The sequence below is a fragment of the Sphingomonas sp. P3_C6 genome (assembly GCF_056402595.1).
The window spans coordinates 57,672-112,548 of record NZ_JBFUHB010000015.1; the positions used below are offsets into that span (position 1 = coordinate 57,672).

The 54,877-nt window shown below is 64.3% G+C and carries 60 protein-coding genes and 1 pseudogene (1 of these 61 running past the window's edge); 31 read left to right on the top strand and 30 right to left on the bottom strand.

Annotated features, from left to right (window positions below; genetic code table 11):
• The 3 genes from AC1DT7_RS15080 to AC1DT7_RS15090 all read right to left on the bottom strand — a co-directional run.
• Window positions 1-668: the beginning of an NACHT domain-containing protein gene (locus AC1DT7_RS15080; RefSeq protein ID WP_478036845.1), read on the bottom strand. 2,074 nt of this gene lie to the left of the window's left edge; the window shows 668 of its 2,742 coding nt (coding positions 1-668); it begins with the start codon at window positions 666-668; the stop codon falls past the left edge of the window.
• Between the two features lie 561 nt (window positions 669-1,229).
• Entirely contained in the window at window positions 1,230-1,616 is a 387-nt protein-coding gene (locus tag AC1DT7_RS15085; protein ID WP_478036846.1) for a response regulator, read from the bottom strand.
• Between the two features lie 83 nt (window positions 1,617-1,699).
• A complete protein-coding gene (locus AC1DT7_RS15090; protein WP_478036847.1) occupies window positions 1,700-1,972 on the bottom strand; it encodes a hypothetical protein in 273 nt (90 codons plus the stop codon).
• A 119-nt stretch (window positions 1,973-2,091) separates the two neighbouring features.
• Between AC1DT7_RS15090 and AC1DT7_RS15095 the strand changes: the two genes are divergently transcribed.
• Both AC1DT7_RS15095 and AC1DT7_RS15100 read left to right on the top strand, forming a co-directional pair.
• Window positions 2,092-2,529: a hypothetical protein gene (locus AC1DT7_RS15095; RefSeq protein ID WP_478036848.1), complete on the top strand. Its 438-nt coding sequence runs from the start codon at window positions 2,092-2,094 to the stop codon at window positions 2,527-2,529.
• Window positions 2,530-2,761: 232 nt separating this feature from the next.
• Window positions 2,762-2,932: pseudogene (locus tag AC1DT7_RS15100) on the top strand (class I SAM-dependent methyltransferase); the annotation flags it as partial.
• Here the strand turns inward: AC1DT7_RS15100 and AC1DT7_RS15105 are convergent.
• The 4 genes from AC1DT7_RS15105 to AC1DT7_RS15120 all read right to left on the bottom strand — a co-directional run bounded on the left by AC1DT7_RS15105 (window position 2,857) and on the right by AC1DT7_RS15120 (window position 6,734).
• On the bottom strand, window positions 2,857-3,075 hold the full coding sequence (locus AC1DT7_RS15105; protein ID WP_478036907.1) for a hypothetical protein: 219 nt from the start codon (window positions 3,073-3,075) through the stop codon (window positions 2,857-2,859). The pseudogene AC1DT7_RS15100 and the gene AC1DT7_RS15105 overlap by 76 nt on opposite strands.
• Window positions 3,076-3,185: 110 nt before the next feature.
• Window positions 3,186-4,268 carry an alpha/beta fold hydrolase gene (locus tag AC1DT7_RS15110; protein WP_478036849.1) on the bottom strand — a complete coding sequence of 361 codons (1,083 nt, stop codon included), beginning with the start codon at window positions 4,266-4,268 and terminating at the stop codon, window positions 3,186-3,188.
• Between the two features lie 165 nt (window positions 4,269-4,433).
• On the bottom strand, window positions 4,434-5,504 hold the full coding sequence (locus AC1DT7_RS15115; protein WP_478036850.1) for an aspartate-semialdehyde dehydrogenase: 1,071 nt from the start codon (window positions 5,502-5,504) through the stop codon (window positions 4,434-4,436).
• 255 nt (window positions 5,505-5,759) lie between these two features.
• On the bottom strand, window positions 5,760-6,734 hold the full coding sequence (locus AC1DT7_RS15120) for a hypothetical protein (RefSeq protein WP_478036851.1): 975 nt from the start codon (window positions 6,732-6,734) through the stop codon (window positions 5,760-5,762).
• A gap of 161 nt (window positions 6,735-6,895) precedes the next feature.
• Here AC1DT7_RS15120 and msrB point away from each other — a divergent pair, with 161 nt between their 5' ends.
• Window positions 6,896-7,345 (top strand): peptide-methionine (R)-S-oxide reductase MsrB, encoded by a 450-nt coding sequence (gene msrB, locus AC1DT7_RS15125; RefSeq protein ID WP_478036852.1) that lies wholly within the window; start codon window positions 6,896-6,898, stop codon window positions 7,343-7,345.
• Window positions 7,342-7,851, top strand: a complete 510-nt coding sequence (msrA, locus tag AC1DT7_RS15130) for a peptide-methionine (S)-S-oxide reductase MsrA (protein WP_478036853.1) — start codon at window positions 7,342-7,344, stop codon at window positions 7,849-7,851. The genes msrB and msrA overlap by 4 nt, the downstream gene beginning before the upstream one ends.
• Window positions 7,852-7,896: 45 nt before the next feature.
• Here the strand turns inward: msrA and AC1DT7_RS15135 are convergent, their stop codons facing one another.
• Window positions 7,897-8,199: a hypothetical protein gene (locus tag AC1DT7_RS15135; RefSeq protein WP_478036854.1), complete on the bottom strand. Its 303-nt coding sequence runs from the start codon at window positions 8,197-8,199 to the stop codon at window positions 7,897-7,899.
• 181 nt (window positions 8,200-8,380) lie between these two features.
• On the opposite strand from AC1DT7_RS15135, the gene AC1DT7_RS15140 reads away from it, so the two are divergent.
• Window positions 8,381-8,533: a hypothetical protein gene (locus tag AC1DT7_RS15140; RefSeq protein WP_478036855.1), complete on the top strand. Its 153-nt coding sequence runs from the start codon at window positions 8,381-8,383 to the stop codon at window positions 8,531-8,533.
• 155 nt (window positions 8,534-8,688) lie between these two features.
• On the top strand, window positions 8,689-10,476 hold the full coding sequence (locus AC1DT7_RS15145; RefSeq protein WP_478036856.1) for an aspartyl protease family protein: 1,788 nt from the start codon (window positions 8,689-8,691) through the stop codon (window positions 10,474-10,476).
• Between the two features lie 19 nt (window positions 10,477-10,495).
• On the opposite strand, the gene AC1DT7_RS15150 is transcribed toward AC1DT7_RS15145, so the two are convergent.
• Both AC1DT7_RS15150 and AC1DT7_RS15155 read right to left on the bottom strand, forming a co-directional pair.
• Window positions 10,496-10,708, bottom strand: coding sequence for a hypothetical protein (locus AC1DT7_RS15150; RefSeq protein ID WP_478036857.1), 213 nt, complete (start codon window positions 10,706-10,708; stop codon window positions 10,496-10,498).
• Window positions 10,709-11,076: 368 nt separating this feature from the next.
• Window positions 11,077-11,583, bottom strand: coding sequence for a hemerythrin domain-containing protein (locus AC1DT7_RS15155; protein WP_478036858.1), 507 nt, complete (start codon window positions 11,581-11,583; stop codon window positions 11,077-11,079).
• A 228-nt stretch (window positions 11,584-11,811) separates the two neighbouring features.
• Between AC1DT7_RS15155 and AC1DT7_RS15160 the strand changes: the two genes are divergently transcribed.
• The 3 genes from AC1DT7_RS15160 to AC1DT7_RS15170 are packed head-to-tail and all read left to right on the top strand — an operon-like array spanning window position 11,812 to window position 14,117.
• Entirely contained in the window at window positions 11,812-12,822 is a 1,011-nt protein-coding gene (locus tag AC1DT7_RS15160) for a phosphatase PAP2 family protein (protein ID WP_478036859.1), read from the top strand.
• A 60-nt stretch (window positions 12,823-12,882) separates the two neighbouring features.
• Window positions 12,883-13,704 (top strand): alpha/beta fold hydrolase, encoded by an 822-nt coding sequence (locus AC1DT7_RS15165; protein ID WP_478036860.1) that lies wholly within the window; start codon window positions 12,883-12,885, stop codon window positions 13,702-13,704.
• Complete coding sequence (locus AC1DT7_RS15170) at window positions 13,701-14,117, top strand: cupin domain-containing protein (RefSeq protein ID WP_478036861.1); 417 nt, start codon at window positions 13,701-13,703, stop codon at window positions 14,115-14,117. The genes AC1DT7_RS15165 and AC1DT7_RS15170 overlap by 4 nt, the downstream gene beginning before the upstream one ends.
• Here AC1DT7_RS15170 and yfiB read toward each other — a convergent pair.
• From yfiB to AC1DT7_RS15200, 6 genes are all read right to left on the bottom strand, one after another.
• The gene (gene yfiB / locus AC1DT7_RS15175; protein ID WP_478036862.1) at window positions 14,114-14,605 is read right to left on the bottom strand and encodes an outer membrane lipoprotein YfiB; all 492 of its coding nucleotides are present in this window, start codon (window positions 14,603-14,605) and stop codon (window positions 14,114-14,116) included. The genes AC1DT7_RS15170 and yfiB overlap by 4 nt on opposite strands.
• 29 nt (window positions 14,606-14,634) lie before the next feature.
• Window positions 14,635-15,852, bottom strand: a complete 1,218-nt coding sequence (dgcN, locus tag AC1DT7_RS15180; protein ID WP_478036863.1) for a diguanylate cyclase DgcN/YfiN — start codon at window positions 15,850-15,852, stop codon at window positions 14,635-14,637.
• A complete protein-coding gene (gene yfiR / locus AC1DT7_RS15185; RefSeq protein ID WP_478036864.1) occupies window positions 15,849-16,385 on the bottom strand; it encodes a regulatory sequestration protein YfiR in 537 nt (178 codons plus the stop codon). Before yfiR ends, dgcN begins: the two co-directional genes overlap by 4 nt.
• A 216-nt stretch (window positions 16,386-16,601) precedes the next feature.
• On the bottom strand, window positions 16,602-18,137 hold the full coding sequence (locus AC1DT7_RS15190) for a tryptophan halogenase family protein (RefSeq protein ID WP_478036865.1): 1,536 nt from the start codon (window positions 18,135-18,137) through the stop codon (window positions 16,602-16,604).
• A gap of 20 nt (window positions 18,138-18,157) precedes the next feature.
• A complete protein-coding gene (locus AC1DT7_RS15195) occupies window positions 18,158-18,655 on the bottom strand; it encodes a PIN domain-containing protein (protein WP_478036866.1) in 498 nt (165 codons plus the stop codon).
• Window positions 18,655-18,903 carry a type II toxin-antitoxin system Phd/YefM family antitoxin gene (locus tag AC1DT7_RS15200; protein WP_478036867.1) on the bottom strand — a complete coding sequence of 83 codons (249 nt, stop codon included), beginning with the start codon at window positions 18,901-18,903 and terminating at the stop codon, window positions 18,655-18,657. Before AC1DT7_RS15200 ends, AC1DT7_RS15195 begins: the two co-directional genes overlap by 1 nt.
• A gap of 227 nt (window positions 18,904-19,130) precedes the next feature.
• On the opposite strand from AC1DT7_RS15200, the gene AC1DT7_RS15205 reads away from it, so the two are divergent.
• Both AC1DT7_RS15205 and AC1DT7_RS15210 read left to right on the top strand, forming a co-directional pair.
• A complete protein-coding gene (locus tag AC1DT7_RS15205) occupies window positions 19,131-20,507 on the top strand; it encodes a cation:proton antiporter (protein WP_478036868.1) in 1,377 nt (458 codons plus the stop codon).
• A gap of 69 nt (window positions 20,508-20,576) precedes the next feature.
• Entirely contained in the window at window positions 20,577-21,791 is a 1,215-nt protein-coding gene (locus tag AC1DT7_RS15210; protein WP_478036869.1) for an alginate export family protein, read from the top strand.
• Here the strand turns inward: AC1DT7_RS15210 and AC1DT7_RS15215 are convergent.
• Window positions 21,788-22,126, bottom strand: coding sequence for a hypothetical protein (locus tag AC1DT7_RS15215; RefSeq protein ID WP_478036870.1), 339 nt, complete (start codon window positions 22,124-22,126; stop codon window positions 21,788-21,790). The two genes, AC1DT7_RS15210 and AC1DT7_RS15215, sit on opposite strands and share 4 nt — an antisense overlap.
• Window positions 22,127-22,250: 124 nt before the next feature.
• Here AC1DT7_RS15215 and AC1DT7_RS15220 point away from each other — a divergent pair, with 124 nt between their 5' ends.
• Both AC1DT7_RS15220 and AC1DT7_RS15225 read left to right on the top strand, forming a co-directional pair.
• Window positions 22,251-22,748, top strand: coding sequence for a pyridoxamine 5'-phosphate oxidase family protein (locus tag AC1DT7_RS15220; RefSeq protein WP_478036871.1), 498 nt, complete (start codon window positions 22,251-22,253; stop codon window positions 22,746-22,748).
• Between the two features lie 243 nt (window positions 22,749-22,991).
• Window positions 22,992-24,335 (top strand): MFS transporter, encoded by a 1,344-nt coding sequence (locus tag AC1DT7_RS15225; RefSeq protein ID WP_478036906.1) that lies wholly within the window; start codon window positions 22,992-22,994, stop codon window positions 24,333-24,335.
• Between the two features lie 90 nt (window positions 24,336-24,425).
• Here the strand turns inward: AC1DT7_RS15225 and AC1DT7_RS15230 are convergent, their stop codons facing one another.
• The 3 genes from AC1DT7_RS15230 to eno all read right to left on the bottom strand — a co-directional run bounded on the left by AC1DT7_RS15230 (window position 24,426) and on the right by eno (window position 27,913).
• Window positions 24,426-26,156: a DUF885 domain-containing protein gene (locus AC1DT7_RS15230; RefSeq protein ID WP_478036872.1), complete on the bottom strand. Its 1,731-nt coding sequence runs from the start codon at window positions 26,154-26,156 to the stop codon at window positions 24,426-24,428.
• A gap of 92 nt (window positions 26,157-26,248) precedes the next feature.
• Window positions 26,249-26,563 carry an FtsB family cell division protein gene (locus AC1DT7_RS15235; RefSeq protein ID WP_478036873.1) on the bottom strand — a complete coding sequence of 105 codons (315 nt, stop codon included), beginning with the start codon at window positions 26,561-26,563 and terminating at the stop codon, window positions 26,249-26,251.
• Between the two features lie 72 nt (window positions 26,564-26,635).
• The gene (gene eno / locus AC1DT7_RS15240; RefSeq protein WP_478036874.1) at window positions 26,636-27,913 is read right to left on the bottom strand and encodes a phosphopyruvate hydratase; all 1,278 of its coding nucleotides are present in this window, start codon (window positions 27,911-27,913) and stop codon (window positions 26,636-26,638) included.
• A 313-nt stretch (window positions 27,914-28,226) separates the two neighbouring features.
• On the opposite strand from eno, the gene AC1DT7_RS15245 reads away from it, so the two are divergent.
• From AC1DT7_RS15245 to AC1DT7_RS15265, 5 genes are all read left to right on the top strand, one after another.
• Window positions 28,227-28,655, top strand: coding sequence for a hypothetical protein (locus tag AC1DT7_RS15245; RefSeq protein WP_478036875.1), 429 nt, complete (start codon window positions 28,227-28,229; stop codon window positions 28,653-28,655).
• Window positions 28,656-28,677: 22 nt separating this feature from the next.
• A complete protein-coding gene (locus AC1DT7_RS15250; protein ID WP_478036876.1) occupies window positions 28,678-29,037 on the top strand; it encodes a phage holin family protein in 360 nt (119 codons plus the stop codon).
• Window positions 29,034-29,411 carry a DUF3618 domain-containing protein gene (locus AC1DT7_RS15255; RefSeq protein ID WP_478036877.1) on the top strand — a complete coding sequence of 126 codons (378 nt, stop codon included), beginning with the start codon at window positions 29,034-29,036 and terminating at the stop codon, window positions 29,409-29,411. The genes AC1DT7_RS15250 and AC1DT7_RS15255 overlap by 4 nt, the downstream gene beginning before the upstream one ends.
• Complete coding sequence (locus tag AC1DT7_RS15260) at window positions 29,408-29,827, top strand: hypothetical protein (protein WP_478036878.1); 420 nt, start codon at window positions 29,408-29,410, stop codon at window positions 29,825-29,827. Before AC1DT7_RS15255 ends, AC1DT7_RS15260 begins: the two co-directional genes overlap by 4 nt.
• An 81-nt stretch (window positions 29,828-29,908) precedes the next feature.
• Window positions 29,909-30,139, top strand: coding sequence for a DUF4170 domain-containing protein (locus tag AC1DT7_RS15265; RefSeq protein ID WP_478036879.1), 231 nt, complete (start codon window positions 29,909-29,911; stop codon window positions 30,137-30,139).
• 179 nt (window positions 30,140-30,318) lie between these two features.
• On the opposite strand, the gene AC1DT7_RS15270 is transcribed toward AC1DT7_RS15265, so the two are convergent.
• From AC1DT7_RS15270 to carA, 5 genes are all read right to left on the bottom strand, one after another.
• Window positions 30,319-30,900, bottom strand: a complete 582-nt coding sequence (locus AC1DT7_RS15270; protein WP_478036880.1) for a rhomboid family intramembrane serine protease — start codon at window positions 30,898-30,900, stop codon at window positions 30,319-30,321.
• Window positions 30,901-30,953: 53 nt separating this feature from the next.
• Window positions 30,954-31,430: a transcription elongation factor GreA gene (gene greA / locus AC1DT7_RS15275; protein WP_478036881.1), complete on the bottom strand. Its 477-nt coding sequence runs from the start codon at window positions 31,428-31,430 to the stop codon at window positions 30,954-30,956.
• 78 nt (window positions 31,431-31,508) lie between these two features.
• Window positions 31,509-34,844, bottom strand: coding sequence for a carbamoyl-phosphate synthase large subunit (gene carB, locus AC1DT7_RS15280; RefSeq protein ID WP_478036882.1), 3,336 nt, complete (start codon window positions 34,842-34,844; stop codon window positions 31,509-31,511).
• Between the two features lie 106 nt (window positions 34,845-34,950).
• Window positions 34,951-35,313: a ribonuclease E inhibitor RraB gene (locus AC1DT7_RS15285; protein ID WP_478036883.1), complete on the bottom strand. Its 363-nt coding sequence runs from the start codon at window positions 35,311-35,313 to the stop codon at window positions 34,951-34,953.
• On the bottom strand, window positions 35,310-36,482 hold the full coding sequence (gene carA, locus AC1DT7_RS15290) for a glutamine-hydrolyzing carbamoyl-phosphate synthase small subunit (RefSeq protein ID WP_478036884.1): 1,173 nt from the start codon (window positions 36,480-36,482) through the stop codon (window positions 35,310-35,312). The genes AC1DT7_RS15285 and carA overlap by 4 nt, the downstream gene beginning before the upstream one ends.
• Before the next feature lie 128 nt (window positions 36,483-36,610).
• On the opposite strand from carA, the gene AC1DT7_RS15295 reads away from it, so the two are divergent.
• The 9 genes from AC1DT7_RS15295 to AC1DT7_RS15335 all read left to right on the top strand — a co-directional run bounded on the left by AC1DT7_RS15295 (window position 36,611) and on the right by AC1DT7_RS15335 (window position 46,075).
• Window positions 36,611-37,063 carry a GatB/YqeY domain-containing protein gene (locus tag AC1DT7_RS15295; RefSeq protein WP_478036885.1) on the top strand — a complete coding sequence of 151 codons (453 nt, stop codon included), beginning with the start codon at window positions 36,611-36,613 and terminating at the stop codon, window positions 37,061-37,063.
• A 189-nt stretch (window positions 37,064-37,252) separates the two neighbouring features.
• Window positions 37,253-37,624: a GIY-YIG nuclease family protein gene (locus AC1DT7_RS15300; protein WP_478036886.1), complete on the top strand. Its 372-nt coding sequence runs from the start codon at window positions 37,253-37,255 to the stop codon at window positions 37,622-37,624.
• Window positions 37,621-39,495, top strand: coding sequence for a DNA primase (gene dnaG, locus AC1DT7_RS15305; RefSeq protein WP_478036887.1), 1,875 nt, complete (start codon window positions 37,621-37,623; stop codon window positions 39,493-39,495). The genes AC1DT7_RS15300 and dnaG overlap by 4 nt, the downstream gene beginning before the upstream one ends.
• Window positions 39,495-41,522 (top strand): RNA polymerase sigma factor RpoD, encoded by a 2,028-nt coding sequence (rpoD, locus tag AC1DT7_RS15310; protein ID WP_478036888.1) that lies wholly within the window; start codon window positions 39,495-39,497, stop codon window positions 41,520-41,522. Before dnaG ends, rpoD begins: the two co-directional genes overlap by 1 nt.
• A 258-nt stretch (window positions 41,523-41,780) precedes the next feature.
• The gene (locus AC1DT7_RS15315; protein ID WP_478036889.1) at window positions 41,781-42,446 is read left to right on the top strand and encodes a DUF6975 family protein; all 666 of its coding nucleotides are present in this window, start codon (window positions 41,781-41,783) and stop codon (window positions 42,444-42,446) included.
• A gap of 83 nt (window positions 42,447-42,529) precedes the next feature.
• On the top strand, window positions 42,530-43,384 hold the full coding sequence (locus AC1DT7_RS15320; RefSeq protein ID WP_478036890.1) for an AAA family ATPase: 855 nt from the start codon (window positions 42,530-42,532) through the stop codon (window positions 43,382-43,384).
• Between the two features lie 210 nt (window positions 43,385-43,594).
• Complete coding sequence (locus AC1DT7_RS15325) at window positions 43,595-44,155, top strand: CHAP domain-containing protein (RefSeq protein WP_478036891.1); 561 nt, start codon at window positions 43,595-43,597, stop codon at window positions 44,153-44,155.
• Between the two features lie 55 nt (window positions 44,156-44,210).
• Window positions 44,211-45,389, top strand: coding sequence for a vWA domain-containing protein (locus tag AC1DT7_RS15330; RefSeq protein ID WP_478036892.1), 1,179 nt, complete (start codon window positions 44,211-44,213; stop codon window positions 45,387-45,389).
• Window positions 45,386-46,075 carry an immunity protein Imm33 domain-containing protein gene (locus tag AC1DT7_RS15335; protein WP_478036893.1) on the top strand — a complete coding sequence of 230 codons (690 nt, stop codon included), beginning with the start codon at window positions 45,386-45,388 and terminating at the stop codon, window positions 46,073-46,075. The genes AC1DT7_RS15330 and AC1DT7_RS15335 overlap by 4 nt, the downstream gene beginning before the upstream one ends.
• 39 nt (window positions 46,076-46,114) lie before the next feature.
• On the opposite strand, the gene AC1DT7_RS15340 is transcribed toward AC1DT7_RS15335, so the two are convergent.
• The 3 genes from AC1DT7_RS15340 to AC1DT7_RS15350 form a co-directional block, all read right to left on the bottom strand.
• Window positions 46,115-47,311, bottom strand: coding sequence for an exo-beta-N-acetylmuramidase NamZ family protein (locus AC1DT7_RS15340; protein WP_478036894.1), 1,197 nt, complete (start codon window positions 47,309-47,311; stop codon window positions 46,115-46,117).
• On the bottom strand, window positions 47,308-47,802 hold the full coding sequence (locus tag AC1DT7_RS15345) for a DOMON-like domain-containing protein (RefSeq protein ID WP_478036895.1): 495 nt from the start codon (window positions 47,800-47,802) through the stop codon (window positions 47,308-47,310). The genes AC1DT7_RS15340 and AC1DT7_RS15345 overlap by 4 nt, the downstream gene beginning before the upstream one ends.
• A 122-nt stretch (window positions 47,803-47,924) precedes the next feature.
• Window positions 47,925-48,341, bottom strand: a complete 417-nt coding sequence (locus tag AC1DT7_RS15350) for a GIY-YIG nuclease family protein (RefSeq protein ID WP_478036896.1) — start codon at window positions 48,339-48,341, stop codon at window positions 47,925-47,927.
• On the opposite strand from AC1DT7_RS15350, the gene rimO reads away from it, so the two are divergent.
• Window positions 48,340-49,668, top strand: a complete 1,329-nt coding sequence (gene rimO, locus AC1DT7_RS15355) for a 30S ribosomal protein S12 methylthiotransferase RimO (RefSeq protein ID WP_478036897.1) — start codon at window positions 48,340-48,342, stop codon at window positions 49,666-49,668. The genes AC1DT7_RS15350 and rimO overlap by 2 nt on opposite strands.
• Before the next feature lie 75 nt (window positions 49,669-49,743).
• Window positions 49,744-50,085, top strand: a complete 342-nt coding sequence (locus AC1DT7_RS15360; RefSeq protein ID WP_478036898.1) for a hypothetical protein — start codon at window positions 49,744-49,746, stop codon at window positions 50,083-50,085.
• 30 nt (window positions 50,086-50,115) lie between these two features.
• On the opposite strand, the gene AC1DT7_RS15365 is transcribed toward AC1DT7_RS15360, so the two are convergent.
• Window positions 50,116-50,901, bottom strand: a complete 786-nt coding sequence (locus AC1DT7_RS15365) for a ceramidase domain-containing protein (RefSeq protein WP_478036899.1) — start codon at window positions 50,899-50,901, stop codon at window positions 50,116-50,118.
• 27 nt (window positions 50,902-50,928) lie between these two features.
• Window positions 50,929-51,786 (bottom strand): dienelactone hydrolase family protein, encoded by an 858-nt coding sequence (locus AC1DT7_RS15370; RefSeq protein ID WP_478036900.1) that lies wholly within the window; start codon window positions 51,784-51,786, stop codon window positions 50,929-50,931.
• Window positions 51,787-51,950: 164 nt separating this feature from the next.
• On the opposite strand from AC1DT7_RS15370, the gene AC1DT7_RS15375 reads away from it, so the two are divergent.
• A complete protein-coding gene (locus AC1DT7_RS15375) occupies window positions 51,951-53,363 on the top strand; it encodes a serine hydrolase domain-containing protein (protein WP_478036901.1) in 1,413 nt (470 codons plus the stop codon).
• Window positions 53,364-53,368: 5 nt separating this feature from the next.
• Window positions 53,369-54,736 carry a leucyl aminopeptidase family protein gene (locus tag AC1DT7_RS15380; RefSeq protein ID WP_478036902.1) on the top strand — a complete coding sequence of 456 codons (1,368 nt, stop codon included), beginning with the start codon at window positions 53,369-53,371 and terminating at the stop codon, window positions 54,734-54,736.
• The last annotated feature ends 141 nt before the right edge of the window (window positions 54,737-54,877 follow it).

The following is a 54,877-nucleotide window of genomic DNA, read 5'->3' on the forward strand; positions in this document are numbered from 1 at the left end:
GCCCCGCGAAGAGGAATATACAACTGCGCTAGAGAAATTTTTGTTTTCTCCTGACCAAATACTGGCCTGACTTCAAAATCATATATCAATTTTTCACGATATGCAGACCATTGTATCTCGAGAGTATTAGATTCAACTCCCGGAGCGGCAAGAGCAAGAAATAGAGATTGAAATGTTTCCGCCCGGCGCGCCCATATTTCGAATACCGCCCGATTAAAAGCCGAATCGAATCGAGCGCTCAACCGCTCCACACTCTCCTCTCCGCTTGAACGAAACTCACTGCTGCGCAACACAAATTCATCCCGAACCACCTTGTAGAGCGGCAGCGTTGTTGGCCGCGACAAGAAAGAAACAGGAATGACTAGAGAGGAATCATCAGCTTTTTTTCTAGCGTCTTCTAGCGCGTCCTTAACGACGCCCCGTAGCCCATCATCCTTGAAGCCGCCTTCCGACCGAAGTTCATCGAGCGTCCACCCGAATGACAACCAAAACAACTGCCAAGCTTTTTGCTCTGGATCGTCGGCTATTTTTACAGATCCGGCTACATTTATAAGGGCACTTATAGCACTAGATACTCCATCAGTAATCCCGTGCGCCGTGGCAAAACCTTGCACCAACGCATCACTGAAATTGGTAATTAGTGCTCGCCAATCCACGCTAAGCTTCAAGGTCCGTCCCATTCCTATCGATGGAGTAGCGCTCGACATATATCCCCCTTGCTATATTGATGACCGTTATTCAATGAGTTTGCATCTAGGTCAAGCTTTGGAGGGAGTCGCAGCATCGGACACCTGATTGTTAAACTGATGCCGTGGCACCGCGCTTTTCGGCGCTAGACGAGTTTGATACAGGGCATACGTGACGATACATTTTAACGGACGCCAACTGGGTTTGGCATCCGCACTATACAGTCCCGATCCGCCGCATTTTGGCCAGCAACGTCTGCTGGTCAAACAGTTCGGTGACATATTCATTGGCACCGGCGCCGATGCCCCGATACATGTCAGCCGTCTCGGCTTTGGGGCACAGAACACCACGTTCGGAGCTGCCCGCGGAGGTCCGGGTTGTACCGAAGGGGAAGCGGGAACTAGTGGTGGGCGGCACGCCCATGTCGTTCCCTACCGACTCAAGGCCGATAAATTGGAATTACTGCGCGTCCTGCACGGCCCACAACTTTGGGCGGAACGCTTTGACGGGATGACTGCAGAAGCGAACTGGCTCGGCCCGCTTTACGCCGCCCCGATCCGCCGCAACTTCCCCAGCAACGTCCGCTCGTCGAACGGCTTGGTGACGTATTCGTCGGCACCGGCGCCGATGCCCTGGTAGATGTCGGTCGTCTCGGCCTTGGAGGTGCAGAACACCACTTTCGGGGCCGCCCCGCCCTGCATCCGGCGCAGCGCGGCGACGAATTCGACGCCGCTCATCACCGGCATTTCCCAGTCGAGCAGGATCAGGTCGGGCATCGCCGCCTTGCAGCGGGCGACCGCTTCCTCGCCATTCTCCGCCTCGATCACCTGATAGCCCAGGCCGGAGACGATGCGGTGCGCGACCTTGCGGATCACCCGCGAATCCTCGACCAGCAGACAGCGGCGCTGGCGCGGCGGTGCGGCGGGCACGGGTTCGGCCGCTGCCTGTGGCGCGGGTTCCTCGGGGAGCGGCGCGGATCGGCCGATGGCCGCCGGGCTCCGCAGGCGCTTGATCAGACCCTGAATGGCTGCGGCCCCCGCTGACTGAGGACCTGGCTTGCCGCGGCGACCACGGCCTGGTCGGCCTCGGTCATGCGGACATGGATATAGGGCACCCAGATCTCGCCGAACTCGGCCTTCTGGTACCACAGGTCGATCACGTCATAGGACGCCCAGAAGCCGTCCGGCTCGCGCAGGCGCAGCCCCTCGCCGATCCGCGGGACGGCGGCGAAGCGAAGCGTGACCTGGGTCTGGTGCGTCTCGTTCTGGACTTCGATCTCGATCAAGGACGGTCGCCTCCGGTTCGACGGGGCAGCCTAGCCTGCAATCCTTGCCGAAAAGCGAATGGCTTTACGGTCGCACGGCGGCCTCTTTACTGCCTGTCTCCGCCATATTATTTTTCCTGATGCACTGGAAGAACACCCCCGAAGACGATGCGACCCACGCTGCGCTCGCCCAGGCCCTTGCCCTGGTGCTGATACCGGGGCTGATCTTCGTCGTCGGCCTGATCTATCTGGTGTCGCCGCGATACGTTCCGACGCCGCAATCCTGGGCAAACGGCACGTACAAAAACGCCTGTTGCGCACCGCTGATTCTCCGCGACGGGCTGATTTCGACCGGATCCGATACCGCCCGCTACACCGTCGCCGATGGCAAAATGGGCGCATATATCGAGGTCGATCGCGGTATCAGGGTCAGCCGCGGCCATGTCGTCTTCGGCGACAACGCCGTGTATGTCTTCTTCAACAAGAATAGCGAGGCGATGCCCGCCATCCATGAGGCATATGCCCTGCATCTGCTCGGCGCTCATGACATCAAGGACTATGTTTTTCGCAAGATGTGAGGCGCGTTGACGTTGGCGCCCCATCATCGCGGCACCCTGGTTTGCGATTTACTGATGGATTGTATGCCGACCACAGGCCGCGTCGATTACGATACCGAACTTCAGCGCCACCATGAGGTGCTGCGTCGCGCGTGGGGCATCGGCCCCGGCGACAGGGTCCTCGATGTCGGATGCGGCGCCGGGCTGACCGCGCGCGAAGCGGCGCGCCTGGCAAAGGCTGGCAGTGCTGGGCGTGGATATTTCCGCACCGATCATCGAGCGAGCGCGGGAGCTTGCCGATGCGGGTTGGCTCGGCAATGTGGCGCTCCTGTGCGGGGATGCGGCGGTTCATCCATTTCGGCCGCAGGAATTCGACGTCGTGATCAGCCGGTTCGGCACGATGTTTTTCGTCGATCCCGCCGCTGCGTTTGCCAATCTGGCGCGCTCCCTGCGGCATGGCGGGCGTCTGACGATGATCGTGTGGCAGACACTCGACGCCAATGAATGGGCAATGGCGATCCGGCGCGCGCTCGCGAGCGCCGCGCCTGCCGCTTCGTCGGTGCCCAATGCGTTTTCGCTCGGCGATCCGGATGTGATCGGGCGAACGCTCGACACTGCGGGCTTCATCGGCGCGAGTGTCAGCGACGTCCGGGAGCCGGTATATTACGCCGCCGCCGTCATTCCGCCGCCAGTGGCCGAACCACATTCACCAGGTTGGCCAGCAGCTTTCCGGGTTCCTCCTCATAGACCATGTGCGCCGAATCCTCGAACCAGACGATCCGCTTCTTCGGCGCCCGGATGCGGGTGAACCAGTCGGCGACCAGTGCTGACGAGGTTCCCCGATCGTGCCTGCCCTGGAACAGGATGAGCGGCGTCCTGAAGCGGGTCTGCCGCGAGAGATCCACCGTGCCCAGTTCGCCCCACATCGCCGTGTCGCTGAAGGCCTGCGCCTCGTCCCGCTGCTTCAGTTCCTCCGCGCTGTAATCGGGGCTGAACCGGGCGATCTCGGCATTGTGACCGAGCCCGCCGGGCCAGTAATAGCCGCCATAGGTCGCCAGCCATTGCCGTTCCGTGCCCAGATTTTGCAGGTTCCGTTCGGGCCGTGCCTTGTCCGGAAACGGCGCGATGCGCAGCAGGTCGGCAACGGCCTTGTCGTTATGGGCCGCTCGGGCGGCGGCGAGGGTCGCGTCATAGCCCTGCGCCTCGCTCCGCTGGAAATCGACGAACTGGCCCATGCCGACATAGGCGTGGAGCCATTCCGGGCGCCGCTGTGCGAGCTTCACGCCGAGCAGCGTCCCGAAGGAATGGCTCATCAGGACGATGCGATCCTTGCCATAGGTCTTGCGGAGATAGGCGACGAGCTGTTCGGCATCGTCCACCATGGCGTCGACCGTCATGCCGGGGCGCATCGCCGCCGGTGTGTTGGCGGCGTAGGTCTTGCCGGCGCCGCGCTGGTCCCATTGCACGACGGTGAAATATTCCTCCCAGTCCCGCATGTAATAATAGCTGACCGGGGACACGGTGAAGCCCGGCCCGCCATGGAGGAACAGCAGGATCGGATTGGCCTTGTGGCGGCCCCTGACCGAAATCCATTGCTTGATGCCGCCGATCTCGACCAATCCCTCCGTCTGGATCGCGTCGCTGGTGACCAGCTTGCGGACATTGCCGAACGTCTCGTTCGGCGTCTGCGCCGCCGCGGTGGTCGAAATGGCCAACCCAAGAACTACGCCCGCCAAGGCGAGATGGCGTCTTTTCGTCATATGACTCTCCCGGTCGCGTCAGGCCCTCTAGCGAGCAGGCCGCGATATCGGGGCACAGTGTATCACTTGAATAATACACCGCGCAAGATGGCATGGCATCAGCGCGATCAGCGCCGCGCGCGCCGGCCAATGCCGGTGCGCGCGGCGCGACGGAGGGCGGCTGGATCAGCCCAGGGCGACCCGATCGCGGAGCAGCACCTCGGCGATCTGCACCGCGTTCAGGGCGGCGCCCTTGCGCAGATTGTCGTTGCTCAGGAACAGGGTGAGCCCATGCTCGACCGTCGGGTCGCGCCGCACCCGGCCGACGAACACCGGGTCCTTGCCCGCCGCGGCGAGCGGATTGGGGACTTCGGCCAGTTCGACGCCGGGCGCGCGGCGCAGCAGTTCGGTCGCTTCCGCGGCCGAGATCGGCCGTTCGAACTCGACATTGATCGACAGCGAATGGCCGGTGAACACGGGCACCCGCACACAGGTCGCGGAGACCGGCAGGCCGGGCAGGTCGAGGATCTTGCGGCTCTCGTCGCGCAGCTTGATCTCCTCCTCGGTATAGCCGTCCTCGGCCAGCACATAGTTGAACGGCACCACGTTGTAGCCGATCGGCACCACCCATTTGCGCAGGTCGCCGAAGTCCGTCGCGCCACCGTCGAGCGCGAGCGCCGCGCGGTCGTCGCCGGCAACCGCGATCTGCCGGTCGAGCTCGTTCACGCCCTCCATGCCGGCGCCGGACACCGCCTGATAGGTGCTCGCCACCAGCCGCTTGAGCCCGGCCGCATCGTGCAGCGGCTTCAGCACCGGCATCGCCGCCATGGTCGTGCAATTGGGATTCGCGACGATGCCCTTGGGGATCGAGCGCAACGCCTCCGGGTTCACCTCGGCGACGACCAGCGGCACCGCGGGGTCGCTCCGCCATGCCGAGCTGTTGTCGATCACCACCGCGCCGGCCGCGGCGACCTTTTCCGCCAGCGCCTTCGAGGTCGATCCGCCGGCCGAGAAGAACACGATGTCGAGCCCCGCGAAATCCGCGGTCGATGCGTCCTCGATCGTGATCTCGGTATCGCGGAAAGGCAGGCGCGTGCCGGCCGACCGGCTCGACGCGAACAGCCGCAGCGACGCCAGCGGGAAGTCACGCTCGGCGAGCATGGTCAGCATCATGCCGCCGACCAGGCCGGTCGCGCCGACGATGCCGACATTGGGAAGGCCGGCGGGGCGGTCGGCTGAATTTTGGGAAAAGGTCATATCACTGCGTCTCCTGTCTGTGCGGAGGCGCGGGGTGTGCTGATCTGGCCGTGTCGGCCGCCCCGCGTTTCCGCGGGGCTTTGTCCAGGTGCCTAACGGTTAAGCGTCAGCACGACCGGACCGCCCCGCAAATGCGGGTCGGCTTCGGGCTAATCGTTTTGACCATCATGGACATGCGCGGCCCGATAAGAGGAAAGCGCGGGGCTGTAAACCGGGTACAAGAGGCGGGGCGCCATGGATCAATGATCGGATGTTCTAGGCCCCCCACGGCGCCTTCTCCAGCTTGCCGGAGCGGTCACGGCATTGCAGGTCATAGAAAAGCACCCCTTCCCATGCGGCATCGTTCAATTGCCCCGTCTCGATGCGCAACACACCATGAGGCGATCTGTAATAGAACAGACACTGCCCGACACTACTGATCGCGCAGTGATCTATCTCGGTGACGCCTTCCCGATAGTAGCGGTTATATTCGCTCTCATCGGCCTCCCGGTCGATCGGCCCGTTCGGACGATAGGGCTTCCAGCCGGCTTTCATAACGATCGCGCGCGCTTGCTGAATCGTTTTTCTGAACAAATTTGGTATCTTAACCTGGCCGTCGCATACCGTATCGACGGGTGCAGTCGCGTAGAGACGCAGCGTCTTTCCGTCAAAGGACAGGTCGCCGACCGGCGGTGCCGGTGTCGTCGTCCATATACGCAAATTGCCGTCCGCCATTCTTTCGAAGTCTGCCGGGGCCAGAAATGGATCAGGTTCCGGATGGAGGATGGCAACCACCTTTCCCGCATCGAAGAACGCAATGTTGCTGCTGAGCGGCATACAGGGGATACCGGGCCACCGCTGATAACGGCGCAGAATGGTGACGGCCGTCAGGGTTCCGATCGGTTGTTCGCCAGTCACGCGCCAGCCCAGCGCCTTTGCGGTTTGGCCGCCTGGCGTCTTGGGATCGATCTCGCCCCAATCGTCGCACATCGCGACGCTCGTCGTCGCCCGCTCGATCCTCGGCACCGCATCCGTGGCGATCAGGGAATATCCCCGCACCAAGGACTTCACGGCGATGGTTCCCTGCCTGGGCGTGATAGCGATGGCCGGCTCGGGGGCGTCATCGTCATTGATGGCCGCGTTCGCCGTCGCTTTCGGCTCGGCGGCACTTGTCTCCCGCGGCGTCGGCTTCGCGTACTGCGTACAGGCCGTCAAGAACAGCATCGGAAGAAGTGCAAATCGGCCCATCATGCTCCCCGATAGACGCTGCTTCAGTTAGCACCGATCATAAGAACAAACCAAAAACACGCAACCCCGGCCATACTCTCGGATAAGGACGCACTCCACGTCATTTCACTGCTGGAAGAACCCGATCCGCCACCCCATATCCCGCAGCGAAACGGAGGTACCCAATGTCCGAGTATCGCAAGACGGCCGAGGCCATCGCCGCCCTGAGCCCCGAAGAATTCTACGTCACGCAGAAGAGCGGGACGGAACGCCCCGGCACGGGCAAATATCTGAACAACAAGGAGGCCGGTATCTATGTCGATATCGTCTCCGGCGAGCCGCTGTTCGCATCGTCCGACAAATATGAATCCGGCTGCGGCTGGCCGAGCTTCACCAAGCCGATCGAGCCCGCCAATGTGAGCGAGCTGCGCGACGCCAGCCTCGGCATGGTGCGCATCGAAGTGCGCTCGGCCAATGGCGACAGCCATCTCGGCCATGTGTTCGACGATGGCCCGCGCGACCGCGGTGGCCTGCGCTATTGCATCAACTCCGCCTCGCTCCGCTTCGTGCCGCGCGACGAGATGGAGGCGCAGGGTTATGGTGCCTATCTCGACCAGGTGGAGGAAATCGCATGAGCCAGGAAACCGCAATCCTCGCCGGTGGCTGCTTCTGGGGCGTGCAGGATCTTGTGCGCCGCCAGCCCGGCGTGATCTCGACCCGCGTCGGCTATTCCGGCGGGGAGGTGCCCAATGCGACCTATCGCAACCATGGCAATCATGCCGAGGCGATCGAGATCGTGTTCGACAACGAGGTGACGAGCTTCCGCAACCTGCTCGAATTCTTCTTCCAGATCCATGATCCGAGCACGAAGAACCGCCAGGGCAATGATGTCGGCGCGAGCTACCGCTCGGCGATCTTCTACACGAGCCCGGAGCAAAAGGCTGTGGCCGAGGACACTATCGCCGATGTCGACGCCTCGGGCCTGTGGCCCGGCAAGGTGGTGACCGAAGTCACCCCGGCCGGCGACTTCTGGGAGGCGGAGCCCGAGCACCAGGATTATCTGGAGCGAATCCCGAACGGCTATACCTGTCACTTCGTCCGGCCGGGCTGGAAGCTGCCGCACCGCGCCGACGCGGTCTGAAAGTCACGCGGGGGAGGAGCCTCCCCCGCGGTATCGGCCGCCTGATCAGCGGCAGCGGTGCTTGGCGGTGATCGTCCGGTCGATCGCGCGACCGGCAAAGGCGCCGCCGACACCGCCGGCCACCGTGCCGAGCAATCCGTGGCCGAGGATCGACCGGCCGACCAGCGCACCGCCGACCCCGCCTGCCACGAGCCCGGTAGTCCCCTTGGATGGGCGGCATCCGTGATGGCGATAGGTGCCGTGATTGTAATGATGCCTGGGCCGCGCCTCCGCCGCGCTGGTGGGCAGCACCATGGTAGCGGGGATCGCGAGCGAGAAGGCGCTGAACGCGAGAAGGGCTTTACGCATTGGTGGGTGCTCCGGGCCTGACACAGTGATGCCGCCAGAACCGATGGACCGACCTTAAGGTTGCGTGAAGGTTTCGTGAAGGTCGATGGGTTCGGTTGGGCGGCTGAACCGCTGGACAGTGTTGGAACCCCCTATGTGCCCTCTTCGTTTTGCACGGGACAACAAGAAGAGAGGAAGAGCGATGTCCATCAACGGCGAACAATGGGAAAAGGAATTGCGCGCCCTGCTCGATCAGATCCAGGCGCAGCCCTCCAGGGACTGGACCGGGGAGCGCCAGCGGGTCGCCGTGCTGAAGAACCTGATCGCGGCGCGCGGCAAGGCAGTTCCTGCGTGAACGTAACGCCAAAGACTTAGCCCCACGCAGCCAGCGGAGCGTCAAACACACCTCCCGCTGGATGACACCGAATTCACCCAATGTCCTGTTGACCGGACGCCGGTCCCGCGCGACCAGTGTGCAAGCATTCAGGCGTAGTGGTAGAAGGACAGTAGGTGAGGCCCCCGATCGTCTTGGCCGCTTTGGTTGCGGTTCTCCTCGCCCTCCCTGCCACGGCCCAGGCCAAATGCTCGGTCGGGCAGATGCTCCAGTTGCCGGTCACCATGTCCGGTCTGCGCCCGCTGGCCCCGGCGAAGATCAACGGCAAGGACGTGAAATTCATCGTCGATAGCGGCGCATTCTACAGTTCCATCTCACCCGGTTCGGCCGCCGAACTCGATCTGCGGCTTACCGCCGCGCCGGCAAATCTTCGCGTGACCGGGATCGGCGGCGAAGCCCGCATGTCGATCGGCAAGGTGAAGGATTTCGGCATCGGCGAGGCGACGCTGCACAATGTGGAGTTCCTGGTCGGCGGCAGCGAGAGCGGCAGCATCGGCCTGCTCGGGCAGAATGTGCTGGGCATCGGCGACGCCGAATATGATTTCAACGGCGGCGCGGTCCGGCTGATGAAATCGAAGGACTGCAAGAATGTGAACCTGGCCTATTGGGCCACGGGCAAGAACATTGCGGTGTCGATGCTCGAGATCGAATCCCCCACCCTCGGCGCCCCGCACACGGCCGGCACGGTATTCCTCAACGGCGTGAAAATCCGCGCGGTCTTCGATACCGGAGCGCCGACGACGATGATGACGAAGGCGGCCGCCGCGCGCGCCGGGATCAAGCCGGACATGGAGGGCGTCTCGGCCGCGGGATCGGTCGGCGGCATCGGGCGGCGTTTTTCCCAGAGCTGGATCGGCCCGTTCCAGAGCCTCAAGATCGGCGACGAGGAGATCCGCAAGATCCGCCTGCGTTTCGCCGATCTCGGCGATGTCTCCTTCGACATGCTGATCGGCGCCGACTTCTTCCTGTCGCACCGGGTCTATGTGTCCAACACGCAGCGGCAGATGTTCTTCACCTATAATGGCGGCCCGGTGTTCGACCTCAGCGTGAAACGCGCCGCGGAAATGGCCGCTGCCGAGGAGAAGAAGGCAGCGTCGGCGACCGGAGAAGGCGAAGACGCCACCGCCCCCAAGACCGCGCAGGAATTCAGCCAGCGCGGCAATGCCCGCGCCGCTCGACGTGACGAGACGGGCGCCCTTGCCGACATGAACCGCGCCGTCGAGCTTGCGCCAGACAATGCCGAATATCGTTTCCAGCGCGCGCTCGCCCTGCTGATCACCGGCAAGCCGGTGGAGGCCAGGTCCGATCTGGACCGCGCCGTCAGCCTCAGGCCGGATTATCCCGAAGCCTTGCTGCTCCGGGCATCGGCGCGGTTGCGGACCCGCGACCCGATCGGCGCCCGTAGCGACCTCGTGGCAGCCGACCGGGCGCTTCCCGACGCCTCCGATATGCGCCTGAAGATCGCCAACTATTATCAGGATCTGGATGATCCCGACGCATCGATCCCGCAATATGATCGCTGGATCGCCGCCCATCCCGACGACAATCGTCTGCCGAGCGCACTCAACAGCCGATGCCGGGCACGGGCACGCGCCGGCCGCGATCTGGACAAGGCGATCAGCGATTGCGACCGTGCCCTCAGGCTGCGTCCCCGGACGGCGGCTTATCTCGACAGTCGTGGCCTCACCCATCTGCGCAATGGCGATCTCGACAAGGCGCTGGCCGATTACAATGCGGCACTGGCAATCGAACCGAAAATGGCGTGGTCGCTCTACGGCCGTGGAATCGTCGAGCAGAAAAAGGGCATGGCCGAACAGGGCAAGGCCGATATCGCGGCGGCCATCGCCTTTCGAAAAGACCTGCCGAGACAGGCGAAGAAGATGGGATTGGACGTGCCAGAATAGCGGACCGGGAATTCAGACGCTACTTTCCTGAGTCCTTGCCTGCCCCAATCGGCTGGCCGGGCAGCGGCACCGGGCCATCGCCGGACGCGCTGTCATTGTCATAATCCTCGCCGGAACTGCCGCCGCCGGCGCCGACACCGCTGCCATGAACCTGTCCCGTCGCGGAATCGATCGATGCCCGTTTGCCGTTTTCGCTCGGGATATCAGGGGTGTCGCGGGCTATTTCCGCCATGGCATTTCTCCTAACCTGTCAACGGCAATGGACTGATGGCGCGCCGCCGATCAGTGCCAGAAGATCAGCAACAGAATGATGATCGGGAGCGGAATGCCGATCAACCATAGCAAGATACCTTTACCCACGACACGCTCCTCTCGATTGTTTCGATACTAGGACAACACGCGGAAAAGCGGGCCGTTCCATTTGCAGATTGACGTGCGCCAATATTGTACCTGATCCAGGTTAGAGTACCCGCTTAATTATTCTCTCGGTTCTCGGTCTCGATACTAGGCGGGGCTGGCCCGCCAGCATCGTCAGGTATCGGATGCCGAGCGATGCCCCGCGTCCTTCATGCACCGGAACGCAGGGCATGCCGCACACTGCTACACAGTCACTACGTCGAGCGTAGTCGTCTCGGGCTTGGGGAGTCCCGCCTTATAGGCCGACACCAGTTCCTCCTTGCGGGTGCGCAACTGCTCACCGAGCGCATCCATGTCGAGCCCGGCGTGCCGCGCCTGGGAGAACATGCCCTCCATGCGCTTTTCCTCTTCCTCGACATGGTGCTCGATCTGCTCGGACAGCACCTTCACTTTCGCGTCATAATATTCGTCGTCGGGGCTGCCCGCCTCGATCTCCGCGATCAGCACCTTCGCGCCGTCATGCTCGACATAGGCTTCCTTGAGCAGGTCTTCCTCGATCTTGCCCTCGCACGCCGGATAGAAGATCTCCTCCTCGATCTGGGCATGGACCGTGATTTCAAGGCATATCTGGGTCGCGATCTTCCGCTTTTTCGCGGAGCCGGTCGCGCCTTCATATTGCTCGAACAATTCCTCGACTGTGCGGTGATCCGCCTTGAGGAGAGCGATCGCATCCTGTTTCGTATCGGCCATAAAACCTCCTGCTGTCTGCGGATTCAACCGCAACCGCGTCGGGTTCGTTCCGCGAGTCCGCCCTCTTGCGAGTCGTTAGCGGGGCGTCTTGATTCAGATCAGGAATTATCGCTCAAACGACAAGTTCATGGGGACGTCACAATTAGTTCACGCTATTGACGCCACATCACGGCGATCGTGAACCAGGTTCCAGGCGCGTTCCCACGTCGCCCCATTCGAGGCACGCGCTTGCTCCACTTCTCTCGATCGACCTTCCGGGCCACACGGCTTTCCAACCCCGCACATTCCGACAATGCCGCCTATGTCATCCCTGGCGCATGGGTCGCGGGCGGCACCCTGCTCAGCCTCGTCGCGCTGATAACGCTAATGGCGTGGCAGGGGCTCAGGATCGATCCATGGGCGAAAAGCACGGTCCTCTTCTCCGTGCTTGGCATCATCACCGCCGCGACCCGCTACGCGCTGCGCCATGCGCCGACCCGTGGCCGTCGTATCGCGCGCGACATCGCCGAATATTTCGGCCTGTTCACCCTGATCTCTCTGATGGGCGCGACCGCGACCTATCCGCTCTCCGCCGGCAGCCACGGCTTCATCGACCCGACGCTGCAGCGCATCGATGCGATGCTGCACTTCAACTGGATCGCCTGGTATGATCTGGTCGCGGCGCACCGGTCGCTCCAGCTGCTCGGCATCGCCGCCTATCAGAGCATCTTCCTGAGCCCCGCGTTGCTGCTCGGCTATTTCGCCTGGCGCGACCACCGGGCGGCGGCTCGATCGTTCATCGCGTCCTTCTGGGTGGCCGCGGTGATCTCGCTGATCCTGTTTCGCTTCATCCCGGCCGAAGGCCCCCTCGCCTTTCTGTGGCAGGGACCGATCCCCTATATGCCGGTCAGCGAGCTTTCCGAGTCGACGATCATCCCGGAACTGCGCCTTCACCTGATGAGCCATGTCGATCTCGGTAACCTGCGGGGACTCGTCTCGGCGCCGAGCTTCCACACCGCGAGCGCGGTGCTTTATATCGCCGCCGCCTGGCCGTTCCGCCGGCTGCGCTGGCCGCTCACCCTGCTCAACGTCGCGATGCTCCTGTCCACACCGGTAGAGGGCACGCACTATCTGTCGGACATGATCGCGGGGGCGCTGGTCGCGATCGTGGGAATCGCGCTGGTCCGGCTGCTCGAAGCACATCGATCATCGATCGGACCGTCCATCGGGAGGATGGATAGTGTCATGATGCGGGTATAAAACCCCGGTCATCGCGACGTGGAAACCAGCGCGCGATCATCTCATCCTGAGGAGACCGCCATGAGCACGATCACCACCAAGGACGGCACCGACATCTTCTACAAGGACTGGGGGACGGGCCAGCCCATCGTCTTCCACCATGGCTGGCCGCTGACCGCCGACGACTGGGACAGCCAGATGCTGTTCTTCCTCGCCCAGGGCTATCGGGTGATCGCGCATGATCGCCGCGGCCATGGCCGTTCGAGCCAGCCGTCCTTCGGCAACGACATGGACACCTATGCCGACGACGTCGCGGAACTGACCGCGGCGCTGGACCTGAAGGACGCGATCCATATCGGCCATTCGACCGGCGGCGGCGAAGTCGCCCGTTATCTCGGCCGTCACAGCACGTCGCGCGTCGCCAAGGCGGTGCTGGTCAGTGCCGTCCCGCCCGTGATGATCAAGAAGGAATCCAACCCCGGCGGCCTGCCGATCGAGGTGTTCGACGATCTGAGGAACCAGCTCGCAGCGAACCGGGCGGAATTCTACAAAAACGTGCCGTTCCCCTTTTACGGCTTCAACCGTGAGGGGGCGACGACCTCGCAGGGCGTGATGGATCATTGGTGGCTGCAGGGCATGATGGGTTCCGCCCAGGCGCATTACGAATGCATCAAGGTGTTTTCGGAAACCGACTTCACCGAGGACCTGAAGAAGATCGACGTGCCGTGCCTGATCCTGCACGGCGATGACGATCAGATCGTGCCCTATAAGGACGCGGCGCTGCTCTCCGCCGAGCTGGTGCAGAAACCGACGCTGAAAATCTATCCGGGCTATCCGCACGGCATGTTGACGGTGCACGCGGATGTTCTCAACGCCGACATCCTCGGCTTCATCAAGGCATGAGCGACGCCACCGCCCTCATCGCCCGGCTGGGACTAACGCCTCATCCCGAGGGCGGATGGTATCGCGAGACCTTCCGCCAGCCCGCGCCCAACCAGGGGCGCGGGCTGGCGACGGCTATCCTGTTCCTGCTCGATCTCGGCCAGAGCTCACACTGGCACCGGGTCGACGCCGCCGAACTCTGGCTATGGCATACCGGTAGCCCGCTCCGGCTGCTGATCGACGACGGCACACCGCGGGAGCATCTGCTCGGCGGTGACGTGCTGGCGGGGCAATTGCCCCAGGCGATCGTGCCGGCCAATGCCTGGCAGGCGGCCGAGGCACAGCTCGGCTGGGCGCTGGTGAGCTGCGTGGTCACGCCGGCTTTCGAATTCGCCGGCTTCGAGCTTGCCGCATCAGGCTGGTCGCCGCGTTAGGGCGAAGCGATCAGGATCACGACGCGGCGGTTCTCCTGACGGCCCTCCACGGTAGCGTTGCTCTCGATCGGATACCGGTCACCCAGCCCCTCGGTGAGGATATTCCCGCGCGGGATGCCGCCGCCCGCCATGGCATCCGCCACTGCATCGGCCCGGCGCTGAGACAGCGCCTCATTGTGGCGCGCCGTTCCGGTGTCGTCGGCGTGCCCCTCGACACGGGCGCGGTGGATGCCGACCGCGACCAGCCGCCCGGTGATGCCGCGGATGACCCCCACCTGCTCGGCCCGGATATCGCTTGCATCGGTCGCGAACAGCAGCCGGTCCTGCATGCCGAACTCCCAGCCCCGGTCCGTCTTCGCGAAACCCTCGGCGCGAAGCGCGGCCACCTGCGCCCTGCTCCAGCCGCCATGATCGGCCATGGTCTGGCATGCAGCCAGCATCATCAGGCCAATGCCGAGCAGCATCTTCGAAAGCGGTCGGGACATCATGGTCGAAGCATCTTTCCCTTTGTTCATGATCATTGCGTGCGCGCCTGCTTGCTCGCGTACATGGCGGCATCGGCCGTCTTGAGCAGCGTCACGGCATCCCTTCCATCTTCCGGAGACACCGCCGAACCGACGCTGAGACTCAGGAAGATCGTCTCGCCCGACGGCAGGAGGATCGGCGTTGCCATGCGCTCCATCAGGCCTTCGCATACGCGGGTTACAGCCTCGCGACCGCTGGGCGCCGGGAGCAGCACGGCAAACTCGTCGCCACCGAGGCGCGCCGCGATGTCCTGAGCGCGGATCGACGACTTCAGCCGCGCCGCGATCTCCACCAGCGCATGATCGCCCGCTGCATGACCATGTCGGTCATTCACAGCCTTGAAGCCATTCCCGTCGATATAGAGGATCGCAAAAGGCTCACCGTCGCTCAGCGCCCGATCGACCGATACCGCCAGATGCTGTTCGAAAACGGCCCGGTTCGGCAGGTCGGTCAGCGTGTCGTGCCGCGCCTGGTGGCTCAGTTCCTCATGCTCGCGGCGCAGATGCGCGTGCCATTCGTCGAGCTCGTCGAGCAGCGCGTTGAAATCGTCGCCAAGCGAATCGATCTCGGCGATCTTGGCGGGTGGGGCGCGGCGACCAAAGCTGCGGTCCTCGCGCACGCCATGTGCCACCGCGGCAATCTGGCGCAGCGGTCCGATCACGCTCTGCTGGAGCCTGCTGGCGAGGAAATGCGTCGCGATCGCGGTGATCACGAGACAGGCCAGGGCACCGGCCAGCCCGTTACGAATATAGCCGGCGACGACCACCGGATCGCCCCGCACGCGCACCTCGCCGATCGTGACGCCGCGATGGAGCACCGGCGCGGTAACGACCGTTGGGAAGACGAGCCTTTCGGTCAGCCCGTCGATGCCGAGGACATCGCGATGATGCCGCCCATTGCCCAGCCGGGCAAGTGGCGCCCCACTGCGTTTGGCGATCACGGTGATCTCGGCCACGCCCTCGGCGGCAGCGAGCGGCGCAATGCTTTCACGCGCTGCGTCGGGATCGTCGAAGATGACGGCGGGCGCGACGGTGTAGCTGGCCGACTGGGCGATCAGGCGCAGGTTTTGCTGGGCATAGCCGGTGATCGTCGCGAAGCCGGCAAGCAGCACCGTCAGTCCAGCGATGCCGACCGCGAACAGCGTGACGCGAAAATGCACCCGCGCAAGCACCGCACGAAGCGTGGGCAAGGGGCGAACAGCCCGACTCACGACTCGTCCTCACTGGCATCGGAGAGACGCAACACGCGCGGATCGACCCGCACCATTCCGCGGGAAATCGCGTCGACGCTCAGTCGAAAGGATACTTCCCCGCTATCGACTTCGAGACAGAACATCGTGCCGCCGCGGCATGCCGGGTCGGATTCGGCGATGGACAGAACGCCCCGCCTGCGAATGGAGGCAATCGCCTGCTGTGCGACGCCAGCGGCCAGCGTGCCGAGATACAGCACGTCGCATGTCTGAGCGACTGTCGCACTATCCGCAAGATAATTGACCGAGACGGCGCGTCCCGCGACCTCGCTCGCCTCGCCGAGCCGGCCGGCGAACCGCGCCCTGCCCATCACGCACAACCGTGTCGCCGGCGCCGGTTCGCCCGGCCAGCGCGTATAGCTGATGATCCCGCCAACCATGCGCGCGACCGCACGCGCCTGCTGGTCGGGCCCGGCCGCAGTCCGGGTCCGCACGGTGAAGCCGGTCGGAATCGGCGATGTCGAGAGGAGCGACGCGATCAACGCGATCGGCATCAGCACCGCCCCAGGACCTTGGCCACGCGCACAACCATATTTTCCTGACGGGCGCGCGCGGATCGCGGGGCTAGAGTGGCTTGGTTATACAACGGGCTGATGATAATGGTTACACAAGTGGTTACGACAGCGTCACGGCCATACAGACGCTTCCCGACGGCTGGCAAGCGCAACCGGCCACGCCAGCCGGGATATGCGACGAACGGCAAGGGGCATCTAGCGGGCCCCGTTGATCTGCTGGATCAGGGCCCGGTGCCCCGGCAGGTCGAGCGTGGCGCGCTCCCCGAAATTCCTGATACGTGCGAAGGTCTTCTCGGCCGCGCCCACATTGGGAAAATCGCTTCGGCTCGGTGCCAGGTCGGTCCTGAACTCCATGCCGTAGAGGATGTACTGATAGTTGAAGAAGGCGAAGGATTCGAGATCGAGCGTGAAGTCGAACCGGCCCGGCGGTCGGTGCCGCCACTGATCGAGCATCTCGGCCAGCCGCTCGGGGATCGACGCCGGATCGGCATTATCGCGCCAGAAGGGCTCGGTGCGCTGGCTCAGGCAATAATGCAGCTTCAGGAAATTGACGATATTGTCGTAGCGCGCGGCCATCAGCTCGTTGAAGCGGCGCGCCGGGGCATCGACCGGGCCGTTGTGCGGGAACATCTCCGCGATCATGCCGATCGCTGCCTCGATCACCAGCACGCCGGTGGATTCGAGCGGCTCTAGGAACCCGCCCGACAGCCCGACCGCGACGCAGTTCTTCACCCATTGCCGCTCACGATAGCCAGGTTCGAACAGGATACGGCGCGGTACGATCTCCTGCTCGCGCGGGCCGATATAATCCCGCAGGATTTCCGCCGCGCGATCGTCCGAAACATGGTCGCTCGAATAGACGCAGCCGATTCCGCGCGCACCGTTCAACCCGATGTCCCAGGTCCACCCAGCCTCGTGCGCAGCGGCGATGGTATAGCTCTCAATCGGTGCGTCGGGCCGGTCATAGGGGATCTTGCAGGCAAGTGCCCGATCGGTGAACAGGACGGGACGCACCGATTTGAACGGTGCCTTCAACGCCCGCCCGATCAGTTCCGCCCGGAAACCGGTGCAATCGATATAGAGGTCGGCGTCGAGCCGCCCGTGTTCCGCCGCGACGACATGGTCAATCGCCCCGGTATCGTCGATCTCGACATGGTTGAGCAGTCCCTGGAGATGAACGACGCCAAGCGCACGTGCGCGCTCCGCCAGGACATTCGCCAGCATCGTCGCGTCGAAATGATAGGCATAGCTGAGCGGCCCGGCGAAATCGCCCTCGCCCGCCCCCTTCGGCCCGCGCTGCGCCTCCGCCACGCGGTTCTGGATCGTCATCGCCTCGGCAAAGGGCCGGCGCGTCTTCTCGTCCTGGAGCAGCCAATAGGGCACCAGGCTGACGCCCTCGGCATGGAAGGGCGCCTCGAACGGATGGAAGAAGTGGCTGTGCTCCCCTTCCTTCGGGGTACGCACCCAGTCGATGAAGCGGATGCCCTGCTTGAAAGTGGCCGAGGTTTCGCGAATGAACCGGCTCTCGTCGATGCCGATGAACTGAAGCGTGTTGCGGATCGTGGGGAAGGTCCCCTCGCCCACGCCGATGATGCCGATTTCCGGCGATTCGAGCAGCCTGATCTCGAGCCGTTCATTGCCGGAGAGCTCGAGATATTTGGCGAGATAGGCCGCCGTCATCCAGCCGGCCGTGCCGCCGCCGACGATCAATATGCTGCGCTTCCGGTCCATGCTGCCGTCTTGCCCCATGATCATGCCCTGACGAACAGGTTTTTGAGCCAAAGCGGCCCCGCCTTTGCCGCCTGTCGCCAGTCACCGTCATCCTCGGCGACCTCGGGCGTATAGGCCCAGGGATTGACCAGCTTGACCCGGCCGGCCTTGAAGGAGCCGGGATGGCGCGTCGCCAGGATCAGCCCGTGCTCCACGGCGGTCGCCGCAAGCAGCCCGTCGCGCGCATCGGCATAGGGCAATTGAGTGCGCCGCCGCACGATCGCCGTGTCGACCGGCAGGATCCGCCCGTCAAAGGCGCCCAGCACCTGGTTGTCGATCCACTGGCGCAGCGCAGCGCCGCCCGCCTTGTCCCGCTGCGCAGTGCGCGCGACGCCGCTGTCCAGTTCGAGCAGGGTCAGCGCAGAGATGAACAGGCTCTGCCGGGCGAGGCCCGCCGCCCAGCCCGCGAAGCGCGGATCGGTCTTCCCGGCGCGGGCGTTGCGCAGTTCGAACACCACGCCGGTATCGAGCAGATACATCAGCCGATCCCCTCCTGCCTGCTCCACGCCTCATGCGCGCTGCCCGCCAGGTCGATGTCCGGCAGGTCTGGCATGGCGAGCAGGTCGACGATCGTTTCGGTCTGCCCGGTAAGCTGGCGGAAGGCATCGATGCTCATCAGCACGTGAGTGGGTTTGCCCCGGTCGGTGACGAACACCGGCTCGAGTCGCGCGGCGCGCTTCGCAGCGGTAACATCCTGGTTGAAATCGCGGCTTGAGACGAGCTTCATTGGGCCGATTCCTGTACCTACATGCCTATAATGTTCACGCTAACTTGTAGGCACATTACTACTCTGTGCCTCCACCGCAACACCTCGTATGCCCATGACCGAAAAATGACGGGGAGCGGCTGCCAGGCCGCATTTTCCTGTTGCGCGACGTCCCGAATTTCGCCCCCATCGTGAACAGGCAACGGGAATTGCCGGGGAAAACCCGAATTCAGGAGGGGGAAAATCATATGGCCAACGCGGTCATCGATAGTATCTGGTCGACAGTCGGCGGCACCTTGTCCGCGCATGGGCCTGCCGTTCCGGCCTCGGCCGCAAGCTATACGCCGGGCGACTTCAGCGTTCACTTCTTCCTCCAGCTTGCGGTGATCCTGCTGGCGTGCCGGGTCGTCGGCTGGGCCGGCAAGAAGTTCCTCGGACAACCCCAGGTCGTCGGCGAGATGATCGCCGGCGTGATCCTCGGCCCATCGCTTCTCGGGCTGTTCTTCCCGGGCGCTCAGCTGGAGCTGTTCCCCAAGGAGACGCGCAACGTGCTCTACGCCGGCGCACAACTCGGCGTCGGTCTGTACATGTTCCTGGTCGGCACCACGCTGCGGCTCGACAAGTTCAAGTCCAAGGCGAAGAGTGCGATGGGCGTATCCTTTGCCGGCATCGCCGCGCCGTTCCTGATCGCGTTCCTGATCACGCCGCTCCTGCTCGGCGTGCCGGGGCTGTTCGCGCCGGGCATCTCGACCGCCAACGCCACCCTGTTCATGGGCGCCTGCATCGCGCTCACCGCCTTCCCGATGCTGGCGCGAATTATCAACGAGCGCGGGCTCGCCGACACCGCGCTCGGCACCCTGTCGCTGACCGCGGGTGCGTTCGACGATGCCGTTTCGTGGTGCGTGCTCGCTGTCGTGCTGGCGACCTTCGGGGCAGGCCCTGGCGTCGCGGTGCTCGCGATCGGCGGGGGCGTTGCCTATGCCGCCTTCATCATCCTGTTCGGCCAGCGCCTGCTGGCGCCGCTCGGCCGGGCGGTCGAGCGCGCCGGAGAGATGAGCGTGACCGTACTCGCCATCACGCTGATGCTGTTCTGCGCCTCCGCCTTCCTGATGGACGCAATCGGTATCCATGCGATCTTCGGCGGCTTCATCCTGGGCGTCGTCATGCCGCGCGGCCTGTTCGTCGAGGAACTGAAGAAGAAGGTCGAGCCGCTCGCCGTCGTGCTGCTGCTGCCGATGTTCTTCACCTATTCGGGCCTCAACACCCGGATGGACATGGTCAACTCGCCCGCACTCCTGCTGATCGCGCTCGGCGTGCTGATCGCCTCGATCCTCGCAAAGGGCGGCGCCTGCTACCTGGCGGCACGGATCGCAGGCGAGGACAATCGCACCTCGCTCGGCATCGGCGCGCTGATGAACTCGCGCGGGCTGATGGAGCTGATCATCATCAATATCGGCCTGCAAAAGGGTATTATCGGTCCGACGCTGTTCTCGATGCTCGTGCTGATGGCGATCGTCACCACCATGATGGCGGGCCCGCTGTTCGAACTGGTCTATGGCCGCGAGGCGCGTGCCTCCGGCGAACTCGGCGCGATCGACGGCGGCCTCGTCGCCAATCCAGCCTAAGAGCTGCCCCCTGGAGCGGGCGGCCCCCACAACCAGCCGCCCGCTCCCCTTACCGATCAAGGATTGCCCATGAGCAGGATGATGACACGAGCCCTCGGGCTCGTGGCGCTGGGAGCGTGCGCTCAGACCGCCCAGGCGCAGGACGTGACGCTGGAGCCGCTGATCGACGCGCGCCTGCGCTACGAGCATGTCGATCAGGACGGCATCGCCGACAAGGCGGATGCCGCCACCCTGCGCGTTCGCAGCGGGGTGCAGGCGAGCACCGGCCCCTGGTCCGCACTGGTCGAGAGCGAAGCCACGATCGGCATCGACAATCATTATAATGACGGGCTCAACGGCCGCCCGCTGCCGGTGGTTGGCGACCCGCAGAATATCGAGCTCAACCGCGCCCAGATCCGTTACGCGGCGCACAAGACGAGCATCACCGCGGGGCGGCAGGTGCTCGACCTGGCCGACCAGCGTTTCGTCGGCCCGGCACCCTGGCGTCAGAACGAGCAGAATTTCGACGCGGTGCGCGTGACGTGGGCGGGCGTTCCCCGCCTCAGCATCGACGCAATCTATGTCTGGAGCGTCCGCACCGTGAACGGCGTGGACGGCACCGGTGCCCGCCCCACCTCGGTGCAGGGCAGCAACTGGTTCGGCTTGGTCAGCTACGCCGCCCCGGTCGGCACGCTCACCGGTTTCGCCTATCTCGTCGATCAGGATCTGGCGGCGTTGCAGGGCTTTCGCCTGTCGAGCCAGAGCTATGGCGTACGCTTCGCGGGCAGCCGGCCGGTCGCGCCGGGCTGGAAGCTAGGCTATATCGCCAGCGCCGCGCGACAGAGTGACTATCACCGCAACCCCAACCGCTACGCCGCGCACTATTATCTCGCCGAAGGTACCGTGAGCGGCAAGGTGATCGCAGCAACCGCCGGTTATGAAGTGCTGGGCGCCGATGGCGGCACGGCGCTGACCAGCTTCCAGACTCCCCTCGCCTCGCTGTTCCGCTTCCAGGGCTGGGCCAGCAAGTTCGCCACCACACCACCCAACGGCGTACGCGATCTCTACGGAACCCTGGGCGCGAACTGGAAGACAAGGGGCCCGGTCAGCGGCGTCGGGATCGGAGCGACCTGGCACCATTTCGACAGCGACCGCCTGTCGCAGCATTATGGCGATGAACTCGATCTGCTCGCCCAGGCGAAGCTGCAGCGCTTCGTCGTGGCCGCCCGGCTCGCACGCTACAAGGCCGACCGGTTCCAGACCGATACGACCAAGGGCTTCCTGTCGGTGGAGTGGGTTCTTTAAGCCGCTTCGACCGCGATCAACGCCTCGACATATTTCGCGTCATTGGCGTGGAACAGCGTGCTCGCGGGGAATTCGCGCTCGGTAAGCTGCAGCTCGTTGAGGCCGGCGAGCTTGAACGTGCCGATCTTCTCCTCGCGGGGCGGCTTGCCGTCCTTTTCGAGGGCGACCGCGTCGATGAACAGGTCGCCATGCTTCGTGTAGATCACGTGCGGCGCCAGCGTCATCGTGACGCGGTTGTAGGTCGCGACCACGCAGCGCTTGCGCACGATCGCCTCGAAAATGGTCGGGACCGGACCCTGCGGGGCCGCCTTGTCGCTCTCGATGGGTAGCTTCATGAGCGTCGCCATACAATAAAATGCTGCATCGCAGCAAGTACCGATCGACAGGCGAACGGTCAGATCAGCGGGAACCGCGACGAACGCCCGCCCGTTCGGGTGCGGCAACATCAAGGAAACCGCCATGACCGACACACAGGACATCACCGCCAAATTCTGGAAGGCCCTCCGCTCCGACATGACGCTGATGCTCGGGCTCGACGGAGTCGAGGATGGCCATGCGCAGCCGATGACGGCCCAGCTCGATGGCGACGAAGACGCTGGTCCGATCTGGTTCTTCACCTCCAAGGAAGCTGATCTGACCAAGGAACTGCGCGAGGGCCAGGGCAGCCGCGCGCTCGCCCATTTTGCGTCAAAGGGGCATGACCTGTTCGCCAGCATTCACGGCACGCTGTCGCTGTCCAACGATCGCGCCGTAGTCGACCGGCTGTGGAATCCGTTCGTCGCGGCCTGGTTCGAAGGCGGCAAGGACGATCCGAAGCTCCAGCTGCTCCGGCTCGATCCGGAACGGGCGCAGGTATGGCTCAACGGTTCGAGCCTGTTCGCCGGCGCGAAGATGCTGCTCGGCATCGACCCCAAGCAGGATTACAAGGACAAGGTCGCAGAAATCTCGCTCACCTGAGCATCGCCTTCGAGGGCGGGTGCGCATCTGGCGCCCCGCCCTCCCTAAACATTTCCCAAATCGTCCATCTTGTCGCATAGGCCGCGCGTGACGACTCCGCCCTCTCCTTCTGCGGACACCGGCGCGGCAGGCACGTCCGGCGCCCAGGGTTTCGCCCTTGGCTTCTTCCGCCGGCAGGAGCCGGACAAGCATAATACGGGCGACGGCCTGCCCTTCCCGCGTCGCTATTACGCCATCGCCGCGATGTCCTTCGGGTCGGCGCTCGTCATCATCGATGGCGGCGTCGCGAATGTGGCGCTGCCGACCATCGCCCGCGACCTAGGCGTCGGGCAGAGCGCCGTCGTCTCGGTGGTCACCGTCTATCAGGTGATGCTGGTGATGCTGCTGCTACCCTTTGCCGGGCTTGGCGAGCGTATCGGGCTCCGCAATGCCTATCAGGCGGGCCAGGCGATCTTCACCATCGCCACGATCCTTTGCTTCTTCGCCAAGAGCCTGCCGTTCCTGCTGATCGTGCGGGCGGTGCAAGCCATCGGCGCCGCCGGCGTGCTGAGCGTATCCTCGGCGCTGATCCGACAGATCTACCCGTCGAACCAGCTCGGCCGGGGGCTCGGCATCAACTCGGTCGTCGTGACGAGTTCCGCCGCGATCGCGCCGACGATCGGCGGCCTGATCCTGTCCGTGGCGCCTTGGCCCTGGGTCTTCGCCAGCGCGGTGCCGTTCGCGCTGATCAGCCTAGCCCTCGGCCGCGCTATTCCCAATCCCCGCGCGCGCCATGCCACCTTCGACATTTTCGGCGCGGTGCTGTGCGCCTCGATGTTCGGCCTCGTCATCGGCGGGCTGGAGAGCATGGTGCATGGCGACAGCCCGGTCGTCTCCGCCGCCATCGTCGTCGTCGGCATTCTCGTCGGCATCTATTTCGTCAGGCGCGAGCGGGGCGAGCCCAACCCGATCCTGCCGATCGACCTGCTGGTGCGACCGGTGCTGGCCCTTTCCGCCATCGGCGGCTTCGTCGCCTTCACGGCCTCGATGACGCTGCTCATCTCGACGCCGTTCCGCCTCCATGCCCTTGGCTTCAGCGCTGCGGCGATCGGGGCGGCGATCGCGCCCTGGCCGCTGACCAACATGATCGTCGCGCCGGCAGCCGGCTTCCTGTCGGACCGGGTGCCCGCCGGCATCCTGGGCGGCATCGGCATGAGCATATCGATCGTCGCACTGCTGCTACTCGCCTTCATGCCGGCCGACCCGAGCCTGTTCGATGTCGCCTGGCGCATGGCTCTGTGCGGATCGGGATTTGGTCTCTACCTGCCGCCCAATGCCCGGCTTCTGGTCGGGTCGGCCCCGCGCGAGCGCGCCGCCGCCGCAGGCGGGCTTGTCTCGACCGTCCGGCTCGCCGGACAGACCACGGGGGCGACCCTGGTCGCGGCGCTGCTCGCGCTCGGCATCGGCGAGGGCCGAATCCCGCCGATGGTGTCGGCAAGCCTCGCGGTGGTCGCCGGGCTGTGCAGTGTCGCGCGCCTCCGCCCCTCGATCCGCAACCCGCGGCCCGAAGAGGCGGAGAATGTCCAACCCGAAGCGCAGAACCGCTAAGCCTAACCTCGCTCGAAATGACCGGACGGGTGCTCGCCGCGACAGCTCACTTGGCAAGCCCAAGCCAGCGGACGGGCGAGCCTGCCCCGCTCAAAACACCGCTTTCCCATCGCCCCCCATCATCGCCTTGCGCACCAGCGGGATCGGCGGGCCGCCATAGCTGAGGAACTGGTCGTGGAACGCCTTCCACCCCTGCCGCCCGCCATGGGTCGCAGTCCAATCGTCACGCAGCTTGCGGATCATCAGCTTGCCCATGGTGTAGTTGAGATAGGCCGGATCATAGGTTCCGCGGGCCGACTGCTGCTTGGCGTTGCCCTCGTCCTGATAGCACTCGTCGACGAACATCTTGCGTGACTGTTCCTGGGTCATGCCCCGCGCGTGAAGTCCGATCGCCGAGAGATAGCGGCAGTTGCGCAGCAGCGCGTTGGAGAGCTGGCCGACATGGGTCTCCGGGTCGCCATTGTTCAGCCCGGCGTCCCACATCATCTCCTCGGCATAATGCGCCCAGCCTTCCGCGTAAGCGTAACCGACGAACAGCCGACCGAAGAGCGAAGGCGATTTATTCGCGTGGCGGAACTGGAGGAAATGCCCCGGCATCACTTCGTGCACGGAGGTGAACAGCAGGTCCATCTTGCCCGGCACAAACGCGTCCTGCACCGCCTTGGTCCAGCTCGGGTCGGGCGGCGAGATATAATAGACCGAGGGAATGCCCTTCTCGAACGGCCCCGGCGGGTCGATATACGCGGAATTCTGCCGGTTATAGGGTGGGCTCTCCTCGACCAGCGCCTGTTCGGCATCGGGGATCGAGACGATGTCCTTGGCGATCACGAACGCCTTGAGCTCGGGGATCTGCCGCCGCGCCTCGGCGACCGGCCCGCCTTCTGGCTTGTTGGCGTTCATCTTCGCCATGCAGGCCGGGATGGTCGCGCCCGGCGCGAACTGAGCGCAGGCCGCCTTCAACGCATCCTGGTTGCGCTTCATGTCGGCCCTGCCCGCCGCCTCGAGCTGGTCGAGCGGCACATCGACGCCCTCGGTCATCTTGACCATGCGCGAGAATTTGTCGGCACCCAGTGCAAAGCCCTGCGTCGCGGTGGCGCGCTGGCCGTCGAGGTAACCCGCCAGGTCGTGCATCGACTTGGCGGCGGCCGTCGATACCTGGGTGAACTCGTCCTGCAGCACCGGGCTCTGCACGCCGGCAAACGCCTTTTTCGCGTCGCCGGTATAATAATCGGCAAAGCCGTTGAAGCCCGCCACGCCGTAGTCGATGAAGCTCAGCGGCATCGGCGTCTTAAGATTGGTCCGGATATTCGCCGCCGCGCCGGGGATCTGGCGCAGGAACTTGATCATCGCCTTCATCCGCGTCGGCGCATCGGCATAGTTGCGCGCGATATAGACGTTCGGGTCGAGCCCGGCGCCGATATACCAGGCCGGGTTGGTGTGCGGCTGATCGGCATCGGTCAGCCAGAATAGCTTTCCTTCGGCGACCTTCACCAGATAATCGCGCTCGAACGCATCCTGCTTGCTCAGCTTGGCCGCATCGAAGGCGGACGCCTTGATGATCGAGGCGCGCAGGAAATCGGCCTGGCGCTTGAGTCCCGCCTCGCTCCAGTCGCCCAGCCCGCCGTCGAAATCATGCCGCCCCTGATAGACCGCGTTCGCCGGATCGAGCTTGAACCACCCTTCGATAAAGGCATCGCGGAACGCCGGCCAGTCGGTCGTCGGCAGTACCAGCTCGGCGTCGTTGGTGATGGGCTTCGTCCCAGACGGCCCGCATGCCGTGACCGCCAGCAAGGCGATCCCGGCAAGCAATATCCTGCGCATACCCGCTCCCTTTTGATTCGCTATCGCGGGATGCTGGCAGTTTCGCGCGAGGCGCGCCAGTCCGGCAGAATGCCACCCGCAGCGTGGAGAGGCTATTTGCCCAGGTCGACGATCATGTCGTCGGGATGCACCACGTTGAGCTTCTTGCGCGCCAGCTCGTCGACCATGTCAGGATCGGCATGGCGCGGGTCGAGCAGCGCGACGCGGTTCTTCAGCTCGACGCGCTGCTTCTCCAGCACGGAGAGCTCGCTCTGGCGCTTGTCCAGCTGGCGCTGGATGTCGCCATAGGCGAGCGCGCCGTTCGGGCCCATGATAGCATAGCCCCCGAAAAACGCGCCCACGATCAGCAACGCGGCCGGAGGGCCGGCGCGGCGGAGCATGGTGCGGAACGTGGAACGCTTTGCCATTCCACGATTCTCGCAGGTCGCGACTCGCGGATCAAGCAGGAATTTCACCTACTCGACCGAAATCAAGCACAATCACACCCGAAGGATGGACCGTCCGGCATAGACGGCCGCCTCGTCCAGCTCTTCCTCGATACGGATGAGTTGGTTGTACTTGGCGAGCCGGTCCGAGCGCGCGAGGCTGCCGGTCTTGATCTGCCCGCAGTTGGTGGCGACGGCCAGGTCGGCGATCGTCGCATCCTCGGTCTCGCCCGAGCGGTGTGACATGACCGCCGTGTAGCCGGCGCGCTGTGCCATCGACACTGCCTCGAGCGTCTCGGTCAGGGTGCCGATCTGGTTGACCTTCACCAGCAGCGAATTGGCGAGGCCATCCTTGATGCCCTGCTTCAGCCGCTTCGGGTTGGTCACGAACAGATCGTCGCCGACCAGCTGGACCTTATCGCCGATCAGCTCGGTCAGCGCCTTCCAGCCGACAAAATCATCCTCGGCCATGCCGTCCTCGATCGAGAAGATCGGGTAGCGGCGGCTCAGGTCGGCGAGATATTCCGCCATCTCGTGGCTGGAGAGGATCTTGCCCTCGCCCGAGATGTCGTACTTGCCGTTCTTGAAGAATTCGGTCGCGGCGCAGTCGAGCGCGATCATCACGTCGTCACCCGGCTTGTAGCCTGCCTTCTCGATCGAGCTCATGATGAAATCGAGCGCATCGCTGGTCGAGGCGATATTCGGGGCAAAGCCGCCCTCATCACCGACCGAGGTCGCCAGCCCCTTGTCGTGCAGGCCCTTTTTCAGCGTGTGGAAAATCTCGGAACCGCAGCGCACCGCTTCAGCGATCGACGAGGCGCCCACCGGCACGACCATGAATTCCTGGAAATCGATCGGGTTGTCGGCATGCTCGCCGCCATTGATGATATTCATCATCGGCACCGGCAAGACATGCGAGGAGACGCCGCCGACATAGCGATAGAGCGGCAGGCCGCGCGCATCGGCCGCCGCCTTGGCGACCGCGAGGCTGACGCCCAGGATTGCATTTGCGCCGAGCCGGCTCTTGTTCTCCGTACCGTCGAGTTCGATCATCGCGCGATCGACATCGCTCTGATCCTCTGCTTCGAGGCCGAGTACCGCATCGGCGATCTCGGTGTTGACTGCCTCGATCGCCTTGAGCACGCCCTTGCCGAGATACACGCTCTTGTCGCCATCGCGCAGTTCGACCGCCTCATGCGCGCCGGTCGACGCGCCCGAGGGAACGGCGGCGCGACCAAACGAGCCGTCATCGAGCAACACGTCGACTTCGACGGTCGGGTTACCCCGGCTGTCAAGGATTTGGCGCGCGTGGATGTCGATGATTGCGGTCACGTTATGATCCTTCTAACGATTGAAGCCCGGGCAGACGGGGCGAGCCTCTATCGGCTAACATCGGCGGCGGCAAATCGTCTCGACCGATGGAACCGTGGACTGCGCTGGCCGGTTGATGATGGACAAGCGAGAAAAGGGCGACAGCATGGCTGACGAAACTCCCAAGGCCCCGAAACCAGCTCGGCCGGTGAATAAGGCCGCGACTACCGCGACCCCGCGCAAGGCTGCGCCGAAAGCCGCGGCCGCCCCCAAGACCTCGCCTGCCCCGAAGACATCAAAGCCGGCCCCAGCAACGCCGAAGAAAGGCCCTACCGTGGAAACCGCAGAAACCGCCACCCCGCGCTTCAAGGCCGAGACCAAGGCCGCCACCCAGACGCTGAAGGACAGCGCCTCCAAGCTGACCAAGGAGGCCGGCGACAAGGCCCGTGCCTATGCAGAGGACGGCAAGGCTCGTGCCGGCGGCGTGCTCGACGAACTTGCCAAGATGATGAACGAGGCGGCCGGCACCGTCGACGAGAAGGTCGGCCAGCAATACGGCCAATATGCCCGCAGCGCCGCCGAGGCGGTCTCCGGCTTTTCGGATTCCATCAAGCAGAAGAATCTCGACGACCTGATCGAGGATGCGCGTGGCTTCGTGAAGAAAAGCCCGGCGGTCGCGATCGGCACCGCTGCCGCGATCGGCTTCGTGCTGGTTCGGCTGATCAAGTCGGGCATTGACGCGGCCGATCGCGACGACGCCTGAGTCAACGGACACCGGGGGAAACATGGCCGATCAACCACCGGAAGAGCATGACGGCAACAGCATTGCGGCCCTGTTCTCACGCCTGATCGACGATGCCGAGCGGTTCGTTCGCGCGGAGATCAGGCTGTACCGCGCCCAGTTCCTCAGCCGGGTCGGCGAGGCGCGGACGGCGATCATCCTTGGCGTGGTGGCGTTGCTGCTCGCCCAGTCGGCGATGATCGCGACCGTCCTCGGCCTGTTGCTCATCCTGCGCCGCCCGCTGGGCGAGGTCGGGGCGACGATCCTCGTCGTGGTGCTCTCGCTTGGCATCGCGGCGCTGCTCGTCCGCCTCGCCATGGCCAAGGTGCGCAAGATCACCAACATGTCGGAAAAACCCGAGTGAGCACTTCCAGGAACCTGCCCGAGGCGATCGACGACGCGGCTGATCTTCCCCTGGCCAAGGTGCGGGCCGAGGCCGCCCGGGCACGGCTAGCCGCGACGCTCGTCGATCTCCAGGCCCGGCTCAACCCGAAGGCGCTTGCGCGCGAGGCGGTCGGGGAATTGAAGGAAGCAGCACAGGAGATCGCGCGCGATGGGCTGGACAGTCTGAAACGCCACCCCGTCACCCTGGCCGGCGCCGCCGCGGCGATCGGCCTGTTCATGGCCCGCAGGCCGATCAGGCACTTCATCGAGGGCGATCCCGATGAAACTCCCGAGCTCCCTGCGAGTTTGAAACCCCAACGGGCGCGTGCCCGACGGAAAGGACCCTCCGAATGAACGCCCCCACCACCGACAAGCCCGCAAACGCCAAGTCCACCCCCCGGACCGCCGCGGAAAAGGCCATCGAGACAACGCGCGATACCGCACGCGAGGCAGTGCGTCGCACCGCCCAGGGCATCGAGGCGAATCCGCTCGCCATATTGGTTGGCGGCGTTGCGATCGGCGTGCTCGCCGGTACCGTGATCCCGCGCACCGAGCAGGAGGGCAAACTGCTCGGGCCGATCGGCAAACGGATCAACGACACTGCCGCTGGTGCCGCACAGGCAGCCAAGGATGCCGGCAAGGCCGAGCTCGACTCCCTCGGCCTGAACAGGAATGCAGCGCGCGACCAGGTCGGCAAGCTGCTCGACGGCGTGGTCAGGGCGCTGTCCAGCGCCGGATCGGCAGCGGCGGCCAAGGCCTCGAGCAAGTAACAAAAAGCCGTATCAGGCGGTTCACCTCATGGAATTGACGTTCTAAGGACGAGGCGACTCCTCCCTTTGGAAGCAACATCCATGAGCAAGCTCCATCTCGTCTTCGGCGGCCGCGTCAGCGATCCGCAGCATCTCGACTTCGACGACCTCGACTCGATCGAGGTCGTCGGCATCTATCCGGATTATGCCAGCGCCGAAAAAGCGTGGCGCGCCGCAGCGCAGCGCACCGTCGATGATGCCGAGATGAAGTTCGTGGTGGTGCACCTGCACCGTCTGCTGCAACCCGATATGCTGGGCACGCCCAAGGCCTGATTGGTTGGGGTATTGTCCGGCTGGGCACAGAATGACCTCACCGACCTGGGATATCCCCTCCCGTTCGGGCTGAGCTTATCGAAGCACTGCGCTTCTCTTGTAACGAAGAAAGAACAGCCCTTCGACAAGCTCAGGGCGAACGGACGGTGTGGGTCAACGTTTAACGCCAGTACCCGGCACTACGCCTTGCGATAATTCCAAGCCAGCAGCGGCTTCGCCAGCGCAACGCCGGCGAGCAGCCCGCCGATCGGTTCGACGATCGTCACCGAGACCTCGAAGCTTTGCGCGATGACCGCAAAGACGATCTGGATCGCCAGCCAGACGCCGGCGAGAATCGCGATCTGGGTCAGGCGATTGTGGTGACGCGCGACCGGAATGGTGCTCGGCACGCCATACAGCATGAAATAGGCACCGATGATCGCGAAGACCGACGCGTCCAGCCCCGCGCTGGGGATCGGCGATCCGGGCGTCAGGATCAGCCGTGCCAGCGCGCCGCCATAGGCGCCGAGGACGAACACCACCCCCAGCCCGACCGGCCCGATCGCCTTTTCGACATAGCGCCCCGCGATCAACAGGAAGACCATGTTGAACACCGCGGAGATAACGTCGTGCGCGAGGAAGGCCGAGGCGAGCGGCGAGAGCCATGAACGGACCGGATCGTCGCTCCAGCCGCCCGCCAGGAAATAGGACGGAATGAAGCCGAACAGGATCGCCGCGCGACCGAGCCCGATCGCGGCAGTCACGAACAGGGCAGCAAACACCGACAGCGCAACCAGCGCGTCGGTAAATCGGCCCCGCGGAAGATTGATTCCGTTCAGATGAATTCGATCTTCGAGACGACGTAATAACGGTCGCCCGACGGCACCGTCACTTCGACTTCGTCATCGACCCGGCGCCCGATCAGCGCGCGGCCCATCGGCGAATTGTACGAGATGCGCCCACCCTTGGCATCAGCCTCGGTCTGGCCGACGATCTGGTAACGGACGGGCTTGTCGTCCTCGTCGAGCAGGGTGACGGTCGCCCCGAACACGACCTTGTCGCCCGACAGGTCGCGCGGGTCGATCACCTGCGCCCGGGACAGCTTGTCCTCGATGTCGGAGATCGATGCCTCGATCTGCCCCTGCCGCTCCTTGGCGGCATGATATTCAGCGTTTTCGGAAAGATCGCCATGAGCGCGTGCTTCCTCGATCGCGTCGACGATGGTCGGACGCTCGGCTTTAAGGCGCTTCAGGTCCGCATTGAGCTTTTCATAGCCCTCCTGCAGCATCGGCATCTTGTCGACGGTCGCCATCCCTTTAGGTCCTTCGTCAAAAAATCACTTCAAGCCGGCCCTTCACGGACCCGCCGCACGTTTTTTCTCATGTGGGAATTATTTGTGCGAGTGCGAATAATAGGATTGCAAAGGCCGTACTTCAAGACTGTGTGTGGCAAGTGCCACGATAGCCTGTGCTGCGGCGTCACTGGCCGGTGCCGTGGTGTAATAGGGAATCTTCTGATTCAGCGCCGAGGCACGGATCGGTTGCGAGTCCTTGAGCGACTGCCAGCCTTCGGTGGTGTTGAAGATCAGGTCGATCCCGCCGTCCTTGATCAGGTCTACGATATGCGGCCGCCCCTGCGCCACCTTGTTGACGCGCTCCACCAGAACGCCGTGTGCCGACAGATAATCCGCCGTGCCGCCGGTCGCGACGATGGCGAAGCCATTTTCCGCAAGCAGTTTCACGCCCGGCAGGACCACCGGCTTGTCGCTGTCCTTCACGCTGACGAACAGGCTACCCGATTTGGGCAGCACGTTGCTCGCCCCGAGCTGGGACTTGGCGAAGGCCGTGACGAAATCGCGATCGATCCCCATCACTTCGCCGGTGGACTTCATTTCAGGGGAGAGCACCGGATCGACGCCGGGGAAACGGTTGAACGGGAACACCGCTTCCTTCACCGCGACATAATCGATCGCCCGGTCGATCTTGGGCAGGTCGGCAAGCTTCTCGCCCGCCATCACCCGCGCCGCGATCTTCGCGATCGGCGCGCCGATCGCCTTGGCGACGAACGGCACCGTGCGGCTGGCGCGCGGATTGACCTCGATGAGGTAGACCTGGCCGTCCTTCACCGCGAACTGGATGTTCATCAGCCCGACCACCGACAATGCCCTGGCGAGCAGGGTCGTCTGGCGCTCGATCTCGGCGATGATCTCGTCCGACAGGCTGTAAGGCGGGATCGAGCAGGCGCTGTCGCCCGAATGGACGCCGGCTTCCTCGATATGCTGGAGCACGCCAGCGACCGTTACATCGGTGCCGTCGGAGATCGCGTCGACGTCGACCTCGATCGCGTCGCGCAGATACTGGTCGATCAGCACGGGCGAGTCGCCCGACACCTGCACCGCCGTCTGGATATAATCGTCGAGCTGCGCCGGCCCGTCGACGATCTCCATCGCGCGGCCGCCAAGGACGTAGCTCGGGCGCATCAGCACCGGATAGCCGATCCGCTCGGCGACCTTGATCGCCTCGTCGCGGCTACGCGCGATGCCGTTGGCCGGCTGGAGCAGGCCAAGCTTGGTGATCAGCGCGGCGAAACGCTCGCGATCCTCGGCCAGGTCGATCGCGTCGGGGCTGGTGCCCAGGATCGGGATGCCGGCCTGTTCCAGCGCATGCGCCAGGTTGAGCGGGGTCTGGCCGCCGAACTGGACGATCACGCCCACTAGGGTGCCGTTCTGCTGCTCGACATGCAGGATTTCAAGCACGTCCTCGGCGGTCAACGGCTCGAAATAAAGCCGGTCCGACGTGTCGTAATCGGTCGACACCGTCTCCGGGTTGCAGTTGACCATGATCGTCTCATAGCCCGCATCCGCCAGCGCGAAGCAGGCATGGCAGCAGCAATAGTCGAACTCGATGCCCTGCCCGATCCGGTTCGGCCCGCCGCCAAGGATGACGATCTTGCGGCGGTCCGACGGCATGGCCTCATTCTCGGGCTCGCCGAAGCTGGGCGCCTCATAGGACGAGTACATATAGGGCGTCTTCGCCTCGAACTCGGCGGCGCAGGTGTCGATCCGCTTGAACACGGGCCGCACGCCCAGCTTGTGGCGGAGCTTGCGCACCTCATCCTCGGTGATGCCGCCGGTCATCGCGACCACGGCGTCATGGATCAGGCCCGACCCGCGCGCGATGCCGCGGTCCATGCCGCCGTGCAGATTGGCGGATTTGAGCGCGAGCCAGGCAAGACGCTTGTCGCTGAAGCCCATCGATTTCAGGCGGCGCATGCCGGCCGCATCCTGCGGCAGACCGCCGCGGCACACTTCTTCCTCGGCCGCGATGATCTCGGCGATCCGCTCCAGGAACCACGGATCGTACTTGGCGATCGCATGGACCTCGGCGACGGTGAAGCCTTCGCGCAGCGCCTGCGCCGCGACCAGCAGCCGGTCTGGGGTGGCGCGGGCCAGTGCGGCCTCGATCTCGTCGCGCGGTGCGCCGACCAGCGCATCGACCTGGTTGAAGCCGCTCAGGCCCGTCTCGAGACCGCGCAGCGCCTTCTGCATCGATTCATGGATGTTGCGGCCGATCGCCATCACCTCGCCAACCGACTTCATCGCGGTCGACAGGATCGGCTCGGCGCCCTTGAACTTCTCGAAAGCGAAGCGCGGGATCTTGGTGACGACGTAATCGATCGTCGGCTCGAACGACGCCGGAGTGGCACCGGTGATGTCGTTGATGATCTCGTCGAGCGTGTAGCCCACCGCCAGCTTGGCCGCGACCTTGGCGATTGGGAAACCCGTCGCCTTGGAGGCAAGCGCCGACGAGCGCGAGACGCGCGGGTTCATCTCGATCACGACCAGGCGGCCGTCCTTCGGATTCACCGCGAACTGGACGTTCGACCCGCCCGTCTCGACGCCGATCTCGCGCAGCACCGCGATGCTCGCGTTGCGCATGATCTGATATTCCTTGTCGGTCAGCGTCAGGGCCGGCGCGACAGTGATGGAATCGCCCGTGTGGACGCCCATCGGATCGACATTCTCGATCGAGCAGATGATGATGCAATTGTCGTTGCGGTCCCGCACGACCTCCATCTCATATTCTTTCCAGCCGAGCAGCGATTCCTCGATCAGCACCTCGGTGGTGGGTGACGCGTCCAGGCCCTTGCGCACGATCTCCTCGAACTCGGTGCGGTTATAGGCGATGCCGCCGCCCGATCCGCCCATGGTGAAGCTCGGGCGGATGATCGCCGGCAGGCCAGTGGTCTTCAGCCCTTCCACTGCCTCTTCCAGCGTATGGGCAATGGCGGAGCGGGCCGATTCCAGCCCGATCTTGTCCATCGCGTCGCGGAACTTCAGCCGGTCCTCGGCCTTGTCGATCGCCTCGGCATCGGCGCCGATCATCTGGACGCCGTATTTCTCCAGCGTGCCGTCGTTGAACAGCGCCAGCGCGGTGTTGAGCGCGGTCTGCCCGCCCATCGTCGGCAGGACGGCGTCGGGACGCTCCTTCTCGATGATCTTGGCGACGATCTCGGGCGTGATCGGCTCGACATAGGTCGCATCGGCAAGCTCGGGATCGGTCATGATCGTCGCCGGGTTCGAATTGACCAGGACGATGCGGTACCCCTCCTCGCGCAGCGCCTTGATCGCCTGCGTGCCGGAATAATCGAACTCGCACGCCTGGCCGATGACGATCGGACCAGCGCCAATGACGAGGATGGAGGAGATGTCGGTGCGTTTTGGCATTATTGCGGCCGGTCTTTCGAGAATTCTGCGGTTATATCGGTAGGCCTCGGCTCAAAAGCCAACGCCTGCGCGCTGCTTTCGCTTACCATGGCCGCTGGGAGGAAGCTCAATGCGTCGGCCCGGTTTCGGCGGCGCAGCCCCAGCCCTCATATTCGACGTCGTAGAGAATCTCGATCTGCAGGCATTGCAGGGTCAGCGCCTTGATCGATTCAGCGTCGGCCTTCTGATGGCGCGCGAGGAACAGCGAGATGCCGCCATCCTCATTCTCTTCGCGCTCGATCACCGAAAAGCCGAACTGCCCGGCTTCGTCCGCCAACTGGTCAAGCGCGTCCTCTTCACCGGCGAAGCTGACGTCGACCAGCCGCTCGAGCTCCGGCCGGTCGCCACCCTCGGCGAGCCGCGCAAGCACGTCCTGGTCGCCGAGCCATTCCTGCTCGAACCGGGTCTGGTCGACTTCGGGGAGGCTCATGCCGCTTTCTCCAGGGAGCTGACGAACTTCTCGAACAGATACAGGCTGTCCTGCGGGCCTGGGCTCGCCTCGGGATGATATTGCACGCTGAACGCGGGCCGGTCGGTCAGCTCGAAGCCGGCATTGGAGCCGTCGAACAGCGACACATGCGTCTCGCGCGCCGTCGCCGGCAGGGTCTCGCTCAGAACTGCGAAGCCGTGGTTCATGCTGGTGATCTCGACCGCGCCGTCGCTCAGCCGCTTGACCGGATGGTTCGCGCCGCGATGGCCCTGGAACATCTTGGTGGTCTCCGCGCCTACCGCGAGGCCGAGCAACTGATGGCCCAGGCAGATGCCGAACAGCGGGATGCGCGTCTCGAGCAGTTGCTGGATCACCGGCACCGCATAATCGCCGGTCGCAGCCGGATCGCCCGGGCCGTTCGACAGGAAGATGCCGTCCGGCTTCAGCGCCATGACCTGATCGAAGGTCGCGGTCGCCGGCAGCACGCTGACCTTGGCGCCTGCCTTGACCAGATTGCGGTAGATGTTGCGCTTGGCGCCGTAATCGATCGCGACGACATGCGGCCGCGTGTCCTCGCTGCCCCCGGCGCCGTAACCGAAGCCGAGCCGCCAGATGCCGCCTTCCCAGCCATAATGCGTCTCGGTGGTGACCGAGATGGCGAGGTCCATGCCCTCAAGCCCAGGCCATGCCCTGGCCATCTCCAGCAGCAGCGGAATGTCGAACTGGCCGTCGGCGCGGTGCGAGATCACGCCGTTGGGCGCGCCGCCGGTGCGGATACGACGGGTCAGCGCGCGGGTATCGATGCCGGAAAGGCCGATTCGGTCATGTCGCTTCATCCACTCGTCCAGCCGCTCGACCGAGCGGAAGTTGGACGGCGCGGTCACATCCTCACGGACGATGATGCCGAGCGCATGCGGGTCGTTCGCCTCGATATCCTCGGGGTTCGCGCCGACATTGCCGATATGCGGGAAAGTGAAGGTGATGATCTGTCCGGCAAAGGACGGATCAGTCATAACCTCCTGATATCCGGTCATCGCGGTGTGGAAGCAGACCTCCCCCACGGCCTCGCCCTCAGCGCCGAATCCGCGCCCCCACGCAATGTCCCCATTGGCGAGCACGAGGACTCCCGTGGCTCCTTCGGGCGCAGTTACGGGTTTGGCGTCGGCCATCGTGGCGGGCACTCCTTCAGGTTTCGATGTCGCTAAGCGGCGGTCGCTAAGCCTCGCAGGCCGGAGCGTCAATCTGTTAAAGATTCCGCCGCCGCGCTATCTGTGTGGATTACCGAAAAGGACCGACAATGATTCGCGACGACATCAAGGCCGCGCTCATCACCGCCATGAAGGGCGGCGACAAGCAAGGCACCGCCACCATCCGCCTGATCCAGTCCGCGATCAAGAACCGCGATATCGAAGCCCGCACCGGCAAGGCGCCTGATGACGACGACACTTTGGTGGTCGAGGTGCTGCAAAAGATGGTCAAGCAGCGCCGCGAATCGATCGAGATGTTCGTAAAGGGCAACCGTCAGGAACTCGCCGATGCAGAAAGCGCCGAAGTCGCGGTGATCGAGACGTTCCTGCCGCAGCAGATGAGCGAAGCCGAGACCGCCGCCGCGATCGAGACGATAAAGGCCGATCTGGGCGCATCCGGCATGAAGGACATGGGCCGGGTGATGGCAGAACTGAAGGCGCGCCATGCGCAGAGTCTGGACATGAGCAAGGCGAGCGGACTGGTAAAGGCGGCGCTGGCGTAACGTGGCTGGCGCKGGCGGAGATCACGAAAGCAGTGACTCTGCGCCTCCCCTCCCGCTTGCGGGAGTTTAGCTAGGAGCGCCTCTCTTCCCCGTTCGTTTCGAGCGAAGTCGAGAAACCGGACCAAGCGCGTCGCCAATGCGTCTCGACGACGCTCGACACGAATGGTGGGAGTGAGGCACAAGTCGCTTATGGCGTTCTGGGCTTATATATTGCGCTGCGCCGACGGCAAATTCTACACCGGCCATACCGACGATCTGGAACGCCGTGTCGGCCAGCACCAGGCTGGCGGATACTGCGACTTCACGTCGCGCCGCCTGCCTGTCGAGCTGGTCTGGTCAGAGGCCTTTCCGTCACGCGTCGAGGCGCTTGAGGCCGAACGAATCGTCGGCGGCTGGTCACGTGGCAAAAAAGAAGCGCTGATCGCAGGCGACTGGTCGATGGTGTCGCATCTCGCAAAGCCGCCCAAGGAAAGAAACGAACGTCCCGTGCCACAAGGTTTCTCGACTTCGCTCGAAACGAACGGGGTAGTGAGTTCCTCAGACGAGGACTCTCGTCAATGAGCCTCTCCCCCCAGTTCCTCGACGAGCTCCGCGCACGCACCCTGCTGTCGTCGCTGATCGGCCGCACCACCAAGCTCCAGAAAGCTGGCCGCGAGTTTCGGGCCTGCTGTCCCTTCCATAACGAGAAGTCGCCCAGCTTCTACGTCAACGACGACAAGGCCTTTTATCACTGCTTCGGCTGCGGCGCGCATGGCGATGCGATCCGCTGGATGACCGACCAGCGCGGCCTGCCCTTCATGGATGCGGTCAAAGAGCTTGCCCAGACCGCCGGCATGGAGATGCCGGCGATGGACCGCCAGTCGGCCGAACGCGCAGAGCGTGCCAGGGGCTTGCATGAGGCCTGTGCCGACGCAGCCGCCTGGTTCACCGACCAGCTCAACGGGATCGGTGGCGGCGAAGCACGCGGCATCCTCGAACGCCGCGGCATCCGGGCGGAGACGGCACGGGAATTCGGCCTCGGCTTCGCCCCCGATTCGCGCGGCAAGCTGAAGGAGGCGCTCAAGGAATACGGCAACCCGATGCTGGTCGAGACCGGCCTGCTGATCTCCGTCGACGGCAAGGATCCCTATGACCGGTTCCGCGGCCGGCTGATGATCCCGATCCGCGATCCGCGCGGCCGTACCATCGCCTTCGGCGGGCGCATTATCGGCGACGGCGAGCCGAAATATCTCAACTCGCCGGAGACGCCGCTCTTCGACAAGGGCCGCACGCTCTACAATCTCGATCGCGCGGCCCCGGCATCCCGCAAGACGGGCCGTGTGCTGGTGGTCGAGGGCTATATGGACGTCATCGCCCTCGCCCAGGCCGGCTTCGGCGAGGCGGTCGCACCGCTAGGCACCGCGCTGACCGAAGCCCAGCTCGAACGGCTCTGGCGTCTCAGCGACGTGCCGATCCTTTGCTTCGACGGTGATTCCGCCGGACAGAAGGCCTCGATGCGCGCCGCGACCCGCGCCTTGCCGATGCTCGAGCCAGGCCGCAGCCTCGCCTTCGTCACCCTGCCCGACGGCATGGACCCGGACGATCTCGTCCGCGCCAAGGGGCCGGGCGCCTTCGAACAGCTCCTTGGCGCGCGTCAGCCGCTGGTCGACCGACTCTGGGCGCATGAGCTGGCGGCCGAACCGCTCGACACGCCCGAACAAAAGGCCGGGCTCAAGATGCGGCTCAACGAGCTTGCCCAGTCGATCACCGACAAAAATGTCAGTTTCGAATATCAGGCCGAATTCCGTCGCCGTTTCAGCGATCTCTACACCCGCACCCGCGAACCCTTTCGTCCCCAGCAACAGACGGCGAGGCGCAAGCCGGGCGAGAAGTGGAAACCGCCCGACCCGCCCGTCACCGAGGCCGCGAAGGGCGTGCGCACCAGGGGAATCGACCCGATCCTGGCGAAAGCCGTCCTTGCCGGCCTGATCCGCCACCCGGCCGAGATCGCCCGTCACATGGAGGTTCTCGGCTCGCTGAAACTGGCCGATGGGGCGCTCGGGCGACTGTTCGAGGCGGTGGTGGACGTCGCCGTTGAAGATCAGGCGCTTGATAGCGAGAGCTTGCTCACCATATTGGCGAAATCAGGATTCGATAACATCGCCAGCAATCTGCTACGGGCCGACCAGATTTCGTGGTCGTTCACGCTGAAAGGTGCCGAACCCGCGAGAGCGAGGGAGGACCTGGACGAAGCCATCGCCATATTGGTGGCGCGGCCAGAAGTGGATGCGGCACTGGCGGAAGCAACGGCGGCGCTCATGGCGCGTTATTCGGACGAAGCCTTTGAACGGCAGGTTTCGCTGGTGAAGGAACAACAGGCGCTCGACGCACGACTTGCAAATCTCGTGCAAGCGAACGAAGACGCCAGAGCTTTTAGTGCCGAGGGAAATTAATGGCGAAGACGGAAATGGCGGACGTCGCTGACACGACCGAAAACAGCGATGCGCCGCTGATCGACTTGAACGATGCGTCGATCAAGAAGCTCGTCGCGCGTGCGAAGAAGCGTGGCTACATCACGGTGGACCAGCTCAACGAGGCGTTGCCGCAGGATCAGATGTCGTCTGACCAGCTCGAGGACGTCATGTCGGCGCTGAACGAGATGGGCATCAACATCGTCGAGAATGACGAAGCCGGCGAGGATGGCGACGACGATCAGCCCGAGGACGAGGTCGAATCGGTCGATTCGTCGGAGGAAAGCGCGCCTGCGCTCGAGACCAAGAAGAAAGAGATCATCGATCGCACCGACGATCCGGTGCGCATGTATCTGCGCGAGATGGGCGCGGTCGAGTTGCTCAGCCGCGAGGGCGAGATCGCCATCGCCAAGCGTATCGAGGCAGGCCGCGATACGATGATCCTGGGCCTTTGCGAGAGCCCGATCACCTTCAACGCGATCATCGACTGGTCGACCGCGCTGAACGAAGGCACGATGCAGCTGCGCGAGATCCTCGATCTCGACGCGATGCTTTCGAAGGATCCTGCCCCCGAGTCGCTGACCGACGAGGACGCCGAAGGTTCGGGCGAAATCTCGGAAAAGACCGCCGGCCCGTCCTTCAAGGAAGAGGAAGAGCCTGAAGAGGCTGCTGCCGACGAGGACGAGGATTCGATGACGGAGCGTCGCACGCCCCGTCAGTCGGACGACGAGGAGGAGGACAACACCCTCAGCCTCGCCCAGATGGAAGAGCAGCTCAAGCCGCAGGCGCTCGAGCGGTTCGCCAACATCACGGCGATCTACAAGAAATTCTCGAAGATGCAGCAGCAGCGCCTCGATGCGATGGGCGCGGGCGGCGAGCTGACGAATGCCGACGAGCGCAAGTACCAGAAGCTGCGCGAGGACCTCACCGCCGAGGTCGAGAGCGTCCAGTTCCACAATGCGAAGATCGAATATCTCGTCGATCAGCTCTATGCCTTCAACCGGCGCCTGACCGCGCTTGGCGGCCAGATGCTGCGCCTTGCCGAGCGTCACAAGGTGCCGCGCAAGGACTTCCTCGACCGCTATATCGGCCATGAGCTGGACGAGCAGTTCCTGCCCAGCGTCGCGAAGCTCGACAAGAAATGGACCGCCTTCGTCACGAACGAGAGCGACGGCGCCGACCGTATCCGCATCGAGATTTCGGAGATCAGCCAGGCGACCGGCATGTCGCTCGGTGAGTTCCGTCGCATCGTCAACATGGTGCAGAAGGGCGAGCGCGAGGCGCGTATCGCGAAGAAGGAGATGGTCGAGGCAAACTTGCGCCTCGTTATCTCGATCGCGAAGAAATACACGAACCGCGGCCTGCAGTTCCTGGATCTCATCCAGGAGGGCAATATCGGCCTGATGAAGGCGGTGGATAAGTTCGAATATCGCCGCGGCTACAAATTCTCGACCTATGCCACCTGGTGGATTCGTCAGGCGATCACCCGGTCGATCGCTGACCAGGCCCGCACGATCCGTATCCCGGTCCATATGATCGAGACGATCAACAAGCTGGTGCGGACCAGCCGCCAGTTCCTCCACGAGCAGGGCCGCGAGCCCACGCCCGAGGAAATGGCCGAGCGCCTGTCGATGCCGCTCGAAAAGGTCCGCAAGGTGATGAAGATCGCCAAGGAGCCGATCTCCCTCGAAACGCCGATCGGCGACGAGGAGGATTCGCATCTCGGCGACTTCATCGAGGACAAGAACGCCGTCATCCCCGTCGATGCCGCGATCCAGGCGAATCTCAAGGAAACGGTCACCCGCGTCCTTGCCTCGCTCACCCCGCGTGAGGAGCGCGTGCTGCGCATGCGCTTCGGCATCGGCATGAACACCGATCACACGCTGGAGGAAGTCGGCCAGCAATTCTCGGTGACGCGCGAGCGTATCCGCCAGATCGAGGCGAAGGCGCTGCGCAAGCTCAAGCATCCGTCGCGCAGCCGCAAGATGCGCAGCTTCCTCGACCAGTAAGCCCGGAAACGGTTCTTTCTCTCGCAAAACGCCCCGGACATGGTTTCGGGGCGTTTTTGTATCCGCGCCAGGGACTTGGCTCCTTGCCAGCAGGGTGGGCCGACCGGAATATAGCGGAATGATGCGACGAAGCGCGTGGTTGAGTCAGGCTTAATGGCATTTAAACCACGTCTTTACGCCCTTCGGTATATCCCATGGCCTTATTGAGGAAACCGCGCCCGGATTGGCCGGCGCTTCAAACAGAAACCCCGGGGGGTCATGGCTTTCGATTCGGCACTTGGTCAGCGCATTGGGGGCAGCTGGGGCACCATCGCCACGCTGGCGTCGGTGGACGGGACCGCGACTCATCCGCTGCCGCACGCCCTATCGGGCCTGAACGTCGCCGTGCGCGACCTGACGGACGCAGTGCATGCCCTGTGCTGGCTCCATGGCCGCCATCCCGGCGTGATCGATCATGCCGTCGTGCATAGTCATCAGGCCGCGGCACAGGACTGGCTGGAAAGCGCCGCAGCGGCCTTCACCGAGGAACGCTCCTATCTCGCGCACCTCACCGCGGCGGCCGGCCCCCTGCCCTCGACCCCCGGCCAGGCCGAGTCGGAAGCAGCCGTGGCGGGGCAGCGCCACGCGCTCGACATGCTTGCCCAGTCGGATCGTACCGGTTGCGCGACCGGCGCGGCGATCGCGCTGGTGCTCGATTGGTCGGCGGTCCGCGTGATGCTCGATGCCGCTGCGCGCCGCTTCGGCGTGGAACCGCCCGTATCGACGCTGCCGGATGAGATGGAGACTGCCTCGCTCGTCTCCGCGCTTGCCGAGACGCCGGCGATCGAGCGGGCCATGGCCTTTGGCGCACAGCAGATCCTGGCCCAGCATCGCGGCCTGTGGGACCTGCTCGAAGCCCGGGCGAGCGCCCGCAACCACCAGTAACCGACAAGCAAACACTGGCTTGCCTTGGGGCGCAAAACCCCTCTATCCCAAACCCGATATTCGAAACGGGATTGGACGGCTGGATGAAGCGCTTCGAAGGTACCCAAAGCTATGTCGCGACCGATGACCTGAAGGTCGCGGTCAACGCCGCCGTCACCCTGCGCCGCCCGCTGCTCGTCAAAGGCGAACCCGGCACCGGCAAGACCGTCCTCGCCTATGAGATCGCCAAGGCGGTCGGCGCGCCGCTGATCGAATGGAACGTCAAGTCGACGACCAAGGCGCAGCAGGGCCTGTACGAATATGACGCGGTCGCCCGGCTGCGCGACGGCCAGCTCGGCGACGAGCGGGTGCACGATATCTCCAACTATATCCGCCGCGGCAAATTGTGGGAGGCGTTCACTGCCCCCGAAGTGCCGGTCCTGCTGATCGACGAGATCGACAAGGCCGATATCGAATTCCCGAACGATCTGCTCCAGGAGCTCGATCGCATGGAATTCCATGTCTACGAGACGAAGGAGACGGTCCGCGCGGTCGAGCGCCCGATCGTGGTCATCACGTCGAACAACGAGAAGGAACTGCCCGACGCCTTCCTGCGCCGCTGCTTCTTCCACTATATCAAATTCCCCGATCGCGAGACGATGCAGGCGATCGTGGACGTGCATTTCCCCGGCATCCAGAAGCTACTGGTGTCGAAGGCGATGGACATCTTCTACGACGTCCGCGACGTGCCGGGCCTGAAGAAGAAGCCCTCGACCAGCGAACTGCTCGACTGGCTGAAGCTGCTCCTCCACGAGGAAATGCCGTTGGAGGTCCTGCAGAACCGCGACCCCACCAAGGCAATCCCCCCTCTCCATGGGGCGCTGCTCAAGAACGAGCAGGACGTGATGCTGTTCGAACGCCTCGCCTTCATGGCCAAGCGCCAGGCGAACAAGGGCTGACCTCGATACTACCGTCACCCTGAACTCGTTTCAGGGCCCATGCGCGGCCAGTCGTCACACGAGCGACGCTCCTGAGGCGAGGCACCGCGCCCGGATGCTGAAACAAGTTCAGCATGACGAACTTGGACGCGCGACCAAAACATGATTTACCCAATGTAAACCACTAACGGATACGGAAGCTTTGGGGGGGCATCATCAAGGTGCCCGTGTATGCGTATCTTTTCTTCCATTGCCGTTCTGCTGGCGGCCTGTGTCTCGTCGCCCGTCAGCGCGGCATCGCTGCTCGATTATGTCGGCCAGTGCGTGCCTTTCGCGCGCGCTGCCAGCGGCATCCAGATCTACGGTGACGCCTGGACCTGGTGGGACCAGGCCGACGGCAAATATAAGCGTGGCGACAAGCCTCGTGTCGGATCGGTCATCGTCTTTGCGAAGACCGGCCGCCTGCCGCTTGGCCATGTAGCGGTGATCAGCCGGGTCGTCACCCCGCGCGTGGTGATGGTCACCCATGCCAACTGGTCGCGCCAGAACGGCGAACGCGGCCATGCCGAGCAGGACGTGACCCTGACCGATGTCTCCCCCCGCAACGACTGGAGCGATGTGAAGGTCTGGTACCGCGACAGCGAGGGCCTCGGTTCCACGACATACCCGGTCTATGGCTTCATCTACGGCACGCCCGAAGCGAGGCAGATCGCCAAGGCCCGCCCAGCCTCGGAACTGACCGGCGACGATCCCGATTATGTCGGCGCGATGATCGACGTCTACGCTCGCTGATCCGGACGTACGAAAAGCATCGACTTCCTCCGCGCCCTGCGCCTAACGTCATACCATGTTCCTGAACTTTCTCGACGAGCTTCGCGCCGCCGGCATCCCGGCGAGCATGAAGGAGCACCTGATCCTCCTCGAAGCGCTCGACCGCGACGTGATCGAGCGCACGCCCGAGGATTTCTATTACCTCTCCCGCGCGGTGTACGTGAAGGACGAGGGGCTGCTCGACCGGTTCGACCAGGTCTTCTCCAAGGTGTTCAAGGGTATCGCCACCAGCTTCGGCACCCAGCATGCCGACATTCCCGAGGAATGGCTCCGCGCCGTCGCCGAGAAATATCTCAGTCCCGAGGAAATGGAGGCGATCAAGTCGCTCGGATCCTGGGAAGAGATCATGGAGACGCTGCAGAAGCGGCTTGAGGAGCAGCAGGGCCGGCACCAGGGCGGCAACAAATGGATCGGGACCGGCGGCACCAGCCCTTACGGCAATAGCGGCTACAATCCCGAGGGAGTCCGCATCGGCGGCGAGAGCAAGAACAAGCGCGCGCTGAAAGTGTGGGACCAGCGCGACTTCAAGAATCTCGACAACACCCGGGAACTCGGCACCCGCAACATCAAGATCGCGCTGCGCCGCCTGCGCCGCTTCGCGCGCGAGGGCGCCGCGGACGAACTCGACATCGACGCGACGATCGACGGCACTGCGCGCCAGGGCTGGCTCGACGTCGTCATGCGGCCCGAGCGGCACAATGCGGTCAAGCTGCTGCTGTTCCTCGATGTCGGCGGCTCGATGGATCCCTGGGTGAAGCTCTGCGAGGAACTGTTCTCGGCCGCGACCAGCGAGTTCAAGAACCTCGAATTCTTCTATTTCCACAATTGCCCGTATGAGGGCGTGTGGAAGGACAATCGCCGCCGCTTCACCGAGCGCACGCCATTATGGGACGTGCTGCACAAATATGGCCATGATTATAAGCTGGTGCTGGTCGGCGACGCCTCGATGAGCCCATATGAGATCACCCATCCGGGCGGCTCGGTCGAACATTTCAACGAGGAATCGGGCGCGGTGTGGATGCACCGGCTGACCACCACCTACCCGGCCGCCATCTGGCTCAATCCGGTGCCGGAGCAGCAATGGGGCTATTCGCAATCGGTCCGCATCATCCGCGAGCTGATGAACGACCGCATGTACCCGCTGAGCCTGGGCGGCCTCGACGATGCAATGCGGGAGCTGACGCGCAAGCGATGATTCGGCTTCCCAACGCACTCGACGGGCTGTGGCGGAAATATTTCGGCCGCTACGAGATCGACGATCCCCGTCCGATCGCGGAGAACGCACCCTATACCTATTTCCTGCCGTCCGAGAATGAATTGCTAGCGTTGCAACCCGGCGATCAGGCCAAGATCATCTTCCGCTCCATCCCGCCTGGTCGACTATGGGATGCGGAGCGAATGTGGATCGACATCACGGCGGCCGACGGCGACTCACTGACGGGAGCACTCGACAATAATCCGTCGGATACGCCGCAGCTCAAGGCTGGGGATGTCATCCAGTTCAAACGGTCGGATGTCATCGATCTGATCTGGGACGAAGAGCGGACGACACCGCCGCCTCCCCGTACGGGTCGCAGCGAATATTGGGATCGCTGTCTCGTGGATCGTTGCGTGATCGACGACGGAATGAAGGTCCATTATCTTTACCGCGAAGAACCCGAAATCACCCCGGACGATCGATATCCCGATAGCGGCTGGCGGATCAGAGGCGACTATCGCGGCATCGACGACACTGAACTCGGCGATCGCGAGACGGAGTATATCGCCTTGGGATCGGTACTGAACCACGACGATTCATGGCTGCACCTGATCGATGAGCCGGTTGGCACCGCCTTCATCCGCAACTGGGAGAGCGATATGTTCGAGCTGTGCGGCGAATAAGCAAAGGCATGCCTCGCTCTGCCCGTGGATGCTACAGGTTCAATATAACAAATATGGCTTCCGCGCTTCCGCCCATACAGCCTCATCGACATCAGCGACGGCATCGAGATCGGCCGGCATCGCCGCCGCATCGTCGACCCATTCGCGCAGGCCCGGCCCGCCATTGATCACATCGATCGCCAGCTTGCCGAACTCATATTCATACGGGAAATCGCGCCATAGGTCGTAATCGGGATAGAGGCGCCTGATCGCCTTGAACCCCAGCGCCTGCACCCGCCACGGCTGGAACAGGTGATGGTCGTAAAATGGCCCTTCGGCATGGATATGCACGCCGCTGCAAAGCTTTCCGACGTGCTTGTGGAAGGTCGGCTGGAACCAGATGTCACGCAACGCGCACCCGTTCAGCCATTCCGGCCCAAGCCGCTGCATCTCGGCGATCACCGCCCGGGCATCGATATCGGGGGCGCCGAACAGTTCGAGCGGCCGCGTGGTGCCGCGCCCTTCCGACAGAGTCGTGCCTTCCAGCATCACCGTGCCGGCATAGGCCCGCGCCATGTTGACGTTTGGCGCGTTCGGGCTCGGGTTGATCCAGATCCGCTCTTCCGGCCAGCCGAAGCCCGGCGCAGCCTCGGGTGCCCAGCCCTGCATCTCGATCACCCGGTAATCGACATCGAGTCCCTTGAGAGCGACGAACCAGCGTCCGAGTTCGCCCAGGGTCATGCCGTGGCGCATCGGCATCGGCCCGGCACCGACGAAACTCTCCCAGCCAGGCAGCAGCGTCAGCCCCTCGGTGGGCCGTCCCGCCGGGTTGGGCCGGTCGAGCACCCAGACCGATTTGCCATGCTCCGCCGCCGCTTCCAGCACGTAGAGCAAGGTCGTGACGAAGGTGTAGATGCGGCAGCCAAGATCCTGCAGGTCGAACAGCATCACGTCGAAGGTGCCCATCGACTGGCCGGTCGGCCGCCGAACCTCGCCGTACAGGCTGAACACCGGCATGCCATAGGTCGGGTCGGTGAAGTCGGGCGACTCCATCATATTGTCCTGCAGGTCACCCCGCACGCCATGCTGCGGCCCGAATACCGCCGTCACGTTCAGCCCGCTCGCCACCAGCGCATCGAGCGAATGAGTCAGGTCCTCCGTCACCGAGGCCGGGTGGGCGAGCAGGGCGACCCGCTTCCCCTCCAGCGGCTTGCGCAGGGCGGGGTCGGCGAGCAGGCGATCGATACCGAATTTCATGAAGCGGTCGGTGCCGCGAGCCGCGCGGTAAAGCAATCCCGGGCGTGGAAATCCTCGGGTCCCGCCGGATGTGCGAGCGCCCAGAAGGATTTGGTCCCGTCGCGTTCCTCGATCACCGTCGTCAGCGCGACATCCCAGTCCGCCCCCGCCAGTCCCGACAGATCGGCAGTCGCGCGAAGCTCCGCGACGTCCGGTCTGGGCTGCCACACCACCTCGCTCACTCTTGCACCATCGGCCCGCCGCATGCCCGTCCGGTGATCGTCGAAGTCATAAGCCGCCCATTGGCTCGATGGCGCGATGTTGAGCTCGACATAGCGCGGCGTGCCCTGCTTGCCGACAAAGGCCTCGAAGCAGCTATGCCGCCAGAGTTCGTCGGTGAAGGCCGGTTCCGACGGCACCGGCCAAAGCACGTCGCCGATCGCGCCGGTCACGCGGTAGGTCAGGTGAAGCGTTCCCCCGTCCCGTCGCGTCGTGACGGTGATCGAACGCACGGCACGGCTCGGGCAATCGGGACGGGGAACGAGCATAAACGTGTCGTCTTCACCCACCCCTTCTTCCTTCCCCGCCCCTTCTTCCTTCCCCGGCGAAGGCCGGGGCCCAGTTGGAACGTCGGTCATGGTTGAACGATCCGCTCGTAAAGATCGTCCCAATCAGGGTTCAACCCCTCGATCTCGCGCACCTTCCACGCTCGCTTCCATTCCTTCATCCGAACCTCTCGCACTCTTGCCGACTCAAGATCGCTGTGCACCTCGTACCAGACCAATAGCCGGCAATCGTATTTCTTCGTGAAGCCCTCAATCACACCGTTGCAATGTTCCCAAGCGCGGCGGGTCAGGTCGTTGGTGGAGCCGATGTAGATCGCGCCATTGCGCTGATTCGCCATGATGTAGACATAGAACTTCCCGCCCAAACTACCGCCTTCCGACTGGACCCAAGCCTTCGCCGGGGAAGGCAAAAGGTTGCTGAACGCGCGCCGCAAGGCAACGACTGGAAAATCCCGCGTAATGCGCCTATGTGGCGCGTTCCCCATGGCAACGATCCTCCCCACCCCGCCGAAAATCGGCATGGTTTCGCTCGGCTGTCCGAAGAACCTGGTCGATAGCGAACGCATCCTGACCAAGCTCCGCTCGGACGGTTATGCGATGTCGCCCGACTATGCCGGCGCGGACGTCGTGCTCGTCAACACCTGCGGCTTCCTCGATTCCGCCAAGGAAGAGAGCCTCGAAGCGATTGGCGAAGCCATTGCCGAGAATGGCCGGGTGATCGTCACCGGCTGCATGGGCAACGAAGCGGAGACGATCCGCGCCCGCTTCCCCAATGTGCTCGCCGTCACCGGCGCGCATCAATATGAGGAAGTGGTCGGCGCGGTGCATGAAGCCGCCCCGATGCCACCCAGCGCCTTCCTCAACCTGGTGCCCGAAAGCGGCCTGAAGCTCACGCCGCGCCACTACAGCTATCTGAAGATCTCGGAGGGCTGCAACCATCGCTGCTCCTTCTGCATCATCCCGTCGCTGCGCGGCGATCTGGTCAGCCGCCGCCCGGATGCGATCCTGCGCGAAGCGGAGAAGCTGATCGAGGCCGGCACGAAGGAACTGCTGGTCATCAGCCAGGATACCTCGGCTTACGGCGTCGACATCAAGCATCAACCGCGCCTGTGGCACGGCGAGGAAGTGCGCGCGCACATGACCGACCTGTCGCGCGAGCTGGGCAAGCTCGGTGCCTGGGTGCGGCTGCATTATGTCTATCCCTATCCGCATGTCGACCAGGTCATTCCGCTGATGGCAGAGGGGCTGGTGCTCCCCTATCTCGACATCCCGTTCCAGCACGCCTCGCGCGCGGTGCTGAAGGCGATGCGTCGCCCGGCCAATGAGGCCAAGGTGCTCGAGCGAATCAAGAACTGGCGGGCGATCGAACCCGACATCGCCATCCGCTCGACCTTCGTCGTCGGCTTCCCCGGTGAGACCGAGGATGATTTCAAATATCTGATGGATTGGCTCGAAGAAGCCCGGCTCGACCGCGTCGGCGCCTTCCGCTTCGAACCCGTCGAAGGCGCCGCGGCAAACGCCCTGCCCAACTCCGTGCCCGAAGAGATCAAGGAAGAGCGCTACGCCCGGTTGATGGAACTGACCGCGCGCATCTCGGCCGAGAAGCTGGAAGCCAAGATCGGCCGCACGCTCGACGTGATCATCGACGCGGTCGAAGGAGACGGCGCGACCGGCCGCTCAAAGGCTGATGCGCCGGAGATCGACGGCGAGGTCCATCTCCGCGACGCAGGCCATCTCCGCCAGGGCGATATCGTCCAGGTCGAGATCGAGGATGCCGACGAGCACGACCTGTTCGGCGTCCCGCTGCAATAACCCACCGCACGACGTGCATTGACCGTGTATTGCTATAGCAATACACTCAACCTTGTCGGTGACATGAGGGTGAGAATGATGAAGGCCGTAGTCCTGATGGCGGTGCTCGCAGCCGGCCTCACCGCCTGCGGCCCTACCCAGTTCGACGAGCTTTCCTATTCGGTCGATACCGATGGCGGGCAAGGCGTCGCGCTTTTCACCTGCCGTAAATCGTCGAGCGGCAAGTGCATCTTCCGCTTCGATGGCGCCGCCAGCCTCGCCACCTCCACCATCGCCGTCAACGAGACGGGAGCCGTCAGCGGCGTCGGCCCCGGCAGCAGCTATTGCGCGACCACGGGCGCCAACGGTGCGAAGTGCAATCCCGGAACGTTGCAGAACGGCAAGCAGGCGATCCGCCACGCCAAGCGCAGTTCATAGGCCCCTCGTCCGGCTTTCCTTCAGTTCGTTTCAGCCTGTGGAACGCTCGCTGCGGAAATAGGCAAAGGTCATCCACATCGCGACCGCGCCGAGCAGATGCCACACGGCGTGCCCCTGGATCAGGCTCGACGGCGAGCAGGCCAGCCCATGCTGATCGAGATTCCAGATCGCAAAGGCGATCGCGTTGACCAGGATACCCAGCAGATAGAAGCGGAGCCTGACACCGGGCCGCCGCGGCCGGGCGAAACCGAGCTCGAGCAGGATCGCGAGGATCAGCACAACCGCGAACAGCCAGCGCCGCACCTCGGGCGCGACGATCAGCACCGCGACCAATGCCACGCATAGCAGCGCATAAAGCTGCACAGCGTGCCGGTCCGGAATGCCCCTCCAGCGGGCGAGTGCGCTCACCAGCAGGAACGATCCGACCAGATACATGCCGACCACGTCGAAGAACTGGCCCCACAGGGTGAGAGTCGCATGCAGTAGCACCGATCCCAGCCCGACGATGATCGCGGTGACGCCGAATGCTGTCGCAGCGACCGGCGTCATTGCCGATTGCCAGCCCGGCCCACGCGCCAGCACGATCATCAGGAAGCCGGCAAAGACGAACCCGAGCGACGACCAGCTATTGGCCGGCTGCAGGATCAGCGCCCCGATCCGCGGCACCTCGCAGAAGCACCGGGTCGCCGTGCAGCTCGCCGGCGCATAGACGCTCCAGTCAGGCCCGAACGCCATCAGTAGCAGGACGGTGCCGAACCCCGCCAGCACGGTCAGCCCGAGCGCAAGCGCCAACTGGCGCGGCCATGGCTGCTGCATCACGCCCCCTGGGTCACAGACGGGAAGCTAAGCCAGGTTCGCCTTGTACAGTTTGAGCAGCTCGCCCCAGGCCTTCTCGGCCGCAGCCTCGTTGTAGGTCTGGCTGGCCGGCACGCACCATCCGTGATCGGCCGGATACACCTCGACCGTTGCCGGGCGCCCGGCTGCCTCGAAGGCCTTTTTCAGCACGTCCTTCGCCTCGGGCTGCCGCGCATCGTCATTCTGTGCGACGGCAAGCAGATAGGCAGCCTTTGTCTTCGGGATCAGCAGATGCGGGCTCGACGGCTCGGCCGTGACCAGCCCGCCACCGTGGAAGCTGCCTACCGCGCCGATCCGTCCCGGCACCGCGGCGGCGGTGCGGAAGGACAAAGGCCCGCCCATGCAATAGCCCTGGACGCCGACCTTCTTCTTTTTGTCGGTCTGGGGCTGCAAATCGAGGAAAGCGAGATAGGCCGTCGCATCCTTGTCGACGCCGGCATCGGTCATCGCCGCACGGAAACCCATGACCTGCGCGCGCTGGTCCGGCTTGTTGAAGTCGAACGCGCCATCGACCACCGGCGCTTTCTTGCTGCGGTAAAAGGGGTTCGTCACCAGCACGACATAGCCCTCGTTCGCCAGGCGCCGCCCCATCTGGCGGAACACCGGCCGCAGTCCGAGAATGTCGGGCCAGACCAGCACCGCCGGCCACGGCCCCTTGCCCTTGGGATAGAAGAGTGCGGCATCGGCCTCGCCGTCAGCCGTCTTCACCGTCACGTCCGTCTCGACGACATTTTCCGCAAGCGCGGTGGTCGCCAGCCCGGCAACCGCCACGCCAGCCATCACGAACTGCCGGCGGGACAGTTCAGAGGTTTCGACCAGGCCTTGATGGATCTCGCTGTCACACATGCCGGCTCTCCCGATTTCGTATCGGCGCCATTCGACGTGCGGGGGCGGTTCGAGTCAAGAGCGGCGGTGGCGCATATGACTCATTCGTCATGTCCGACCCCTTCCCTTTGCCGCGCGAAGATGAAAAGACGGTGCCCCACCCACTTGATGGCGACTGATCCACGATGCTGATCCGCTCGACGCTGACCACGGTTGCCCTGTTCACCGCGACGCTCGCCGCGACACCCGCCTTCTCCCAGGCACTTACCGCCGAAGAGCGCACCCAGGTCGACCGGATCGTCAACGACGCGCTGATCGCCACCGAAGTCCCCTCCGCCTCCATCGCGGTGGTGCGTGGCGGCCAGATCGTCTTTGCCAAGGCCTATGGCAAACAGTCCGAGACGATGCGTATTCCGCGCGACGAGGCGCCATACCAGATCGCCTCGGTATCCAAGCAGTTCACTGCCGCCGCGATCCTGCTGCTCGCGCGCGACGGCAAGCTCAGCCTCGACGACAAGGTCGCCAATTACATTCCCGACGTGACCGACGGCGACAAGATCAGCATCCGCCAGCTGCTCAGCCACACCTCGGGCCTGCAGGATTACTGGCCGCAGGATTACAGCTTCAAGGCGATGGCCACTCCGGTCACGCCCCAGGGCATCGTCGATCGCTGGGCGAAGAAGCCGCTCGATTTCGTCCCCGGCACCCAGTGGCAATATTCCAACACCGGCTATGTCGTCGCCGGCATGATCGTCGAGAAGGTCGCCGGCATGCCCCTGCTCGATTTCCTGAAGCTGCGCGTGTTCAAGCCGCTCGGCATCACCGCCTATGATCAGGACCTCGCGATCGGCAAGGGTTTCCCCCAGGGCTATGGCCGCGCCGCGATGGGCCCGGTGCGCGTCGCGACGCCCGCCGCCCATGGCTGGCTGTTCGCCGCGGGCGAGCTGGCGATGAGCGCCGGCGACCTGGCGAAATGGGACGTCGCCCGCCTCGACCGCAAGATCCTCCAGCCCGACGACTGGATGCTCCAGGAAACCCCGGTCAAGCTCAACGACGGCACCTCGACCGGCTACGGCCTCGGCGTCTCGATCGGCGCCGCCAATGGCCGCCGCTTCATCGAACACACCGGCGAGGCGGTCGGCTTCCTGTCCGAGAACATCGTCTTCCCGGATGAAAAGGCAGCGATCGTCGTGCTCACCAACAGCTGGTCGAGCGATGCCTTCGTCACCATCGGCCAGGCGCTCGCCAAGACCCTGCTCCCGGCCCCATCGCCGCCCGCCGACCCCGCCGATAGCGCGGCGCTGGCCAAGGCGCGGCAGGTGTTCGACCAGCTCCGCGACGGCAGGCCCGACCGAAGCCTGCTGACCGAGAACGCCAATTATTATTTCACGCCGCTCACCATCACCGATTTCAGGGACAGCCTGACGCCGCTCGGCGACCCGCTGGTCTTCGCCCAGACCGGCCGGGCGCGGCTGCGCGGCGGCTTTGTCGGCCGCACCTTCCGCGTGACCTATGCCAACAAGGCCCTGACGATCAGCAGCTATGCCGATCAGAGCGGCAAGATCGAACAATTCCTCATTGCCCCGGTGCAACGCTGATGCCCATGAAACTGCTCCAGGCCGATCGCGGCCAGCCCGCCCGCACCATCGAGATCGTCGAGGCGGCGGGCTTCGATAGCTGGCTGAGCGCGCAGCCGCCCCGCGTCCGCGCCGCTGCCGCGGCGCAGAAGCTGACCGGCAAGCCCGGCAGCAGCGCCACCCTGCCCGGCGATGCAGCGGATGAATGGTCGGTCGTGCTGGTGGTGAAGGAGGCGTCGCTTGGCGCATGGGACCTCGCCCGCGCCGCCGAGACCCTGCCCGAAGGCACCTATCGCCCATCGCGCGACGCCGGCGCCGCGATGCTCGGCTGGGTGCTCGGCCAGTATCGTTTCGACCGCTATCGCAAGCCCGAAGGCGAAGGCCCGCGCGTGCTGCTGTCGGGCGAGCCGGCGCGGTTCGAGGAGATCGCCCGCATCGCCGCCGCCACCAACAAGGTGCGCGACCTGGTCAATATCGGCGCATCGGACCTCGGCCCTGCCGAGCTCGAGGCCGAGGTCGCCGCCCTGGCCGAGGCGCATGGTGCCACGCTTCACGTCACCAAGGGCGAGGCGCTGGCGAAGGGCTATCCCATGGTCCATGCGGTCGGCCAGGCGGCCGCCAAGGGCCGCGAGCCGCGCCTGATCGAGCTTGAATGGGGCGACCCGAAGAACCCGCGCATCGCGCTGGTCGGCAAGGGTGTGTGCTTCGATTCGGGCGGGCTCGACATCAAGCCGTCCTCAGGCATGCGGCTGATGAAGAAGGACATGGGCGGCGCGGCGCATGCGCTTGCGCTGGCCGGGCTGGTCATGGCGGCGCGGCTAAAGGTGCGGCTCCACCTGCTGATCCCCGCGGTCGAGAACGCCATCGCCGGGAACGCCTTCCGTCCCGGCGACGTGCTCCGCACCCGCAAGTGCCTCACGGTCGAGAACACCAATACGGACGCCGAGGGCCGCCTGATCCTCGGCGACGCCCTCACCCGAGCCGGCGAGGACAAGCCGGAACTGATCGTGGATTTCGCCACGCTCACCGGTGCGGCCCGGGTCGCGGTCGGCCCCGATCTCCCGGCGACGTTCGTCAATGACGAACCTCTGGCCGACGCTCTGCTCGCCGCCGCACGCGACGTGGACGATCCGTTATGGCGCCTGCCGCTCTGGGATGGCTATGACGAGATGCTCAAGTCCGACATCGCCGACATGGTGAACGCCCCCGATGGCGGCTATGCCGGCGCGGTGACCGCCGCCCTGTTCCTGCGCCGCTTCGTGCCGGAAGGAACGCCCTGGGCGCATCTCGACACCTTCGCCTGGCGCCCGTCCGCCAAGCCCGGCCGCCCCAAGGGCGGCGACGCCCTCGGCCTCCGCGCCGCCTGGGCGATGCTGAAGGCGAAATATAGCTGACGCGACAGACGCCCCTTCCCCTTCCTGTTCCCCGGCGAAGGCCGGGGCCCAGTTGGGCAGGCTTTCGTGACGACGCGCAACGCCTGCGCGGCGACGTCCCCCGACTGGACCCCGGCCTTCGCCCTAGGACGTTCACACATC

Bases quoted from the DNA above. Each gene is read 5' to 3' on its own strand.
- AC1DT7_RS15285 (WP_478036883.1), bottom strand. From the start codon at position 35,313: ATGAGCCTCCCCGAAGTCGACCAGACCCGGTTCGAGCAGGAATGGCTC.
- AC1DT7_RS15210 (WP_478036869.1), top strand. From the start codon at position 20,577: ATGAGCAGGATGATGACACGAGCCCTCGGGCTCGTGGCGCTGGGAGCG.
- AC1DT7_RS15135 (WP_478036854.1), bottom strand. From the start codon at position 8,199: ATGCGTAAAGCCCTTCTCGCGTTCAGCGCCTTCTCGCTCGCGATCCCC.
- AC1DT7_RS15220 (WP_478036871.1), top strand. From the start codon at position 22,251: ATGACCGACACACAGGACATCACCGCCAAATTCTGGAAGGCCCTCCGC.
- AC1DT7_RS15380 (WP_478036902.1), top strand. From the start codon at position 53,369: ATGAAACTGCTCCAGGCCGATCGCGGCCAGCCCGCCCGCACCATCGAG.
- AC1DT7_RS15365 (WP_478036899.1), bottom strand. From the start codon at position 50,901: ATGCAGCAGCCATGGCCGCGCCAGTTGGCGCTTGCGCTCGGGCTGACC.
- greA (WP_478036881.1), bottom strand. From the start codon at position 31,430: ATGGCGACCGTCGACAAGATGCCGATGCTGCAGGAGGGCTATGAAAAG.
- AC1DT7_RS15140 (WP_478036855.1), top strand. From the start codon at position 8,381: ATGTCCATCAACGGCGAACAATGGGAAAAGGAATTGCGCGCCCTGCTC.
- AC1DT7_RS15330 (WP_478036892.1), top strand. From the start codon at position 44,211: ATGTTCCTGAACTTTCTCGACGAGCTTCGCGCCGCCGGCATCCCGGCG.
- AC1DT7_RS15260 (WP_478036878.1), top strand. From the start codon at position 29,408: ATGAACGCCCCCACCACCGACAAGCCCGCAAACGCCAAGTCCACCCCC.
- AC1DT7_RS15120 (WP_478036851.1), bottom strand. From the start codon at position 6,734: ATGATGGGCCGATTTGCACTTCTTCCGATGCTGTTCTTGACGGCCTGT.
- AC1DT7_RS15095 (WP_478036848.1), top strand. From the start codon at position 2,092: ATGCACTGGAAGAACACCCCCGAAGACGATGCGACCCACGCTGCGCTC.
- AC1DT7_RS15195 (WP_478036866.1), bottom strand. From the start codon at position 18,655: ATGTATCTGCTCGATACCGGCGTGGTGTTCGAACTGCGCAACGCCCGC.
- AC1DT7_RS15265 (WP_478036879.1), top strand. From the start codon at position 29,909: ATGAGCAAGCTCCATCTCGTCTTCGGCGGCCGCGTCAGCGATCCGCAG.
- AC1DT7_RS15360 (WP_478036898.1), top strand. From the start codon at position 49,744: ATGATGAAGGCCGTAGTCCTGATGGCGGTGCTCGCAGCCGGCCTCACC.
- AC1DT7_RS15230 (WP_478036872.1), bottom strand. From the start codon at position 26,156: ATGCGCAGGATATTGCTTGCCGGGATCGCCTTGCTGGCGGTCACGGCA.
- AC1DT7_RS15110 (WP_478036849.1), bottom strand. From the start codon at position 4,268: ATGACGAAAAGACGCCATCTCGCCTTGGCGGGCGTAGTTCTTGGGTTG.
- AC1DT7_RS15340 (WP_478036894.1), bottom strand. From the start codon at position 47,311: ATGAAATTCGGTATCGATCGCCTGCTCGCCGACCCCGCCCTGCGCAAG.
- AC1DT7_RS15190 (WP_478036865.1), bottom strand. From the start codon at position 18,137: ATGGACCGGAAGCGCAGCATATTGATCGTCGGCGGCGGCACGGCCGGC.
- AC1DT7_RS15320 (WP_478036890.1), top strand. From the start codon at position 42,530: ATGAAGCGCTTCGAAGGTACCCAAAGCTATGTCGCGACCGATGACCTG.
- AC1DT7_RS15300 (WP_478036886.1), top strand. From the start codon at position 37,253: ATGGCGTTCTGGGCTTATATATTGCGCTGCGCCGACGGCAAATTCTAC.
- carA (WP_478036884.1), bottom strand. From the start codon at position 36,482: ATGGCCGACGCCAAACCCGTAACTGCGCCCGAAGGAGCCACGGGAGTC.
- yfiB (WP_478036862.1), bottom strand. From the start codon at position 14,605: ATGATGTCCCGACCGCTTTCGAAGATGCTGCTCGGCATTGGCCTGATG.
- rpoD (WP_478036888.1), top strand. From the start codon at position 39,495: ATGGCGAAGACGGAAATGGCGGACGTCGCTGACACGACCGAAAACAGC.
- AC1DT7_RS15370 (WP_478036900.1), bottom strand. From the start codon at position 51,786: ATGTGTGACAGCGAGATCCATCAAGGCCTGGTCGAAACCTCTGAACTG.
- AC1DT7_RS15350 (WP_478036896.1), bottom strand. From the start codon at position 48,341: ATGGGGAACGCGCCACATAGGCGCATTACGCGGGATTTTCCAGTCGTT.
- rimO (WP_478036897.1), top strand. From the start codon at position 48,340: ATGGCAACGATCCTCCCCACCCCGCCGAAAATCGGCATGGTTTCGCTC.
- msrA (WP_478036853.1), top strand. From the start codon at position 7,342: ATGAGCCAGGAAACCGCAATCCTCGCCGGTGGCTGCTTCTGGGGCGTG.
- yfiR (WP_478036864.1), bottom strand. From the start codon at position 16,385: ATGCCGATCGCGTTGATCGCGTCGCTCCTCTCGACATCGCCGATTCCG.
- AC1DT7_RS15200 (WP_478036867.1), bottom strand. From the start codon at position 18,903: ATGAAGCTCGTCTCAAGCCGCGATTTCAACCAGGATGTTACCGCTGCG.
- AC1DT7_RS15170 (WP_478036861.1), top strand. From the start codon at position 13,701: ATGAGCGACGCCACCGCCCTCATCGCCCGGCTGGGACTAACGCCTCAT.
- carB (WP_478036882.1), bottom strand. From the start codon at position 34,844: ATGCCAAAACGCACCGACATCTCCTCCATCCTCGTCATTGGCGCTGGT.
- AC1DT7_RS15225 (WP_478036906.1), top strand. From the start codon at position 22,992: ATGTCCTTCGGGTCGGCGCTCGTCATCATCGATGGCGGCGTCGCGAAT.
- AC1DT7_RS15315 (WP_478036889.1), top strand. From the start codon at position 41,781: ATGGCTTTCGATTCGGCACTTGGTCAGCGCATTGGGGGCAGCTGGGGC.
- AC1DT7_RS15155 (WP_478036858.1), bottom strand. From the start codon at position 11,583: ATGGCCGATACGAAACAGGATGCGATCGCTCTCCTCAAGGCGGATCAC.
- AC1DT7_RS15235 (WP_478036873.1), bottom strand. From the start codon at position 26,563: ATGGCAAAGCGTTCCACGTTCCGCACCATGCTCCGCCGCGCCGGCCCT.
- AC1DT7_RS15335 (WP_478036893.1), top strand. From the start codon at position 45,386: ATGATTCGGCTTCCCAACGCACTCGACGGGCTGTGGCGGAAATATTTC.
- AC1DT7_RS15215 (WP_478036870.1), bottom strand. From the start codon at position 22,126: ATGAAGCTACCCATCGAGAGCGACAAGGCGGCCCCGCAGGGTCCGGTC.
- AC1DT7_RS15325 (WP_478036891.1), top strand. From the start codon at position 43,595: ATGCGTATCTTTTCTTCCATTGCCGTTCTGCTGGCGGCCTGTGTCTCG.
- dnaG (WP_478036887.1), top strand. From the start codon at position 37,621: ATGAGCCTCTCCCCCCAGTTCCTCGACGAGCTCCGCGCACGCACCCTG.
- AC1DT7_RS15165 (WP_478036860.1), top strand. From the start codon at position 12,883: ATGAGCACGATCACCACCAAGGACGGCACCGACATCTTCTACAAGGAC.
- msrB (WP_478036852.1), top strand. From the start codon at position 6,896: ATGTCCGAGTATCGCAAGACGGCCGAGGCCATCGCCGCCCTGAGCCCC.
- AC1DT7_RS15150 (WP_478036857.1), bottom strand. From the start codon at position 10,708: ATGGCGGAAATAGCCCGCGACACCCCTGATATCCCGAGCGAAAACGGC.
- AC1DT7_RS15115 (WP_478036850.1), bottom strand. From the start codon at position 5,504: ATGACCTTTTCCCAAAATTCAGCCGACCGCCCCGCCGGCCTTCCCAAT.
- AC1DT7_RS15250 (WP_478036876.1), top strand. From the start codon at position 28,678: ATGGCCGATCAACCACCGGAAGAGCATGACGGCAACAGCATTGCGGCC.
- AC1DT7_RS15205 (WP_478036868.1), top strand. From the start codon at position 19,131: ATGGCCAACGCGGTCATCGATAGTATCTGGTCGACAGTCGGCGGCACC.
- AC1DT7_RS15375 (WP_478036901.1), top strand. From the start codon at position 51,951: ATGCTGATCCGCTCGACGCTGACCACGGTTGCCCTGTTCACCGCGACG.
- AC1DT7_RS15295 (WP_478036885.1), top strand. From the start codon at position 36,611: ATGATTCGCGACGACATCAAGGCCGCGCTCATCACCGCCATGAAGGGC.